Origin of the sequence: Streptomyces sp. NPDC059743 (genome assembly GCF_042732975.1) — a bacterium.
Taxonomy (GTDB): domain Bacteria; phylum Actinomycetota; class Actinomycetes; order Streptomycetales; family Streptomycetaceae; genus Streptomyces.
This window is the reverse complement of record NZ_JBHWGS010000024.1, coordinates 57672-115158: the sequence shown is the minus strand read 5'-3', so window position 1 is coordinate 115158 and position 57487 is coordinate 57672. Positions and strand designations below refer to the sequence as shown.

The following is a 57487-nucleotide window of genomic DNA, read 5'->3' as shown; positions in this document are numbered from 1 at the left end:
TGGGCGACCAGCGTGACCAGGTGGTTCGCGCCCAGCGCCAGCGCCGCGTGGTAGAGCGGACGCGACTCCTCGGCGATCCACTCGGGCTCGCCGCCCATCTCGATGACCAGGGCCTCCGCGGCCAGCCGCAGCTCCTCGGGCGCGGTGACGCCGAAGGAGCAGCCCGCCAGCCGCTGAACATCCACCGAGGAGCCGGTGAAGGTCATGACCGGATGCAGGGCGAGCGGCAGGGCACCGGCGCGCAGGGCCGGATCCAGCACCCTGGCGCCGTACCGTCCCGAGGTGTGGACGAGGAGCTGTCCCGGCCTTACGGCACCGGTCTCCGCGAGCCCTTCCACCAGACGCGGCAGCGCGTCGTCGGGAACGGTCAGCAGCACCAGCTCGGCGCGGGCGAGGACCTCGGCGGGCGTCACGAGCGGTACGTCGGGAAGCAGGGCCGCCGCACGCCGTACGGACGCGTCGGAGACTCCGGAGACGGCGACCGGCCGGTGCCCGGCGAGCCGGAGCGACGCGGCGAGCGCCGGCCCGACGCGGCCGGCTCCCACGACACCGACGGTGAGCCGGGCGGGACGGTCCCGGGGATCGAGAGGTTCCTGTGCTGCTGGATTCACGCGGCGGGGCCTTCCGTTCCAGTCCGCGGGGGGTACCGGACGATTTCTCGCCATGCTACGCCAGCGTTCCGCCCTGCCACTTGGCTGTCCACAGGCTGTGGGCAGCGGGCGGCGCGTGGGCCATGATGCGGGTCATGGAACAGACGAACGAGCAGGCCGAACAGGCGGGGACCGACGACGGGAAGACGACGGCGGACGCCGCACGCCACCGCAGGATGGCCGCGTGGCGGGCGTCCGAGCGCGTGCTGACACGGCCCGGTATGAACCAGAGGCTCGGCGAGCAGCTCGCCGTCCTGGCGGCGGACGCGGGATCGGTCCACGATCTGGACGACTGGACGGATCTGTACGGGAACGGAGTCGTCGCCGAGCTGGAACAGCGGGTGGCCTCGCTGCTCGGCTTCCCGGCCGCGGCCTTCTTCCCGACGGGCACGATGGCACAGCAGGTGGCGCTCCGGTGCTGGGCGGGACGTACCGGCAACGCGACGGTGGCACTGCATCCGCTCGCGCATCCGGAGGTCCACGAGGGCGGTGCGCTGGCGGCCGTCAGCGGACTGCGTACGGTCCATCCGACCACCGAGCCTCGGCTGCCGACCGCCGACGAGGTCCAGGAGCTGGCCGATCCGTTCGGCACGCTGATGCTGGAGCTGCCTCTGCGCGACGCGGGCTTCGTCCTGCCGACCTGGGACGAACTGGTCGCGGTGGTGAACGCGGCGCGCGAGCGGGACGCGGTGGTGCACTTCGACGGCGCGCGCCTGTGGGAGTGCGAGCCGCACTTCGGGCACACCCTGGCGGAGATCGCGGGTCTCGCGGACAGCGTGTACGTGTCCTTCTACAAGTCCCTGGACGGTCTGTCCGGCGCGGCGCTGGCCGGTCCGCGGGAGCTGGTGGAGGAGGCCCGGCTCTGGCGCCACCGCTACGGAGGCCAGCTCTTCCAGCAGTTCCCGGCGGCGCTGTCGGCCCTGCTCGGCCTGGAGCGCGAACTGCCACGGCTGCCGTCGTACGTCGCCCACGCGCGCGTGGTCGCCGCGGCGCTGACGGAGGGCTTCGCGGCGTCGGCGACGCCGTGGTTCCGCGTCCACCCGGACCCGCCGCACACCCACCAGTTCCAGGTCTGGCTGCCGTACGCGCCGGAGGCGCTGAACGAGGCGGCGGTGCGTCAGGCGGAGGAGACCAAGACCACACTCTTCCGCGTCTGGTCGGCGCCTCCGTCGGGCCCACCGGGCGTCTCCTACACGGAGGTAACGGTCACGGAACCGGGCCTGACCTGGACCCCGGACGACGTACGCACGGCGGTAACGGATTTCACGACGCGCCTGCCTCTGGGCTAGGCGGCCGTTCCGTCCTCAATCGCCGGACGGGCTGGATTTCCGGCCTGCGGCCGTACGGCAAGGAGCTGACCCACTCCGAGCAGGAACCCGGCGCCGGGCGGGCCGTTCCGTCCTCAAACGCCGGACGGGCTGGGTTTCGCGGCCGGAGTACGGCGAGAGGCTGGCCCCTACCGAGCGGGAACCCGGCACCGGGGTTGGCCGTTCCGTCCTCAAACGCCGGACGGGCTGGGGGTGGGCCCGGACCGGGCGGAAAGCCGGGGGCCGGGCGGGAGGGGGTCGGGGTCGGAGGAGGTGCGTGTCCGGACACTAAAGCGTGATTTGTGCCGCACACGAAGCCCGCACCTAGCAGCCGGTCCGCACGCGGCGTAAATCATGCCGTCCGGACATGTACCTCCGGAGTGCCCCGGCACCCGCACCCACCACCGCACCGGCCCCTGCGCCGTCAGGCGCGCACCGCGCCGCAGGCGCAACCCGCATCACGACCCCCTAGCCGGGAGGCGCACCGCCGGGAGGCGATCCCGCTCGGACCAGGCCCGTTTCGTACGCCAGCACCACCACCTGCACCCTGTCCCGCAGCCCCAGCTTCGTCAGGATCCGGCCGACATGCGTCTTCACGGTCGCCTCCGAGAGCACCAGCCGCCCCGCGATCTCCCCGTTCGACAAGCCCTGCGCCACCAGCAGCATCACCTCGCGCTCGCGCCCGGTGAGCCGGTCCAGCTCCTTGTGCTGCGGCTTGGTGCTCGTCGGGAGCATCGGCGAGAAGCGGTCGAGCAGCCGCCGTGTCGTGGACGGGGCCACCACCGCGTCACCACTGTGCACCGAGCGGATCGCGCTCAGCAGTTCGCCGGGCGGGACGTCCTTGAGCATGAAGCCGCTGGCCCCGGCCTTGAGCCCGGAGAAGGCGTACTCGTCCAGGTCGAAGGTGGTCAGGATGAGCACCTTCGGCGCGCCCGGTTCCGCGCAGATCCGGCGGGTCGCCTCGACGCCGTCGAGCCTGGGCATCCGGACGTCCATCAGTACGACGTCCACCGTGGTGGCGCGGAGCTTCTCGATCGCCTCCGCGCCGTCCCCGGCCTCCGCGACGACCTCCATGTCCGGCTGTGCGGCCAGCACCATACGGAAACCGGTGCGCAGCAGCACCTGGTCGTCGACGAGCATCACGCGGATCGGCAGGATCGGCATCTGCGGGTTCCTTGTCCGGTAGGAGGGGAAGGGCCGGTAGGAGCGGAAGATGGACGCCGGGCGGGCGCCCGAAAGGCGCCCTCAACGGCTAGTGCGCGGGCTTCAGCGGGAGCAGCGCGCTGATCCGGAAGCCGCCGCCCGGCCGCGGTCCGGCGTCGAGCGTGCCGCCCACCATCCCGACCCGCTCGCGCATCCCGATCAGCCCGTGACCGCGCCCGTCGGCCCCGCCGTCCTCGTACAGTTCGTGCGCCGCGCCCCGGCCGTCGTCCTCGACGAGCAGTCCGAGCCCGTCGTCGAAGTAGACCAGCCGCACACTGGCGCCGACATCGGGTCCGCCGTGCTTGCGGCTGTTGGTGAGGGCCTCCTGCACGATGCGGTACGCGGTCAGCTCCACGCCGCTGGGCAGCGGCCGTGGAGTGCCCTCGATCTTGAAGTCCACGCTGAGTCCCGCGCCGCGCACCTTCTCGACCAGCTCCTCTATCTGCCCGACATCGGGCTGCGGTACGTACTCGCCGCCCTCCTTGGTGTCGCCGGTCCGCAGCACGCCGAGCAGTCTGCGCATCTCGGCCAGCGCCTGCCGGCCGGTGCTCGAAATGGTCTCCAAGGCCTCCTTGGCCTGGTCGGGCGCGGCGTCCAGCACATAGGCCGCGCCGTCCGCCTGGACCACCATCACCGAGACATTGTGCGCGACGACATCGTGCAGCTCACGGGCGATCCGGGCGCGCTCGGCGGCCACCGCCACCTTCGCCTGCGCCTCGCGCTCCTTTTCCAGCCGGGTGGCGCGCTCCTCCAGCTGGTCGAAGTAGGCGCGGCGGGTACGGACGGAGTCGCCCAGCACCCAGGCCAGGGCGAAGGGCACGCCCATGATGACGGCCACGACGACCCGGCCCGCGGTGCTCGCACCTTCCTCGGGCCAGCGCACCTGGGAGATCGGCGCGGCGAGCAGTCCGCCGGTCAGCGCGAGCTGGGAGGCCCAGCGCGGGCCGCCCTGGGCCGAGACGGTGTAGATGGCCACCAGCATCGCGAAATCGGCCGGGTTGGCCGCCACGTCCAGCACGACCTGGGCCAGCCCCAGGCCCAGTACGAACAGCAGCGTCTTCTCGGGTGCGCGGCGGCGCAGCGCCACGGACAGGCTCAGCAGCGCGACCATCACGATGGCGACCAGTCGCGGTCCGACACCCACGACCTGCTGGACCACCCACAACAGAGAGAACCCGAAGAGCAGGACAGCCCAGAAGCTGTCGACGCCCGTCGGGTGTCTGCGGAGAAAGTCGTAGAAGCGCTGCACGTAACCCAGCGTAGGTAAGCGGAAACGGCGGACGGGTCAACCGGAGGGTCGATCCGGTCGGCGGAAGCGTACTCCCCAAGGTGGAGACTTGGCTCCGTGACGGATGAGACGTGTAAGTCGCAGGAGGTTCGCGGCATGTCGCGGGAGGTTCGCGGCATACGGTACGGGCCCGGGCCGCGGCGCTGGCGCGTGGCCGCCGAGGACGCGCTGTACGGTCCCGGCGGCTTCTATCTGCGGCCCGAGGGACCGGCCGGGCACTTCCGTACCTCGGTGCACGCCTCGCCGCTCTTCGCCGCCGCCGTCGCCCGGCTGCTCATGGCGACCGCCGAGCGGCTCGGTACGGCGGACGAGATCGCGCTCGTCGACATCGGCGCGGGCCGCGGTGAGCTGCTGACCGGAATCCTGGCCGCGCTTCCCGCCGGGCTCGCGGTACGGCCGTACGCCGTGGAGCGCGCGCCGCGTCCCGTGGGCCTGGATCCGCGTATCGAGTGGTGCGCCGAGCCGCCGACCGGGATCAGCGGGCTGGTCTTCGCGAACGAGTGGCTGGACAACGTCCCTGTCGACATCGCGGAGACCGGTGCCGACGGAACCGTACGGTATGTCCTGGTACGGCCGGACGGTACCGAGGAGCCGGGCGAGCCGGTCGCCGGTCCCGACACGGAGTGGCTGGCCCGCTGGTGGCCGTCGGCCGGGCCGGGCGGCCGGGCCGAGATCGGCCTTCCGCGCGACGAGGCGTGGGCGGCGGCCGTCGCCACGCTGGAGCGAGGGCTCGCGGTCGCCGTGGACTACGCGCATGTACGGGACGCCCGGCCGCCGTTCGGTACCCTGACCGGCTTCCGCGCGGGCCGCGAGGTGCCTCCCGTACCGGACGGGAGCTGCGATCTCACCGCCCATGTGGCGCTGGACGCCTGCGCGCTGCCCGGCGCCGTGCTGCTCGGCCAGCGCGAGGCGCTGCGCGGGCTCGGTGTGAGCGGCGCCCGGCCGCCGCTGGCCCTGGCCGGCACCGATCCGGCCGCGTACGTACGGGCCCTCGCGGCGGCCGGTGAGGCGGCGGAGCTGACGGCGCGCGGCGGTCTCGGGGACTTCGGCTGGCTGATCCAGCCCGTCGGCATCGAACCGCCCGGCCTCGCCGCCGACGGGCCCTCGGCCACCGCTCCGACGGGACGGGCCGGTCCGCCTGAGACCGTCTGAGAGACTGTCGCCCATGACGGAGACCACCCGGACGACGGTCGGCATCGGCGGCGCCGCGGAGAGCACCGACATGGTGCTCAACATCGGCCCGCAGCATCCCTCGACACACGGTGTGCTCCGCCTGCGGCTGGTGCTCGACGGCGAGGTGATCCGCAGCGCGGAGCCGGTCATCGGCTATATGCACCGCGGCGCGGAGAAGCTCTTCGAGGTGCGCGACTACCGGCAGGTCGTGGTGCTCGCCAACCGCCACGACTGGCTCTCGGCGTTCTCCAACGAGCTGGGCGTGGTGATGGCCGTCGAGCGGATGCTCGGTATGGAGGTGCCCGAGCGCGCCGTCTGGACCAGGACGCTGCTGGCCGAGCTGAACCGCGTACTGAACCACCTCATGTTCATCGGCTCGTATCCGCTCGAACTGGGCGGTATCACTCCGGTGTTCTATGCCTTCCGGGAGCGCGAGGAGCTCCAGGCCGTGATGGAGGAGGTCTCCGGCGGCCGGATGCACTACATGTTCAACCGGGTCGGCGGTCTCAAGGAGGATCTTCCGGCGGGCTGGCTGGGCCGGGCCAGGCACGCGGTCGCCGAGGTCCGCTCGCGGATGGACGTGTACGACCGGCTGGTCCTCGGCAACGAGATCTTCCGCGGCCGTACCCACGGTGTCGGAGTGCTGTCGCAAGAGGCGGTCCACGCGTACGGCGTGTCCGGGCCGATCGCGCGTGCCTCGGGCGTCGACTTCGATCTGCGCAGGGACGAGCCGTATCTCGCGTACGGCGAACTCCAGGACACGCTCACGGTCGTCACCCGCGAGGACGGCGACTGTCTGGCCCGGTTCGAATGCCTGCTGGAGCAGACGCACAACGCGCTGGCCCTGGCGGACGCCTGTCTGGACCGGATCGCGGAGCTGCCGCCGGGACCGATCAACCAGCGGCTGCCCAAGGTGCTCAAAGCGCCCGAGGGACACACCTACGCCTGGACCGAGAATCCGCTCGGGATCAACGGCTACTACCTGGTGTCGAAGGGCGAGAAGACTCCGTACCGGCTCAAGCTCCGCTCGGCTTCCTTCAACAACATCCAGGCGCTGACCGAACTGCTGCCCGGGACGCAGGTCGCGGACATGGTGGCGATCCTGGGATCGCTCTTCTTCGTCGTCGGCGACATCGACAAGTAGAGCGCGGGCGCTTCCGCCCGCGCTCCACCTCGGGAACAGCGATCAGGAGCTGACCGCGTTGCGCAGCGAGCCGAGTTCGAGCGGCTCGGTCTCGTCGTGCTCGGTCAGATCGATGACCTGGCCGACGGCGCGCTCCTCGGTCCCGCGCCGCTCGGCGAGGGCCTCCTCGCCCACCACATCGGCGAGATCCTCGGCCTCCACGGACTCCGTGGCGTCCGTGGCCTCCACGGCCTCCGTACGCGCCGACTCTGCGGCCGGCGCGGGCCCTTCGGCGTCGGCCGTGGACTCCGCGTCGCCCGTCGACTCCACCGTCTTCTTGTGCTGGCCGCCGCCGTCGCGCCCGCCACGAGCGCCCGGCGCGCTCTGTGTGTGCCCGTGTCCGTGTCCGGCCTGCGTACCGAAGAAGTCGAAACCGCCCTCGGGCCTGCGCACCGGGCCGCGCTGCGGCGAGTACGGCACGATCGCGGACGGAGTCGCCGTCCTGGTGGCGGGCAGCGTGGACGCCGAGCGGCTGTGCTGCTCGGTCCCGGCCTCCGGAGTCTCGTTCCGCCGCGGCTCCGCCTGCTCCGCGTCCATGGCCTGCTCTACGACCCGCGCGGCGGCCTGCTCGACTGATTCGCGCTCGCGGGCCGCCGCCGCGTCGGCCTCTTGCCTCGCCCGCTGGGCCGCGCCGTTGCGCGACAGCTCGTCCAGGGCCCGCGCCGCGCTGAGATACGCCGCCGCGATGGACGTACCGCCCGCCGCCGGCAGGGCCTTGGGCGCGACCGCCGCCTCGATGGCGAGCTGACGCCGGCCTTCCAGCGCGGTGGCGCGCTCGGTCTCCGCCGTGGCGTACCGGCGCAGCAGCGCCGCGTGCTCACCGCGCAGCTTGGCCAGCTCGACCCGCTTGGAGCGCAGCTTGGCCTCCAGCTTGAGACGCAGCTCGCGCGCCTCCTCGACATCGGCCTCCAGCTCGGCCGTGCGCTCCTCGGTCCGCCACTGGTCGCTCTCCCGCGCGCGCGTCAGCTCGGCGACCCGGCGGCCGGCGGAGCGGTCCCAGCCGCGCATCAGGACCGCGCCGCTGACGGCCGCGGCGGCCGTGGCCACGACCAGACCGCGAAGCACCACGGGCTCTGTGAAGAACCAGGTGCCCGCGGCGCAGAGAACCGCGGCTCCGGCGACCGCCGACGGCGGCAGAAGCTTGTGGAGAGGTGGGGAATGGCGGTGGCGTCCACGTGGCATGGCCTGAAATTTACCGTGTGCGGAGACGGATTGGGGGGCCGGTCGAACAATCGGCCCAACCGCGTTTACGCGGAGGGCCGATCCCTTTCCCCTCTTTCCTCTACAGAACTCCGTTTTGCCTGCCGTCACTTACCTCCCGGCGGCCTCGCGACCGCCGTTCCGCGGCTACTTCTTGACCAGACCTTTGGACTCCAGATACTCCTTGGCGACATCCTCCGGCTTCGCGCGCTCGGCATCGACCTTGAGGTTCAACTGCGCGAGATCGTCGGTCGTCAGCGCGGCGGTCAGCTTGCTCAGGACATCGGCTATCTCCTGTGAACCCGCGTCCTTGGCATTGACCACCGGCAGTACGTTGTCGGCGTTCTGGAGCTTCTTGTCGTCCTCCAGCACGACCAGTCCGAAACTGTCGAGCGTGCCGTCGGTGGTGGAGCTGAGAACCACCTGGTCCACACCGTCCTTGACGGCCTGCTTGGACTGCGGAGTGCCGACGCCCTTGGGATCGATCCCGGCGACATCGATGCCGTACGTCTTCTTCAGGCCCGGCGCGCAGAACGGCCGCACCTCGCACTCGTCGCCCGCCGCGATCTTCACTTTGATCTTGGACTTTCCAAGATCGGAAAGAGTCTTGAGGCTGTTCTTCTCGGCGAATTCCTTGGTGACCGCGAAGGCATTCTGGTCGACGGCCTGGCCGACCGGCAGCACCTTCAGTCCGAGCGGCTCGGCGAGCTTCTCCAGCTCGGCGACGGTGGCGTCCGCGTCGCTGGAGGCGAGCGGCTTCGCCAGGGCCGCGTCGGCGCCGTTCACCTTGGCGTTGAGGAATTCCGTGATCGTCGCCGCGTATTCCGGTACGACGTCGATCTCGCCCTTCTCCAGGGACGGTTCGTACAGCTCACGGTTCTTCACCGTGGTCACGGAGGTCGAGTAGCCGGCGTCGCCCAGGATCTGGGCGTACAGCTCCGCCAGCACCTTGGACTCCGTGAAGGCCGCCGCGCCGATGACGAGCGAGCCCTTCTTCCCGGAGCCGGAGCCGGAGCCGGCATCGGCCGTGGAGCCGGAGCCCGCCTTGTCGTTCTCCAGGCTGTCGCCGCCGCATGCGGCGAGCGATGTGGTCAGAGCCACCGCTCCCAGTACCGCACCCGCGATGCGCGAGGTCTTGCTCATGAGGTTCACCATTCTCCAAGAAGCCTTGAGGTCGGTCGTCACGCGGTCGTGCGGGACGGAGTCCTGTCGCCGGAGGATCGGGACGGTCCGGCGGGCCCGGAAGGCCCGGCCGGTCCTGAGGGTCCGGTGGCGAAGGACGGAGCCGGGTCGATCACCCGGTCCAGTGCCACCAGCACGCCTTCGACAAGCAGCGCGAGCAGCGCGACGAGGAGTGCGCCCGCGACCACCTGCGGGGTGTTGTACGTGTTGAAGCCGGCGGTGATGATCCGGCCGAGCCCGCCCTGACCGACCATCGCCGCGATGGTGGCGGTGGCCACCACCTGAACGGAGGCGGACCGCAGCCCGGTCATGATCAGCGGGTACGCGAGCGGCAGCTCCACCCGGGCGAAGAGCTGACGCCCGGACATCCCCATCCCCCGGGCGGCCTCGACAACCGCGCTGTCCACCTCCCGCATCCCGACATAGGCGTTGGTCAGCAGCGGCGGCACGGCGAAGAGCACCAGGGCGATGACCGTGGGCACCGAGCCCGCGTTGCGCAGCGGCGAGACCATGAACAGGGCGAGCACGGCGAAGACGGGAATCGCCCGGCCCACATTGGAGATATTGATCGCGAGCGCGCCGCCCTTGCCGATATGCCCGAGATACAGCGCCAGCGGCAGGGCTATCGCACAGGCCAGCGCCAGCGAGACGCCGCTGACATAGATGTGCTCCTCCAGCCGGTGCCACACACCGCTGTCGCCCTCCCAGTTGGCGCCGGTCGTCAGCCAGCTCCAGGCGTCTCCGAGAACACCCATGGTCAGCCCACCGCCTTGACCAGCGGACTGCCCGCGTCGGCCGTGGGCGCCGTACGCGCCGTCCGTATTCGGGTCCAGGGCGTCAGCAGCCGCTGCGCGCCGAGCAGCAGCAGATCGGCCACGACCGCCAGCAGCACACAGAGCACGGACGCCGTCAGCACCTGGGCCTTGAAGAAGCTCGGCAGCGCGTCCTCGATCAGATTGCCCAGACCGCCTCTGCCGACGATCGAACCGACCGTGGTCAGCGCGATGGTCGAGACCGTGGCTATCCGGAGACCGGCCATCAGCGCGGGCAGCGCCAGCGGCAGCTCGACCTCCCAGAGCATCCGCCCAGGGCCGTATCCCATCCCGCGGGCCGCCTCCCGTGCCTCTTCGGGCACCGAATCCAGCCCCGCCATGATGTTCCGCACGAGAATGGTCAGTGAATAGAGCACCAGCCCGGTGATCACCAGACCGGCGGAGAGCCCGAAGACCGGAAGCAGCAGCGAGAACATCGCCAGCGAGGGAATCGTGTAGAGCAGAGTCGTCAGCCCCAGCACCGGTCCGGCGAAAGAGGGCCTGCTCCGCGCGAGCAGCGCCAGCGGAAAGGCCACCAGCAGTCCGATCACGACGGAAACAGCGGTGATCCACACATGCTGGACCGTGGCATCGATCAGCTCCTGACTGCGGGAGCGGAGATATTCCCCACAGATCCAGTCGTTCGCCGCCAGGCAGCTCTGCGTCTTCAAGCGTTCCACCTCCCCCGTCTGTCCGGCCTTGTCTGCTCGGCCCTGTCCATCCGAACGTATGGCTGGTTCCTACTGTCTGGCGACCTTATCCCCGACCACTGACATTCGCGGAAGCCCGCCACATTCCAGCAACATGGCCTTCACACAACACGCCGCACAATGGGGAACCATGATCCGATTCGAGCATGTCACCAAGCGGTACGCGGACGGCACCACCGCCGTCGACGACCTCTCCTTCGAGGTCTCCCAGGGCGAACTGATCACGCTCGTCGGACCTTCGGGCTGTGGCAAGACCACCACCATGAAAATGGTCAACCGGCTCATCGAACCGACCGAGGGACGGATATTCCTCGACGGGGACGACATATCAGCCATCGACCCGGTCCAGCTCAGGCGCCGTATCGGCTATGTCATCCAGCAGGTCGGCCTCTTCCCGCACAAGACGGTCCTGGAGAACACCGCGACCGTTCCGCATCTCCTCGGCTGGCAGCGCGCCAAGGGCCGCCGCCGCGCCGCCGAGCTCCTCGATCTGGTCGGCCTCGACCCGTCCGTCTACGGCGACCGCTACCCGGAGCAGCTCTCCGGCGGCCAGCGCCAGCGCGTCGGTGTGGCCCGCGCCCTGGCCGCCGATCCGCCCGTCCTGCTGATGGACGAGCCGTTCGGCGCGGTCGATCCCGTCGTACGCGACCATCTCCAGAGCGAGTTCCTCAAGCTCCAGGCGGCCGTCCGCAAGACTGTGCTGTTCGTCACGCACGACATCGAGGAGGCCGTCCGTCTCGGCGACCGTATCGCCGTCTACGGGCAGGGCAGGATCGAACAGTTCGACGCGCCCGCCGCCGTGCTCGGCACTCCCGCCACGCCGTATGTCGCGGACTTCGTCGGCGCCGACCGCGGTCTCAAGCGGCTCTCCGTCACACCCATCGAGGAGGGCGATCTGGAGCAGCCGCCCGTCCTCCATCTCGACGATCCGCTCCGGCGTGCCGCGGCGAAGCTCGCCGAGGAGGGCGCGCGGTGGGCCGTCGTCCTGGACTCGGACGACAATCTGCACGGCTGGATCTCCACCGACCGGACCGGCTCGTCGGCAAGCGGGACCGTACGGGAACACGCCCGCCGGATGGACGCGTGGCTGCCGCTCGGCGCCTCGCTCAAGCAGGCGTTCGCCACGATGCTCCAGCACGACGCCGGATGGATCGCGGTCATCGACAAGGAGGAGACGGGACGTTTCCTCGGCGTCCTCACACCCGCGCGGCTGCACGAGGCACTACGCCGCTCCATCGACGCGGACGCGCAGGACATCCCCCGTACCGAGGTGGAGCTGGAGACGATCAGCCTCAGTCGGCGCTGAGCCGGCCGCTCATCCACTCCAGCGCCGACGGGATCTCCCTGCGCCAGGTGTTGAAGTTGTGCGCGCCGCTGTCGAGGATGATCGACGACACCTGCGCGGGCGGTCTGACCTTGCTGATGAACTCCCGGGTGGCCCGGAGATTGCGCTCGCCCTTCCGGGAACTGGTGACGAGCAGGGACGAGTTGCCCTGCGGCAGATGCTCCAGACTCCAGAGCAGATCGGCCCGGTTCCTCAGCCGCTGGTCGCCGTGGAAGAGATCGCCGGTGGTCGGGTCCTCCGCCGCCTTGTAGTCCGCGGAGAGTCCCGCGCCCACCGAGTACCGCTCCGGATGGTGCAGAGCGATCTTCAGCGCGCAGTAGCCGCCGGTGGAGTTGCCGATGATGCCCCAGTTGCGCGGCTCGCTCTTGACGCGGTACGTCCGTGACACCGCCAGCGGCAGATCCCTGGCGAAGAAGGTCTCGGTCTGCGGACCGCCCGGCACATCCACGCATTCGGTGTCCCTCGGCGGCGCCACGGTGGGCCGCAGCATCACCAGGACCATCGGCTGCATCTTGTTCTTCCTGGCCAGCTCCCAGGCGGTCCTCGGATAGTTCAGTCCTTTGATCAGATTCTCCGCGACCCCGGGATAGCCGGTGAGCACCACCGTGGCCGGGAAGGACAGCCGCGAGAAGTGATGCTGGAAGTACTCGGGCGGCAGATAGACATACGCGGTGCTGTCGATCCCGGACCTCGGGCCGCCGATGGCGATCTTCTGGATCTGGCCGGCCACCGTGGGCTGCTTGCTGCCCGGCACGGGCGAGCGCTGGGTGTCCATCACCGTGATGTTCTTGCCGTTGCCCGCCCGGCCGACGACCGCTCCCAGCTCCTGCTCCTGGCCGAAGAGGTCCCGCCAGGAGCCGTAGAAGAGGAAGTACTGGTTCGCCACCAGTCCGACGGCCATGAAGAGCGTCACCTGAGTGGCGAACAGCAGACCCACACGGCCGAACACGGCACGCGGAGTACGCGCCGACAGCCGCGGCCACAGCCAGACCGTGGCGAAGAACAGCAGCACGGCCAGCAGGACGGCCAGGGCGAGGACTTTACGGCTGGTAAGACCCATGTCCACCGAGCTTTCTCCCGTGAGATTTTCCCGAACGCGGAGGAACCCTCCTCCCGAAAGCTCCGTCCTAGAGGGCGCGAAATGTCCGGTGCCGCACAGAAGAGGCGGACACGGACACCACACTCTCTCGCGGAGCCACGGGAAGCGATGTCTGTGACGCTAGATGGGGACAAATCGGAATCGGCTCCGACTCGGCCGCGGCACACTCCGGCGATACCCGCCGATCGGCTGACGGGCCGTCCGCTCCACGACGCACCACGCCTGTTCCAGCGCGTACCACGGCTGTTCCGCCGTGCGCCACAGCTGTTCCGAGGCCCGCGTCCCGAGTCCGTTCCCGCGCATGTCGGCACCGCCTGCGCGCTCATCGGTCTCGTCGACATCGCCGCCGGAGTCTTCCCTCGCTTCCGCCACAGCAGGATGCACAGCTTCGCGGAGGTGCTCCCGGGCGCCCTCGGCCCGTTCGCCGCCGCGCTCTCCCTGAGCGTCGGCGTCCTTCTGCTGCTGCTCGCCCATGGCCTCAAACGGCGTAAGCGACGCGCCTGGCGGGCCGCCGTCGTACTGCTGCCCGCGGGCGCCGTGTCCCAGTTCGGCTACCGGCACTCGTTCGTCGGCGCCCTGCTCCCGATCGTCCTGTTCACTCTTCTGCTACGGCACCGCGGCGAGTTCGCGGCCCTGCCCGATCCGCGCAGCCGCTGGAAGGCCCTGGCGAACTTCATCCTGATGGGTGCCGGCTCCATCGGCCTCGGACTGATCATCGTCAGCGCCCATCCGCACCGGACCCTGGGCAGCCCCGGTCTGACGGACCGCCTCGAACATGTGCTGTACGGCCTGTTCGGCATGCAGGGCCCCGTCGACTACACCGGCAGCGTCGACTGGACCGTCGGCTACTCGCTCGGCGCACTCGGCCTGCTCACCGCGCTCACCACCGTCTACTTCGCCTTCCGCCCGGAACATCCGGCCGCGCGTCTGACCGAGGAGGACGAACAGCGGCTGCGCGCCCTGCTCGCGCGCCACGGCCACCGCGACTCCCTCGGCCACTTCGCGCTCCGCCGCGACAAGGGCGTCGTCTTCTCGCCCAGCGGCAAGGCCGCCGTCTGCTACCGCGTCGTCTCCGGAGTGATGCTCGCCAGCGGCGATCCCATCGGCGATGTCGAGGCCTGGCCGGGCGCCATCGAACGCTTCATGGACGAGGCCAAGGCCCACTCCTGGACACCCGCCGTCATGGGATGCAGCGAGACCGGCGGCGAGGTCTGGACCCGGGAGACCGGACTCGACGCGCTGGAGCTGGGCGACGAGGCGGTGGTGGACGTAGCGGATTTCTCCCTGCACGGACGCTCCATGCGGAACGTACGCCAGATGGTCAAGCGCATCGAGCGCGCCGGCTACGAAACGCGGGTACGGCGCGTCCGTGATCTCTCCGAAGCGGAGCTGGCCCGGATCCGCGGCGCCGCCGACGACTGGCGCGGCACCGACACCGAGCGCGGCTTCTCCATGGCTCTCGGCCGGATCGGCGACCCGGCGGACGGCGACTCGGTGATCGCCACCGCGCACCGGCCGTACGGTCCTGACGCGCCCGCGCCAGGACCGCACGGCGATCTCCGGGCCGTTCTGCACTTCGTGCCCTGGGGTACGGACGGCATGTCCCTCGATCTGATGCGCCGCGACCGCACCGCCGACCCGGGCATGAACGAACTGCTGATCGTCGCCGCGCTGCGGGCCGCGCCTGGACTGGGCGTGGCGCGCGTCTCCCTCAACTTCGCCATGTTCCGCTCGGCGCTCGCCCGTGGCGAGCGGCTCGGCGCGGGACCGGTGCTGCGCGGCTGGCGCGGTCTGCTCGTCTTTCTCTCCCGCTGGTTCCAGATCGAGTCGCTGTACCGCTTCAACGCCAAGTTCCAGCCACGCTGGGAACCTCGGTATGTCGTCTTCCGCTCCACCGGCGAGCTGCCCAGGATCGGCTTCGCCGCGATGCGGGCGGAGGGCTTTGTGACGATCGCCCTGCCACGCCCTCTGCGCCATCTGAACCGCGACCGCCGCCGCCCGTGCGCCCACACCACGCCCGTCTGAACCTTCGCCCGGACCTTCGCCGCCCGAGCCTCCCGGACCGGGGCCCGGGAAGATCCGCCGGGCACCCCCTAGGGTGGGCATATGAGTACGTTGCGTGGACGGGGCACCGTCGAGGGCCTGCCGGGGTGGGACCGCTGCGCGGTCATGGGCGTCGTCAATGTGACGCCCGACTCCTTCTCCGACGGCGGTCGCTGGTTCGACACCACCGCCGCCGTCAAGCACGGCCTCGATCTGGTCGCCGAGGGCGCCGATCTGGTCGACGTCGGCGGCGAGTCGACCCGGCCCGGCGCCACCCGGGTCGACGAGGACGAGGAGCTGAGGCGCGTCGTACCGGTCGTACGCGGCCTGGCGGCCGAGGGCGTCACCGTCTCCGTCGACACCATGCGCGCCTCCGTCGCCGAACAGGCCGTCGCGGCCGGCGCCGTCCTCGTCAACGACGTCAGCGGCGGACTCGCCGACCCGGCCATGGTGCCCGTGGTCGCCGCCGCCCGGGTGCCCTTCGTGGTGATGCACTGGCGCGGCTTCAGCCAGAGCATGAACAGCCGCGCCGTTTATACGGATGTCGTCGCGGAGGTCGTCACCGAGCTGCGCGCACGGATGGACGCGGTGATCGCCGGCGGTATCGGCCCCGAGTACCTCGTCATCGATCCCGGCCTCGGCTTCGCCAAACAGGCCGAACACGATCTGGCGCTCCTCGCCCATCTGCCGGAGCTGCGCTCCCTGGGCCGTCCGCTGCTGGTCGCCGCCTCCCGCAAGCGGTTCCTCGGCCGTGTTCTCGCCGGCGGCGAAGGCGCACCGCCGCCCGCCCGTGAACGCGACGCGGCCACCGCGGCCGTCTCCGCCATCGCCGCACACCAGGGCGCCTGGGCGGTCCGGGTCCATGAGGTACGGGCGACGGCCGACGCGGTCCGCGTGGCCCGCGCGGTCGAGGGCGCCGCCCGGTGACCGCCCTCACGGACAACGAGCAGGTCGAGCAGGCCAACACGACCTTCTACGAGGCCATGGAGCGCGGCGACCTCGACTCACTGTCCGGGCTCTGGCTGGACAACGACGACGAGATCTCCTGTGTCCACCCGGGCTGGCCGGTCCTGACCGGCCGCGGCGACGTACTGCGCTCGTACGCCCTGATCATGGCGAACACCGAGTACATCCAGTTCTTCCTCACCGATGTCACGGTCTCCGTCGCCGCCGACACCGCCCTGGTGACCTGCACCGAGAACATTCTCAGCGGCGGCCCGGCCGAGGAGAGCGGTGAGCTGGGACCGCTCGTCGGCCAGCTCGTCGTCGCCACGAACGTGTTCCGGCGTACGCCAGAGGGCTGGAAGCTCTGGTCGCACCACGGTTCACCTGTTCTGACCGAAACCGATGACGAACCGGACGACGAGACACCCGCCTGAGTGGGTAGGCGAGCCCTGTGACACACCGCCCTGTGACACACCGCCCGTCCCCCGCGAGGGAACGGTGTCGGCGCCCGCGGGTAGATTCAAACGAGGGCACGGTGCCGCCCTTGACCGGACAGGTGCCCCGAGACCAACGACAGCAGGAGTGATTCGCGTGGATCGTGTCGCGCTGCGCGGCCTCAAGGCCCGTGGGCACCATGGCGTCTTCCCCCGGGAGCGTGAAGAGGGACAGACCTTCATCGTGGATCTGGTGCTCGGCCTGGACACCCGCCCTGCCGCCGCCGCCGACGACCTGGCGAAGACCGTGCACTACGGGATCGTGGCCGAGGAGGTCGTGGAGATCGTCCGGGGAGAGCCGGTCGATCTGATCGAGACTCTCGCCGAGCGCATCGCCCAGCGGTGTCTGAAGCACGACGGCGTCCAGGAGGTCGAGGTGATCGTCCACAAGCCCGACGCCCCGATCACCGTCCCCTTCGACGATGTGACCATCACCATCACCCGGAGCCGAGTATGAACCTGTTCTCAGCCGATGGGCCGCAGAGCGACCCGACCGTACAGCCGGTACCCGCCTCCGTGGTCGCGCAGGTGGACGCGGCGGACACCACGCTCTCCAATCCGAAACGGGCCGTGGTCTCCCTCGGCTCCAATCTCGGCAACCGGCTGGAGACGCTCCAGGGCGCCATCGACGCACTGGAGGACACGCCCGGACTGCGCGTCAAGGCGGTCTCCCCGGTGTACGAGACCGAGCCCTGGGGCGTCGAACCGGGCTCCCAGCCCACGTACTTCAACGCGGTGGTCGTGATCAGGACGACACTGCCGCCGTCGTCCCTGCTGGAGCGCGGCCAGGCCATCGAGGAGGCCTTCGACCGGGTACGCGACGAGCGGTGGGGCCCGCGCACCATCGATGTGGACATCCTCGCGTACGCGGATGTCGTCTCGGACGATCCGCAGCTCACCCTTCCCCATCCCCGGGCCCATGAACGGGCCTTCGTCCTCGCGCCGTGGCTCGACGTGGAGCCGGAGGCACAGGTGCCGGGCCATGGCGCGGTCGCCGAGCTGCTCTTGTCGGTCGGCCGCGGCGGAGTGCGGCCCAGGGACGATCTGGAACTCCGCCTGCCTGAGTAGTCGTTAGGCTCAGCGGGTCGGTACGGCAAGGCGAAGGGCGGCTCTCTCGGTGAAGCAGTTGCGGATCGGCGTCCTGGCCGGCCTGTTCGTGGTGGCCGGTGTGCTCTCCTGGGCCGGGGCCCGTCTCTGGGACTCGTTCGGCACGCTGCCGAGCGTGCCGCTCGCGGCACCCATCGTCCTCGCCGTGATCGCCGTCGTGCTCACCGCGACCGCGCTCTCCCTGCGCTCGCGGCTACGCGCCCAGCGCGAGCGGCGCCCGGACGCCAAGGGCGTCGATCCTCTGATGGCGGCCCGCGCGGTGGTCTTCGGCCAGGCCAGCGCCCTGGTGGCGGCCCTGGTCTCCGGAATCTACGGCGGTACGGGCGTCTATCTGCTCGGCCATCTCGACATTCCCGCCCGCCGCGACCAGGCCATCTACGCCGGCTTCTCCGTACTGGCGGGCCTCGCGGTGATCATCGCGGCCTTCTTCCTGGAGCGCGTGTGCAAACTCCCGGAGGGCCCGGACGACAACGACCACGACAAACACGGCACGGCGCCCGCGGGCCCGGTCTGACCTGCAAGGTCCGACCTGCCCGGTCCGACCTGCCGCCCGGTCCATCGGTCGGCGGCTGGAGCCGGGCCGGTCAGCGGGCCATGATCAGGCTCATCGCCTCGGCCCTGGTCGCGGGAACGCGCAACTGACCACGGACCGCCGAAGTGATCGTCTTCGCGCCAGGCTTGCGCACTCCGCGCATGGTCATGCACATGTGCTCGCACTCGATGACCACGATCACACCGCGCGGATCCAGGATCTCCATCAGCGAGTCGGCGATCTGTGTCGTCAGCCGCTCCTGGACCTGCGGCCGGCGGGCATAGACATCCACCAGCCGGGCCAGCTTCGACAGGCCCGTGATCTTCCCGTCCGCCGAAGGGATATAGCCGACATGGGCGACACCCACGAACGGGACAAGATGATGTTCACATGAAGACATCACTTCGATGTCCTTCACGAGCACCATCTCGTCATGGCCGAGATCGAATGTCGTCGTCAGCACATCCTCAGGTGTCTGCCAGAGTCCCGCGAATATCTCCTTGTACGCCCGTGCCACCCGGCCCGGAGTCGCACGCAGGCCCTCGCGGTCCGGGTCTTCTCCGACTGCGATCAGCAGCTCACGCACCGCATTCTCGGCCCGCTTCTCGTCGAATTCGCGGATGGGGCTCGCGCCCTCCAGCGTCACCGGGTCGGTCATGTGTGCCTCGTTCCTGTGCCGTCCTTGGTGGGCGGGCATAAGAATGCCGCGCTCCCACAGGCTAAAACCTGGGGGGCGCGGCATCCATTCCGGGCCAGATGGAGAGGTCCGGGATCAGCTCTCCGGGCGCTCCTCGGGGAGGGCCTCGGTGGAGTTGTCGCCGTTGGTCCCGGCGGGCATTCCGCCGTTCGCACCGGCCGCGCCATTGGTCAGCGCCAGCTCCTTCGGCGAGAGCACCGGCGGACGCGTCGAAGGCGTACGACGCGAGGAGCCGGTCCAGGCCGGGCGGGCCGGGCGCTTCACGACGGTCGCGAAGACCTCGGCGATCTGGTCCTTGTTGAGCGTCTCCTTCTCCAGGAGCGCGAGAACCAGATTGTCGAGAACGTCGCGGTTCTCGACGAGGATCTCCCAGGCCTCGTTGTGCGCGGTCTCGATGAGCTTCTTGACCTCTTCGTCGACCAGCGCCGCGACCTCTTCCGAGTAGTCGCGCTGATGCGCCATCTCCCGGCCGAGGAACGGCTCCGTGTTGTCGCCGCCGAACTTGATCGCGCCGAGCCGCTCGGTCATGCCGTACTGCGTGACCATCGCACGGGCCGTGGTCGTGGCCTTCTCGATGTCATTGGCCGCGCCGGTGGTCGGGTCGTGGAAGACCAGCTCCTCGGCCGCCCGCCCGCCCAGCATGTAGGCGAGCTGGTCGAGCATCTCGTTGCGCGTGGTCGAGTACTTGTCCTCGTCGGGCAGGACCATGGTGTAGCCCAGGGCCCGTCCTCGGGACAGGATTGTGATCTTGTGCACCGGGTCGGAGTTCGGAGACGCCGCGGCGACCAGGGCGTGTCCGCCCTCGTGGTACGCGGTGATCTTCTTCTCCTTCTCGGACATGATCCGGGTCCGCTTCTGCGGGCCCGCCACGACGCGGTCGATCGCCTCGTCCAGAGCGTGGTTGTCGACCAGCTTCTTGTCGCCGCGCGCCGTCAGGAGCGCCGCTTCATTCAGCACGTTCGCCAGATCCGCGCCGGTGAAGCCGGGCGTACGACGGGCGACCGCGCCCAGATCGACGTCCGGTGCGACCGGCTTGCCCTTCTGATGGACCTTGAGGATCTCCAGCCGGCCCTGCATGTCCGGACGGTCGACGGCGATCTGCCGGTCGAAGCGGCCGGGACGCAGCAGCGCCGGGTCGAGGATGTCGGGCCGGTTCGTGGCGGCGATCAGGATGACGCCGCCCTTCACATCGAAGCCGTCCATCTCGACAAGGAGCTGGTTCAGAGTCTGCTCGCGCTCGTCGTGTCCGCCGCCCAGGCCGGCGCCGCGGTGCCGGCCGACGGCGTCGATCTCGTCCACGAAGACGATCGCCGGAGCGTTCGCCTTGGCCTGCTCGAAGAGGTCGCGCACCCGGGAGGCACCGACACCGACGAACATCTCCACGAAGTCGGAGCCGGAGATCGAGTAGAACGGCACACCGGCCTCACCCGCGACGGCGCGGGCGAGCAGCGTCTTGCCCGTACCGGGCGGGCCGTAGAGCAGCACACCCTTCGGGATCTTGGCGCCGACCGCCTGGAACTTCGCCGGCTCCTGGAGGAACTCCTTGATCTCGTGGAGCTCCTCGACCGCCTCGTCGGATCCCGCCACATCGGCGAAGGTCGTCTTCGGGGTGTCCTTGGTGATGAGCTTGGCCTTGGACTTCCCGAACTGCATGACCCGGGAGCCGCCGCCCTGCATCTGATTCATCAGGAACAGGAAGACCACGACGATCAGGACGAAGGGCAGCAGAGACAGCAGCACCGAGACGAACGGGCTCTGCTTCGAGGGCGAGACCGTATAGCCCTTGCTGATGTCGCCGTTCTGGAACTTGGTCTGAAGGGTGCCCGCCAGCGCGGATCCCTGGCTGCCGATATAGCTGGCCTGGATCTTGTCGCTGCCCTTGACCTTCACACCGTTCTTGAGGTCGACCTTGATGATCTGTTCGTCGCCGGTGGTCAGTTTGACCTGCTCGGCCTGGTTCTTGTCGATCGCCTGGACAACTTCACCGGTGTCCACCGTCTTGTAGCCGCCCGACGAGCCGACGACCTGCATCAACACGACCACGGCGAGGACGGCCAGCACGATCCACATGACCGGCCCACGGAAGTATCGCTTCACGTCCATCCATACGGAGCGAAGTCGCCCCGTCCCTCCTGCCCGTAGGTAAATGCTGCTGTGAGAAAAGACTGTTCTTCGGACGGTACCCCAGCATTGTGGCCCGCGATGGCACGGGACGGCTGACAAACCCGTCTTCCCATGCTCCAACGGCGCGAGATGCGCTGGGGTTCCCGGCGGCTACGGAGCCTTTCCGTGCCGGACGGGATCCGGACCGGATCCGGCCTGATCCGAAAGACCGGTCCTAGCCGCCGTAGACATGCGGTGCGAGTGTGCCGACAAAAGGCATGTTGCGGTACTTCTCCGAGTAATCCAGGCCATATCCGACGACAAACTCATTGGGAATGTCGAAGCCGATCCATTTCACATCGATCGCGACCTTCGCGGCATCCGGCTTGCGGAGCAGAGTGCACACCTCCAGCGAGGCGGGCTCCCGTGAACCGAGGTTGGAGAGCAGCCACGACAGCGTCAGACCCGAGTCGATGATGTCCTCGACGATCAGGACGTGCTTGCCCTTGATGTCGGTGTCCAGGTCCTTGAGGATCCGGACCACACCGGAGGACTGGGTGCCGGCTCCGTAGGAGGAGACGGCCATCCAGTCCATCGTCACAGGGGTGGACAGCGTGCGCGCCAGATCCGCCATGACCATCACGGCGCCCTTGAGGACCCCGACGAGAAGCAGATCCTTGCCTGCGTACTCCGCGTCGATCTTCGCGGCCAGATCGGCCAGCTTCGCGTCGATCTCTTTCTTGGTGATGAGCACCGACTGGAGGTCGTTGCCCAAGTCCTTGTCGTCCACCCGTATCACTTTCGTTGTCGGCCGGGGGTCCGGGACTCACGCCCCGGGAGACACAGCCGTAGTGCTTCCGCGCTTCAGCCCTGCCGGACGACCAGTCTGCCACCCTGCCTCCTGGCCTCCACGCGGCCGGGCAGGTTGATGGCTCCCTGGCCGCGCCAGCCCGTGATCAGGCGGTCGACCTCTTCGATGTGACGGGCGAACAGCGATCCGGCCGGGGCGCCCGCGGCGATGACCGCCCGGCGCAGCACACGGCGGCGGACGGCGGGCGGGAGCGCGTACAACTTGGCGCAATCCAGCAGTCCCGACTCGTCCCGTACGGCGCGGTCCGCGTCGGCGGCCCAGGCGTCGAGGGCGTCGGCGTCGTCGCGGGAGAGCTGTGCCGTACGGGCCAGGGCCTCCACGACGCCCTTGCCGAGACATTTCTCCAGCGCGGGCAGGCCTTCGTGGCGCAGCCGTGAGCGGGTGTACGCGGGATCGCTGTTGTGCGGATCGTCCCAGACCGGGATCGACTGGACCAGACAGGCCTTGCGGGCGGTCTGGCGGTCGAGCTGGAGGAAGGGACGCCGGTAGCGGCCGGCCGTCCCGGAGACGGCCGCCATGCCGGACAGCGAGCGGGTGCCCGAGCCGCGGGCGAGGCCCAGCAGCACGGTCTCCGCCTGGTCGTCGCGGGTGTGGCCGAGCAGGACGGCGGCGGCGCCGTGGCGCTCGGCCGCGGCGTCCAGGGCGGCATAGCGCGCGTCGCGCGCGGCGGCCTCGGGACCGCCCTCGCGGCCCACGGTCACGGCGACGGACTCGACGGGATCGAGCCGCATGGCGCTGAGCCGGGCCACGACCTCGGCGGCCCGCAGATCGGAGCCGGTCTGGAGACCGTGGTCGACGGTGACGGCACCGGCCCGTACGGAGAGCTTCGGGGCCTCGAAGGCGAGCGCGGACGCGAGCGCCATGGAGTCGGCGCCGCCGGAGCAGGCGACCAGCACGAGCGGCCGCCCGCCGGTGGTGGGCGTGGCGGCGGAGGCGGGGAGGACGGTCGGAGGATTTTCCGCGCGATCGGTCAGGACGTCGTGGAGTACGCGGCGGACCGCCAGGCGTATCGCCGCGACCGCAGGATGGGGACCCATATCCGGTGCCCTTCGTGATGTTATTTGGGGGGTGCCTCGGTCGGTGTACGGACGGAGAGCGTCACTCAGAGTGCGTCGATGGTGACAGAACCGAGCCATTACCCGAGCATTGCACGCCTATCCCTCACTCACGGTCCCTCGGATGGGTGATACATGGGGCGTTCTTCTGCCGGGAGCCGGACCGGGCTTCTCCCGGGAGCCGGATCGGGCGTCCGCCCGGCACCGGACCGGGCTCATGAATCCGGCCTGCGGTGCACCCGTGCGATCCAGTCCGCCGGTGTGGCGATCTCCGCCTTGGTCGGGAGCGTGTTGGGCGAGGTCCAGACCCGGTTGAAGCCGGCCATGCCGACCTCCTCCACCACGGACCGTACGAACCGTTCGCCGTCGCGGTACTGGCGCAGCTTGGCGTCGAGGCCGAGCAGCTTGCGCAGCGCCTGGTCGAGCCGGCTGGCGCCACGGGCCCTGCGCTGCTGGAACTTCTCCCGGATCTCGGCGACGGAGGCCACGACGTCGGGGCCCACGCCGTCCATCACATAGTCGGCGTGCCCTTCGAGCAGGGACATCACGGCGGTCAGCCGGCTGAGGATCTCGCGCTGTCCGGGCGTCTGGACCAGTTCGACGATGCTTCTGCCGTGCTCGTCCTCCTCGCCCTCGGGTCGGCCGCCCGCGAGCGACTGGGCGGCCTCGCGCAGCCGCTCCAGTACGGTCATCGGGTCGACCTCGGTCTCCTCCAGGAAGGACTGGATCTCGCCCTGGAGATGGTCCCGCAGCCAGGGCACACCGGTGAACTGCGTACGGTGCGTCTCCTCGTGGAGCGCCACCCAGAGCCTGAAGTCATGCGGATCGACGTCCAGTTCACGCTCGACATGGACGATGTTCGGCGCGACGAGCAGCAGCCGTCCCGCGCTGTGCTCGCCCGCCGGAAGATCGCGGGTGGCGGGCGCGAACGTCTCGTACTGGCCGAGCACCCGGGAGGCCATGAACGACAGCAGCATGCCCAGCTCGACACCGGTCACCTTGCCGCCGACCGCGCCGAGCACGGCGCCGCCGGGAGTGCTGGCGCGGCGCTCCAGCATCTTGTCGAACAAGGGCTTGAGCAGCTCGCGGAATCCCGCGACGTTCGCCTTCACCCAGCCGGCCCGGTCGACCACCAGGACGGGAGTGTCCGGTGGCTCATGGCCGTCGGGGATCATCCGCGTGTATCCGCGGACGTGCTCCTCCGAGGCCTTGGCATGCCTGCGCAGCTCGGCGACGATCTCGCGCGCCTCGTCCCGGGTCACTTCGGGCCCCGGCCGTACCAGGCGGGTCGCGGTCGCCACCGCGAGATTCCAGTCGACCATCTCGGCACCACCGATGCTCGTCATGCGTCAACCGTACGTGCTCGGCCCGCGGAGCGGTGAGGTGTCCGTGGCCCGGATCTTCCCTCATACCGTCCCCTACGGGATGGCGGGCGGCCCGGAATCAGGCCGGGAGACGGGCCGGGACCGGGGCCACGGAGCCGATTGGGCCGTCGGAGGGCCTCACGCGGGCCGGGGGCCCAGTGGGAGCGGGAGGCACCGGGAGGCGAGCGGGCTCAGCGGAAGGCGAGCGCGCTCAGCGGACCAGGGACGCGGAGAGCCGGTCCAGGACCGCCTGCGCTTCGCCGGGCGACGAGGTGGAGCCCGCCATGAACGCGAAGGCCAGCAGCCGGCCCCGGGAGTCGACGGCCGTGCCCGCCAGAGTGTTCACGCCGGTGAGCGTGCCTGTCTTGGCCCGGATCAGCCCGGCGGCGGGCGCGGCGTCCTGGTACCGGTTCCTGAGAGTGCCGCTGAACCGGGCGACGGGCAGTCCGGTGAGAACGGGACGCAGCTCCGGATGGTCCGGATCCGCCGCGCGTGCCAGCAGGGCCGTGAGCAGCGCGGCGCTGGCCCTGTCCTTGCGGTCCAGACCACTGCCGTCGGCGAAGCGGGCGCCGGTGAGAGGCACTTCGAGCTTTTCGAGCTGCGCGCGGACTGCCTGTTCGGCGCCCGCGAAGCTCGCCGGGCGGCCCGTGGCGAGCGCGGTCTGGCGGGCCAGGGACTCCGCGACGTCGTTGTCGCTCTCGGTCAGCGCGCGTTCGACCAGCGCGGAGAGCGGCCGGGAGTAGGTCTTGGCGACGACTTCCGCGCTCCCGGCGGCCTTGGCGGATCTGGCAGGTTTGGCGGGCTTGGCCGCGGTGGGAGCCGCGGTGGTACGGACGCCCTCCTCGCGCAGCAGCTCGGCGAAGAGATCGGCGGCGTCGCCCGCCGGATCGCCGCTGCGCGGCGCGGGCCCACGGGTGGACTTGTCGAGCCGGCCCTGCCCGGCCATCAGCGCGTCGACGGGCGCGATGTTGTCGTTGGGACCGATGGGATGGGCCCTGGGCCCCGAGTAGAGGGAGGCGTCGTAGTGCAGCGTGACCTTGGTGACGCCGCGGTCGTGCAGCACGCGCGTGGTGTCCTCGGCCAGGGAGCGCAGCCCTTCACGGTCGAGTGTGGCGTCACCGCCGCCGACGAGCGTGAGCGTCTTCGCGTCCCGGGTGGCCGTCACCGTGGTGGCGATGCGGTGGTCGGGACCGAGCGCGGAGAGCGCGGCGGCCATCGTGGCGATCTTGACGGTGGAGGCCGGAGTCATCGGGGTGTCCGCGGCCTTCCCGTACAGCGGCTTGCCGGTGGCAGCGTCCACGACCGAGGCCGTACGCAGCTTGCCGAGGGCCTTGTCGTCCAGCAGCGGGCCGAGCGCCTTCCCGAGCCCTGCCGACAGATCCGCCAGCTCCGCGGGCTCCGCGCCCTGGGCGGTGAGCACGGAGAGAACTTCCGGGGCGCTGGGGGCGGGTGAGGGCGTACGAGGAGCGCGCGGGTCGTGATGTGCGCCACCCGTACGGCCCTGGGCGGCGGCCCACTCCCGCTCGGCCTTACGCTGACCGGAGTCCCAGGGGCCGGCCACGGCCACCGCGACCGCCGCGAGCGCCAGGCCGGCCACCACGGAACCTGCCGTGAGCTGCCACACTTTCGGCTCAAGCACGGCTGACCAGCCCCTTTCGCGATCACACTGCTGCGTGGGGGACACTTAATCACTGCGTCTTGCCACGAGCATGGCACCCCGGCCAGAAGCGGCCTTCAGACCGCCGGTCCGGGGGCCTCCTCCACCGCGACGACGCAGTATGACCGGACATATGTGTTGATCATGGAGGAGCCACCCGTGGAGTTCGACGTCACCATCGAGATCCCTAAGGGTTCGCGGAACAAGTACGAGGTGGATCACGAGACCGGTCGGATCCGCCTCGACCGTCGTCTCTTCACCTCGACCAGCTACCCGGCCGACTACGGCTTCGTGGAGAACACCCTCGGTGAGGACGGCGACCCGCTGGACGCGCTGGTCATCCTGGACGAGCCGACCTTCCCTGGCTGCCTCATCAAGTGCCGTGCCATCGGTATGTTCCGGATGACGGACGAGGCCGGCGGGGACGACAAGCTGCTCTGTGTCCCGGCCTCGGACCCGCGCGTGGAGCATCTGCGCGACATCCACCATGTCTCGGAGTTCGACCGTCTGGAGATCCAGCACTTCTTCGAGGTCTACAAGGACCTGGAGCCCGGCAAGTCGGTCGAGGGCGCCGAGTGGGTCGGCCGCGCCGAGGCCGAGGCCGAGATCGAGGCCTCGTACAAGCGACTTGAGGCGCAGGGCGGCGCGCACTGAGCGCGCACTCCTCCTTCGTGTGACCGGCCGGACAGCCGGACGGACAACGGGCGGCGTACCTCTTGGGAGGTGCGCCGCCCGTCCGTGTGCGCGGACGCGTGCGTGAAGGCGCGTGCGGGCGGTGCGGATGCGGGCGCAGGTGCGGGTGTGGCTGTTCATGTCCGTGCTCATACTGGGCAGACGCGGAGCTACGAACACATCGGCGGAAGCAGCACACGAGAGCGAGTACGACAGGGAGCCAGTGAGTGACGGCGTCGACAGCGGTGGCCGAGCCGGATGGCCCGGAGGAGCGGAAGCCTCAGTCGGACGAGGCGCACAGTGCGTTCACGCCGCCGCACGGCGTGGAGCGGCCGGCGCTCTCCGAGGACCGCCACCCGACATCGGAGTTCGCGCTTCCCGAAGGACTGAGCACGGAGCAGCAGCAGGCCGGGCGCGGTGGCTCGGCCTTCGGTACGCCGCAGGCCAGGCGGGAGGGCGGGCCAGGTGGCAAGCCGGGCCGTACCGCCCGTAAGCCGCACACCGTCGCCACGCCCGTCGTCACGCCCGTCAGCCTGCCCTCCGGTGTCCCTGCCGGAGTCCCCAGCGGCGTACCCGCGGTCCTACTGGCCAAGGGCGCTCCCTGGCAGGACCGGATGCGTACGCTGCTGCGGATGCCGGCCGGGGAGCGGCCCGTACCGGAGACGGTGCAGCGGCACGACGACAACGGGCCCGCCGTACCGCGCGTACTGGATCTGACGCTCCGTATCGGCGAGCTGCTGCTGGCCGGCGGCGAGGGCGCCGAGGATGTCGAGGCCGCGATGTTCGCGGTGAGCCGCGCGTACGGGCTCGACCGCTGCGAGCCCAATGTCACCTTCACGCTGCTGTCGATCTCCCATCAGCCGTCGCTGGTGGAGGATCCGGTGACGGCCAGCCGGACGGTACGGCGGCGGGGCACCGACTACACCCGGCTCTCCGCCGTCTTCACACTGATCGACGACATCACCAGCGGGGACACGGATGTCACGCTGGAGGAGGCGTACCGGCGGCTGGCGGTGATCCGCCGTAACCGGCACCCGTATCCGGGCTGGGTGCTGACGGTGGCGAGCGGAGTGCTGGCCGGCTCCGCGTCCGTGCTGGTCGGCGGTGGGCTGCTGGTCTTCGTGGCGGCGGCGTTCGGCGCGATGCTCGGCGACCGGCTTGCCTGGCTGTGCGCGGGCCGCGGGCTGCCGGAGTTCTACCAGTTCGTGGTGGCCGCGATGCCGCCCGCGGCGATGGGAGTGGCGCTGACGCTGGTGGGCTCGGCCGCGCAGTGGGAGGTGCGGCCCTCCGCCGTGATCACGGGCGGTCTCTTCGCGCTGCTGCCGGGACGGGCGCTGGTGGCGGGAGTCCAGGACGGGCTGACGGGCTACTACATCACCGCGTCGGCGCGGCTGCTGGAGGTGATGTACTTCTTCATCGCGATCATCATCGGTGTGCTGACCGTGCTGTATCTGGGCGTGCAGCTCGACGCGCAGCTCAATCCGGACGCCGCGCCGCACACCGCGGAGCGTCCCGTGGTGCAGATCCTCGCCGCCGTGGTGCTGAGCTTCACCTTCGCGATCCTGCTCCAGCAGGAACGTTCCACTGTGCTGATGGTGTCCCTCAACGGCGGTATCGCCTGGGTCGTGTACGCGGCGCTGCATGACACGGGCGGGATCTCGCCGGTGGCCGCGACGGCGGTGGCGGCCGGTCTGGTGGGGCTGTTCGGACAGCTCTTCTCGCGCTACCAGTTCGCCTCTGCGCTGCCGTATGTCACGGCGGCGATCGGGCCGCTGCTGCCGGGCTCCGCGACCTACTTCGGGCTGCTGGGCATCGCGCAGAACAATCCGGACCGCGGACTGACCTCGCTCTCCAAGGCGGCGGCGCTGGCCCTGGCGATCGCGATCGGCGTGAATCTCGGCGGTGAGATCTCCCGGCTGTTCCTCACGGTGCCGGGAGCGGGCCGGGCGTCGAGCCGCCGCGCGGCCAAACGGACGCGCGGCTTCTAGTCGGGTACGTACGGGCCCTACAGGCTCGGCTTACGGTCGCGGCGCGGCGGCCGGTCAGCGCTTGGCGTGGCGGCCACGGCCGCCGCCCGGAGCGCCGGGAGTGTCCGAGGCGGACGCGCCCGGGTCCTGGTGGTCGGCCGTCAGGGCGGCGGCCTTCTTGGACTTGGAGCGGGCCCGCAGGAACTCGATCACGATCGGCAGCACCGAGATCAGCACGATGGCGATCAGGATCATCTCGATGTGCTTGTTGACGAAGTCGATCTTGCCGAGCGCGGCCCCGAGCAGCGTGACACCCGCGCCCCAGAGCGTGCCGCCGATGATGTTGAACGTGATGAACGAGCGGTAGTTCATCCGGCTCACGCCGGCGATGATCGGTGTGAACGTACGCACGACGGGCACGAACCGCGCCAGGACCAGCGACTTGGGACCGTACTTCTCGAAGAACTCGTGCGCCTTCTCGACGTTCTCCTGCTTGAAGAGCCGGGAGTCCGGGCGTTTGAAGAGCGCCGGGCCGACCTTCCGGCCGAAGAGATAGCCGACCTGGTCGCCGATGATCGCGGCGAGCACCACCAGGACACAGACGAGCCACAGCGGATAGTCGAGTGTGCCGGCCGTCACCAGCAGGCCGGTGGTGAAGAGGAGCGAGTCACCCGGCAGGAAGAAACCGATGAGAAGGCCGGACTCGGCGAAGACGATGGCCAGAACACCGATGAGCCCGAAGGTCCCGATCAGATAGTCCGGGTCCAGCCAGCTTGGTCCGAGCGCAAGGGTGGTCACGGGTTCCGGACTCCTGTGTCGATAGTCGGTCGATCGTCAATTCGGCGTGGTCGGCCGCGCACAAGTTATCAACGCCTGTACACACCTCCAGGTTCCACCCGGGCTCCTTGGCATGCTCCACGGATGCGCCACCGCAGCATTTCGGGCATAAATAAGGAAAACGACCGCGCTGATGCCCCCCACCGGGATGGCCCACCGCGCCGATGCCCCGAGGAGAACCGCCGATGCCACTCCACCGAGGCGCGGACGCGAAAGCCGGCGTCCCCGAGGCCGAGCGCGCCGAGCTGCGGAGGCTCTCGCTCAATCCCTTCTACGGTGAGGCCGATCCGATCAGCGGAATGGCCGCGGCGCCGCCCACCCACCGGCTGCCCGACGGACCGATCCCGCCCAACGTCGCGTATCAGCTCGTCCATGACGAGCTGATGCTCGACGGCAACTCCCGGCTCAATCTCGCCACCTTCGTCACCACCTGGATGGAGCCGCAGGCCGCCACGCTCCTGTCGGAGTGCTGGGACAAGAACATGATCGACAAGGACGAGTACCCGCGGACGGCCGAGCTGGAGCGGCGGTGTGTGGAGATGCTCGCCGACCTCTGGAACGCGCCGGACCCGGCAGCAGCCGTCGGCTGCTCGACGACCGGGTCCAGCGAGGCCTGCATGCTCGCCGGAATGGCCCTCAAGCGCCGCTGGACCAAGCGCAACGCGGACCGCTATCCGGCGAGCGCCCGGCCCAATCTCGTCATGGGCATCAATGTCCAGGTCTGCTGGGACAAGTTCTGCGACTTCTGGGAGATCGAGCCGCGGACGGTGCCCATGGAGGGCGACCGTTTCCATCTCGATCCGCAGGCCGCCGTCGATCTCTGCGACGAGAACACCATCGGCGTCGTGGCCGTGCTGGGCTCCACCTTCGACGGCTCGTACGAACCGGTCGCCGAGGTGTGCGCGGCGCTGGACGCCCTTCAGCAACGTACCGGCCTGGACATCCCGGTCCATGTCGACGGAGCGTCCGGCGGGATGGTCGCGCCCTTCCTCGACGAGGACCTGGTCTGGGACTTCCGGCTGCCGCGCGTCGCCTCCATCAACACCTCCGGGCACAAGTACGGGCTCGTCTACCCGGGCGTCGGCTGGGCGCTGTGGCGCTCGCCCGCCGATCTCCCCGAGGAGCTGGTCTTCCGCGTGAACTATCTCGGCGGCAACATGCCGACCTTCGCGCTGAACTTCTCCCGGCCGGGCGCCCAGGTGGTCGGGCAGTACTACACCTTTCTCAGGCTGGGCCGCGACGGCTACCGCGCCGTCCAGCAGACGGCCCGGGACATCGCCATGAAGCTGGCCGGACAGATCGAGGGACTGGGCGTCTTCCGGCTGCTCTCCCGAGGCGACGAACTGCCCGTGTTCGCCTTCACCACCGCTCCCGGTATCGAGAACTTCGATGTCTTCGACGTCTCGGCCCGGCTGCGCCAGCACGGCTGGCTCGTGCCCGCGTACACCTTCCCGGCCAACCGTGACGATCTCTGTGTCCTGCGGATCGTGTGCCGCAACGGCTTCTCCGCCGATCTGGCCGCGCTGCTCATGGCCGATCTGGAAGCGGTACTGCCCGAACTGCGCCGCCAGGCACATCCCTTGGAGCGGGACAAGGCCGCCGCGACGGCCTTCCACCACTGATCGCCCGGCCGCCGGTTCCGCTCCGGGGGCGGGGCTCGGGCCCTGTCCGGTCGGACAGGACCTAGGGCCGCTGATCTCCGTCATCGGGAATCCCCGTCGCGTACGGGTTCTCCTGGCCTTCGGCGAGCACTCCCACAAAGGGCTCGCCCTCACCCGCGAAGGTGTACGCACCGCCCTCGACGCGCCTGATCAGGCCTCGCGTCCACTCCGCGCCCGTGTCCGCCGAGTGCACCCACAGATTCATGATCTCGCCGATGTGCCCGAGCTGTCCCGGGCCTTCCTCGGGCACATAGTTCTCGGTCACCGCGGCCCGCCAGGCCTCGATGCCGGCCACCCGCTCCTTGAGCAGTTCCACGACCTCCGCGCGCGGCAGGTCGACCATCGAGCCGAGTCCCGCCGACAGCACGTCCGTCCGCTGGTCGTACGAGGTCAGCGACTCACGCAGCAGCCTGAAGTACTCCGCCCGGCCCGCGTCCGTGATCTCGTACTCGGTACGCGGCGGCCCGCCCGCCGTGCTCGGCGCGACCTCGTGCGCCAGCAGCAGGCCCTGCTTCGCCATCTGCTTGAGCGCGTGATAGATCGAGCCGGGCTTGGCGTTGGACCACTCGTGGGCGCCCCAGTACTCCAGATCGTTGCGCACCTGATAGCCGTGGGCCCGCCCGTGCTGACGGACCGCGAAGAGTACGAGCAAACGGATCGCTGACATCCGTCCAGATTATGACCAGCCGCCCGGAGACCGGCCGAGGCCCGTACGGCCGTCGGCCCCGCTCCCGCCGTCAGAGCGGGAACGTCGTACGGCCGTGCTGCACCGAGATCCACTTCTGCGTCGTGAACGCCTCGACCGTCGAGTCACCGTTCAGCCGGCCGAGCCCAGAGAACTTCTCGCCGCCGAACGCCACCAGCGGCTCGTCCTGCACGGTCGAGTCATTGACATGGATCATGCCGGTGACGATCCGCTTGGCGAACGCGACACCGCGCTCCACGTTCGAGGTGTGCACGGCTCCGCTCAGCCCGTACGGAGTGTTGTTGGCGAGCCGTACCGCCTCTTCCTCGCCGTCGAACGGAATCAGCAGCACCACGGGACCGTAGATCTCCTGCCGCATCAGCGGCGAGTCCTCCGCGAGGCCCGCCAGGACCGTCGGCTCCACCAGATTGCCGCGCGTACGGCCCCGTACGAGCGCCGTGGCGCCCTCCGCGAGCGCCTGCTCCACCAGCGCCGTCAGGGCGTCCGCCTGGAACGTGTTGATGACCGGGCCGATCTGGGTCTCGGGATCACGCGGATCGCCGGTCCTGAGCGCGGTCACCTTCGCCACGAACTTCTCGGTGAACTCCCGCTCGACGCTCCGGTCCACCAGGATCCGGTTGGCGGCCATACCGACCTGTCCCTGGTAGATGAACCGGCTGGCGACCGCCGCGTCCACCGCGTAGTCGAGGCCCGCCTCGTCCAGATCGTCGAGGACGACCAGCGCGCTGTTGCCGCTCAGTTCGAGAATGGCCCGCTTGAAGTTGCCGCCCGCGACGGCGCCGACATGGCGGCCGACCCGGTCGGAGCCCGCGAAGGAGATCACCTTCGGCACGGGATGCTCGATCAGCGCGTCGCCGACCTCCGCGATATCCGTCACCAGGACATTGAGCAGTCCGGCCGGCAGCTCCGCGTCCTCGAAGAGCTTGGCTATGAGTCCGCCGCCGACGACGGGCGCGTTCTGGTTGGGCTTGATCACCACGGCGTTGCCGAGCGCCAGGGCCGGCGCCACGGACTTGATCGTCACCAGGAACGGATAGTTGAAGGGACTGATCACTCCGATGACGCCCACCGGCAGCCGGTAGACGCGGTTCTCCCGGCCGTCGACCGGCGACGGCAGGATCCGGCCCTCGGGACGCAGCGCGAGCTGGACGGCCTCGCGGAGGAACTCCTGGGCGGTGCGCACCTCGTACTCCGCCTTGACGCGCGTCCCGCCGAGCTCATCGATGATCGCCTCGATGATGTCGTCCTTGCGCTCCTCGACCAGTCTGAGCACCCGCTCGAAGACCAGCCTGCGCGTGTACGGATTCGTCTCGGCCCAGTCGCGCTGCGCGCGTTCGGCCGCGCGGTACGCCTCGTCGACCTCGGCCACCGTCGCGATCGTGATGGCCGCGAGCTTCTCCCCGTTGTACGGATTGAAGTCGATGATGTCCCACGAGCCGCTGCCGGTCCGCCACTCGCCGTCGATGTACTGGTGGGCCAGATCGGTGAAGTAGGACATGCGATCCCTTACTGCAGGTGCAAACTCCTGATGTGAGGTCATCGTACTGATGTCTCAGATCAGTTGGAGCAGTCCGCGGAGGACATCTCGGCTCTCCTCCGGTCCCGGGCTGTCCGCCTGTAGCCGAGCCATCACCCGTTCGTACTGGGCGACCTCCTCGCGCTTGTCCAGATACAGCGCACTGGTGAGCTGCTCCAGGAAGACGACGTCGGAGAGATCCGACTCGGGGAAGCTCAGCATGGTGAACGCGCCGCTCTCGCCCGCGTGCCCGCCGAAGCTGAACGGCATCACCTGGAGCGTGATGTTGGGCTGCTCCGAGATCTCGATCAGATGCTTCAACTGGCCCTGCATCACGGAGCGCTCGCCGTACGGGCGGCGCAGCGCGGCCTCGTCGAGAATGGCGTGGAAGCGTGGTGCCCGCTCGGAGACGAGGACCTTCTGCCGCTCCAGACGGAGCGCGACCCGGCGGTCGACCTCGCTGCGTGGCGCCTCCGGCTGGCCGCGGGTGACCACGGCGTGCGCGTACGCCTCGGTCTGGAGCAGACCGTGGACGAACTGCACCTCATAGATACGGATCAGTGAGGCGGCGCCTTCCAGACCGATATAGGTCTGGAACCAGCCGGGCAGCACATCACCGAAGCTGTGCCACCACCCCGCGACATTCGCCTCTCGGGCGAGGCCGAGAAGGGCGGCACGCTCGCCCTCGTCGGCGACTCCGTAGAGAGTCAGCAGGTCCTCGATGTCTCTGGCCTTGAAGCTCACCCGTCCCAACTCCATACGGCTGATCTTGGACTCGGAAGCGCGGATCGAGTAGCCGGCGGCTTCACGTGTGATGCCGCGCGTCTCGCGCAGCCGCCTCAGCTGTGAGCCAAGCAGGATGCGCCGCACCACGGAACCGCCCGATTCGGCTGCGGTCACGTCTCCAACCCTCCCCATCGCATGTGGTTCTTCACCGGAGCACCCCCGAACTCCAAGTGCCGGATTCTGCCATCAAAACGCTTCAGCCCGTACTCATTCGATTACGGAAATAAGAAGGCTTTGCGTAGCGAGCAAAACTGGTCACGGGGAGAAACATGCCAGAAACGGTACGGGATCGGTCAAGTCCGGCGCGTGCACGTGCATCTGCCCTTGCATCTGCCCTACGCATTCGGAACCATGGTGCTCGCGCACCTGCGCGCTCGTTCGTGATTGACGTGATGTGACGCTGGACCACCGCAGTATCGCTACGGCCGCGAATCCCGGGAGTGCCTCGCATGGGGATGAATGGATCGACCATGCTCGAGCCCTTAAGGCAGGGACTTCCCCCGATCGATCCCGCGGGGGCCGCCGGTTCGGCGTCGTGCGCCCTGCCCGCCCGCTACGAAGCGGTGCGCGGCGCACGGCAGTTCACCCGCGCCACCCTGAACAAGTGGGAGCTTGACGACCGTTTCGACGATGTCGCGGTGGTCGTCTCCGAACTCGTCACCAACGCGCTGCGTCACGCACTGCCCGCCGACACCCCGCGGGAGCCGCACGATCCGCCCGTACGGCTGCATCTGATGCGGTGGACGTCGCGGCTCGTGTGCGCGGTACGTGATCCCAGCCACGCGGGGCCCACGGCGCGCGAGACGGAGGAGGACGGCGCGGCGGAGTCCGGGCGCGGGCTGTTCCTGGTGGAGTCGTTCAGCGACACCTGGGGATGGCATCCGCTGGCGGGCTCGCTGCACGGCAAGGTGGTCTGGGCGCTGTTCCAGTTGCGGCGGGACTGACGCGCCGCGGCGGGACTGCCCGCCGCGGTCGTGTACGGGCCGGCGCGCGGCCCGTACTCCCGGCTCGTGGCCGCGTACGGACCGGACCGCTCGCGGCTCCGTACAGACCGGACCATCGGTACCGGCCGGACCAAGTAGGTCCAGACCAACCGGGACCGGACCAACCGGACCACCGTGCCGGGATCATCCCGTGGGACGCGGTGGCCGAATCACGACGTTGACGTCAGGACGTACACACATGCCCGAGGAGCCCGGCTGCCGGGCGTGGTACGCGCAGGATCGTTCCTGCGCGTACTGGACGCCCGGCCCGGCCGTCCGCCTCAGGCGTCCGCCGTCAGATGATCGAATTCCCCGTCCTTGACGCCCAGCAACAGGGCCTCGATTTCCGCGATCGTGTAAACGAGCGCGGGACCGTCGGGGAAGCGCGAGTTACGCACCGCCACCTCCCCGCCCGGCAGCTTGGCGAACTCCACGCAAGATCCTTGGGAGTTGCTGTGCATGCTCTTCTGCCAGACGACTCCGTGAAGCTTTGTGGCCGTTATGCCGTTGTACACGTGGTGCACAGGTCGCTCCCCGAGTTGCAAGGTGCAGGTGTCAACTGTCTCGGATCATAGCTGTGTTTCATGTGCTGATGCATGAGCAAATGCACGTGCACGCGGGGTGTTCCTTTGATTACAGACACCGCACCGAGACGGCCGTCCGGAGCGAATCCCCCCGTGCTCTAGGAGAAGAGACGCGTTTCACGGCCATTCGGATCCCAATTCGCCGCTCCAGTCTCCACACATGAGACCGGCACGACGCACCGGGGCCCCTCCTGACCTGCTCAGGAGGGGCCCGGAGGGATCGGCGGCACACCGAGCGGTACGGCGGCAACACCATTTCCCGGCCGTTCTCGACCGCGCGTCCCGGGTGTTCTCGACCGCGCGCGACACCCGCTGCTGCCGCGCGCTCACCCGTCTCACGCGGCGGCTGCGAATCTTGCCGCGGTCCGAGATGAATTTCCGCAACAGATCTGTGTCCTTGTAGTCGATATAGGTGATACCCGCGCGGTCCAGTGGATTGGGCCGGGACGTTCGGGCTGTCGCGGGTCCGGCTGCGCGCCCGGGCGCATGCCGGATATCTGCCGGGAGTGCGCAAGTCGTCCTGATAGCTTGGCGCGGTCCGGTAACCGACAAGGGGGACTTGAACGTGCAGAAGCTCCTGCGGACCAGTGCCGCCACGGCGGGCCTCGTCACCGCACTCGCACTCGCGCTCACGGGCTGCGGCGGTGACAGCGGCGGCGACTCCGGCAAGGACAAGGGCGGCGCCGACGCGCCGAGCGCGTCGGCCGACGGCACGGGCTCCGGTCCAGATGCGGGCGCGAGTGCGAGTGCCGGCTCCGGCTCCGGCGGGGACGGCGCGAGCGCCGTCGAGGGCACCTGGGCCGGACTGACCGACGGCAAGGCCGTGGCGCTCTCCGTGAAGGCGGGCAAGGTCGCGCTCGTCGCCGACAGCCATGTCTGCCAGGGCTCGGTGGAGGACATGGGCGAGCCGATGCTCTCCCTCACCTGCGCCGACGGGAACACCGACCGCACGATGGGGTCGATCGAGTCCAACGACGGCAAGACGCTGGTGATCGCCTGGGACAAGGGCAAGAAGGACACACTGGCGAAGACCGAGACCGGGACACTGCCCGAGGGACTGCCGGAAGACCTGCCTACGGATCTGCCGACGTCGTAGCCGTACGGTCAGCCTAGGCCGTGTCTGACACATCCCGTCTGGCTCGCGACGCCTGGCACGCACGCTCGCTGCGTTGTCGGAGTCGCCCGAGTACGTCCAGTACACGAGCGATCCTCCGCCTTGCGATCGCACGCACCACGGTGACATCAGCCGCTCCGCGGCGGGCGCGAGCCCCGCCCTGCGGGCGGACGACGCCATTTGTCAGACACGGCCTCGGTCGCCCGGGCGGATGCGGGCGCGGGTGTCCGGGTCCGGCGCGCCGTCCGGTACGTGTGCCGCGTTCGCGGCCGAGGTGCCGTGGTGCCAGCCCTCGGCGTCCGTCGCTCCTCGGACCCGGGTCGCCACCGTCTCCGGGAACATCCGGTCCGTACGGTCGGCCACCGCCACGTCCCGTGCCGCGAGCACCGGCAGCAGCCCGCCGCCCTCCGTGTCCGCCGTCGCCTCTTGTGTCGTCCGTGCCGTGGCCTCGGCCAGGCGTTCGCCGACGCGGTGGGCGTACGCCATCAGGAACGACTGCCGGAACATCTTCGTCCGCTTGCGCCCTCCCGCCCGCTGTGCGGCCTCCGCGCGCGTCATCGCCGTCGTTCCCTGCACCAGCAGAGAGGTGTGGAGCAGTTCGACGGCCGCCAGGTCGGGCTCGAAGCCGACGACCGTGGAGAAGCCGTACGCGCTGTTCCAGACGGCGCGACAGCGGTTCGCCGAGGCGACGGCGTCGAGCAGGATCGCCTTCGCCGTCTCGTACGGCGCGTCCACGCCGATCCGGCAGGCGCCCGGCACATCGCCACGGTGGCTCCGGTCGGCGAGTACCGCCTCGTCGATGCTGTGCCGCGCCATCAGCTCCTGCGCCTTGGCGGTGAGCGCCTCCGCCTCCTGCGGATAGCCGGTCGCCTCGGCCTTGGCGAGCAGCGCCCGGATGCGCGTGAGCATGCGCGGCTCGCCCTCCACGGACGGGAGATGTACGGGCGTACCGGGCACCGGCCCCACCGGCTCGATCGCGGGCAGCCGGACGAGCAGCAGATACAGCTCCAGTACGGCGGTGGCGTACGAGAAGCGGTCGGCCTTGTAGGGCCGTGGGCCCGACTCCTCCTCGACATCGGCAAGCTGCGCGGCCCAGCGCGGCGCCAGCCGCTCGTACCGCCGCGCCTCCGCCGATATCAGCTCGGCGAGGAGCCGCAGATGCGGATCTTCGAGGTCGCGCCGTACGAGCCGTACGACATCGGCGGGCTGCCAGCCGCGCTCCCAGGCCAGCCGTACGAACCCGACGCCGCGCAGCCGCAGTTCGGCGTCGGCCGCCGGATCGGCGGCGAGGAGCGAGGCACCGGTGTCGAGGCCCTCGCTCCGCTCGCCGCCCGCCGTGGACAGCACGGCGTGCAGGGCCCGTTCGACGGTCCCTGCACCCACGTCGGCGGCACCCGCGCCGGCGGCATCCGTGTCACTCATGGGTCCGATGATCCCAGGTGCGGCCGGTGGGCCTGGGCCGGTGTCAGGTCAGGGCGGCCAGTTCTGTCCACAGGCTGTGGACAACTTCTCTCGACCACCCGCTACCGGCCGGCGAACTCGCACCACACCACCTTTCCCCGGACCGGGCCCGCGTGGTCGCCCCAGTCCGCCGCCAGGGCCGTGACCAGCAGCAGGCCCCGGCCCTCTTCCGGATCCGAGGCGTCCACGCCGGCCGGCGCCGGTCCTACGGGCCATCTCGGTGGCGTCCGGGACGGATCGGCGACCTCGACCCGCAGCCGGTTCTCCGTACGCAGGATGCTGAGGGAGACCGGGCCGCGGGTGCAGCCGCAGAGACAGACGCCGTGGCGTACCGCGTTGGTGACGAGTTCGCTGACCACCAGTTCGACGGTGGCGGTCAGTTCGGCGTCGACGCGGCGCAACGCGAGCACCTCGCGGGTGTGACGGCGCGCCCTGGGAGCCGCTTCCGGCTTGTGAGGAAGCGGGATCCGGGTCAGGGGCAGCCAGGACCGGCCGGAGTCGTAGACGCCGTGCACAAGTCCACTGTCAGTGGGCATCGTTACTCTCGGACATCAAAGGGTTACTGAGAGCAATCTATGGTGCACGAGAGGAGTCGTTGTGCCACGTCATCCGTTTCCGAGGTCAGGGCGTGATCACCAACTTCCCGTTCGCATGGCCTTTCTCGCTCGTCTCCTGGGCCTCCGCCGCGTCCGCGAGCGGAAAGGTCCTGGCGATCCGGAGCCGCAGGCCGCCCTCCGCCGCCAGGCGGACGTTCTCGGCCAGGGCGGCGCGCTTGCTGCCGGGCGCGGTGACACCGGCGGAGAAGGTCACTCCATGGCCGGCCGCGTCCGGGTCGGCGATGGTGATGATCCGGTCCGTCGTGCCGCCGCGCAGCTCGATCGAGTCGGGCAGCGCGCCTTTGCCCGCCACGTCGAAGACCGCGTCCACGCCCTGAGGCGCGACCGCGCGGACGCGCCCGACGAGACCGTCGCCGTAGGTCACCGCGGTGGCGCCCAGCGAGCGGAGGTAGTCGTGGTTGGCGGGAGACGCCGTGCCGATCACGGTCGCGCCGCGCGCCACCGCGAGCTGTACGGCCACGGAGCCGACGGCGCCCGCCGCTCCGTGCACCAGCAGGGTCTCGCCCTTGTGCACCGCGAGCTGGTCGAGCACGCGCCGGGCCGTCTCGCCCGCGACAGGGATCGCCACGGCCTCCTCCCATCCCAGGGAGTCGGGCTTGGGTACGACGGTCTCGGCAAGGGCGTACTGGGCATAGGCGCCGGTGGCGCTCCAGCCCACCACGCTGTCGCCGACGGCGACTTCGGTGACGCCCTCGCCCGTCTCGTCCACGACTCCGGCGCACTCCGAACCGGGGATGGCGGGCAGCCGTGTGGAGAAGAGCTGTTCCATCCATCCGTGGCGGATCTTGTAGTCCATCGGGTTGACGCCGGCCGCCCGGACCGCCACGCGGACCTCGCCGGGTCCCGCGTGCGGTTCGTCGACGTTCCGGGTGTGCAGGACGTCCGGGCCGCCGAACTTCTCGAACACAGCCGCTTCCATATCCGCATCCCTCCCGTGTCCGTGCGGGCCGTGGCCATGGTGGTCATGGCCATATCTCCGATCCTCCCGTCGTCCGGCCGGGACCGCCTTCCGAGCGGGCGCCCGGGCGATGTCAGACCTGGCTGCGAGACTCGGCGTATGACCGGGAGATGGGCTCTGGCACCGGCGGAGGGCGGCGGCGCACTGCTGGCTCCGCTGGGCGAGGACGGCCGGGCGGCGGGGCCCGTGCTGCGCGAGCCCGATCTCGTCGCGGCGGTCCGGGCGCGGCTGCCCGAGGTCGGGCGGTGGGTGTGGCGGTCCACCGCCGAGGTGTATCCACGGCTGCTCGCGGCGGGCGTGCGGATCGAGCGGTGCTATGACATCGAGGTGGCGGAGCTGCTGCTGCTCGGCCACGAAGGGCGGCTCGACGAGCCCAGATCGGCCGCCGCGGCCTGGGCCCGGCTGCGGAACGCGCCGGTGCCGCCCGATCCGCCGGCCCGCTCGGCGGAGCCGGGCTCCCAGTCCTCGCTGTTCGAGCCGCACACGGGCGCGGGAATCCCGTTCGAGGGACTGCTCGATGTGTACGCGGAGCAGCAGCGCAGACACCTGGCCGCCGAGCACCCGGGCCGGATGCGGCTGCTCACGGCGTCCGAGTCGGCCGGGATGCTGGTGGCCGCCGAGATGCACCGCGCGGGACTGCCCTGGCGGGCGGATGTGCACCGGGAGGTGCTGCACGAGCTGCTCGGCGAGCGGTACGCGGGCGGAGGCGAGCCCAGGCGGCTGGCCGAGCTGGCGGACGAGGTGTCGGAGGCGTTCGGGCGGCGGGTGCGGCCCGATCTGCCCGCGGAGGTGGTGAAGGCCTTCGCGCGGGCCGGGATCAAGGTGCGCTCGACGCGGCGCTGGGAGCTGGAGGAGATCGACCATCCGGCGGTGAAGCCGCTGATCGAGTACAAGAAGCTCTACCGGATCTGGACGGCCCACGGCTGGAGCTGGCTCCAGGACTGGGTGCGCGACGGCCGGTTCCGGCCGGAGTATCAGCCGGGCGGTACGGTCACCGGCCGCTGGACGACCAATGGCGGCGGAGCGCTCCAGATCCCCCGGGTGATCCGGCGCGCGGTCGTCGCCGACGAGGGCTGGCGGCTGGTGGTGGCGGACGCCGATCAGATGGAGCCTCGGGTGCTGGCCGCGATCTCCCGTGATCCCGGGCTGATGGAGGTGGCGGGACACGACGGCGATCTGTATACGGCGCTCTCCGACCGGGCGTTCTCCGGCGACCGGGCCCATGCGAAGGTCGCGCTGCTGGGAGCGGTCTACGGCCAGACCTCCGGCGACGGGCTGAAGAATCTGGCCGCGCTGCGCCGGAGATTCCCGCTGGCGGTGGCCTATGTGGACGACGCCGCGCGGGCGGGCGAGGAGGGCAGGCTCGTACGGACCTGGCTCGGGCGGACGAGCCCTCGGGCGGCCGGTGCGGAGGACGCCGACGAGGCCGGGATTCCGCAGGAGATACCCATGGGGCCGGGACCGGGAACGGGATCGGGCACAGGCCAGGGCTCGGATGAACCGGCGGGCGGTGGCGGTGAGTTCACTCCGGGCTACGCGTCGTCGAACGGCCGGGCCCGTGGCCGTTTCACCCGTAACTTCGTCGTCCAGGGCAGCGCGTCCGAGTGGGCCCTGCTGATGCTGGCGGCGCTGCGCCGGGCGACCGCGGACATGCGGGCCGAGCTGGTCTTCTTCCAGCATGACGAGGTGATCGTGCACTGCCCGGAGGAGGAGTCGGCGGAGGTCGTGAAGGCGATCCGCGCGGCCGGTGAGCTGGCCGGGCGGATCGCCTTCGGAGAGACGCCGGTGCGGTTCCCGTTCACGACGTCGACGGTGGAGCGGTACTCCGACGCGAAGTGAGGAGGAAGGCAGCGAGGCGCCCTGGCTGAGGAGCGGGTGCGACGGGCGGTTACGGGATCGCGCGCCACTTCTTGCTGGTCGCGATCGCGATGAGCTGCTTCATGGTGAGCGCGGGCGTGCTGCGGGAGGGCGCGCTGTGCTGGTCACCGGCGTTGAAGGCGGAGATCACGACGCGCAGACCGTTGGGCCGCAGAGTGTCGGCGGTCCACATGGCCCCGCCCGGAACACCCTTGTCGCCCGGTCCCTGCTGGGTCGCCAGCAGTGTGCCGTCCGGCAGCGTGGTGGCCTTGGTGAACAGTTCCTTGGCGAGGTCCGAACTACCGGGCTGGACATTGATCTGCACCATGCTCCGGCCCTTGCCGTCGTCCACCACCACATACGCGAATTCCGCGCCCTGGCCGCCCTGGCCGGTCACCTTCAGCCCACGGGGAAGCAGTGAGACGAGTGTCTTGCCGGCATCGATCCCGGTCACGGTTCCGTCCACCCCACCGGTGGTGCCGTCCGCGGGCTCCTTGCCCGTCGGTGGTGTCGGAGGCAGCCGGTTCAGCGTTCCGCGCCATTTGTCCGAGGTGACCAGGGCCTTCAACTGCCCGGGATTCAGCGGCGGATCGGCACGGGAAATCTTCGCGCCCTTCTCCGACGGCGCGTTGTACTCATTCGCGTTGATCAGAAAACCGTCGGAGGTGAGCAGTTCGGCCCGCCAGTTCTTGGTGTCCTCGCGCCGGTCGGGATATTCGTACCCTTGGAAGATCACGAGCCGGGCGCCGTCGGCCAGTTCCGTCTCCGTGCAGTCGTCGTACGGCGTGAAGACCCTGTCCGGGCACTTCGCCTGCTGCGCGCTGTTCAGGCCGTTGGCGCGGGACAGCGAGACCGAGATCCCGGCCTTGCCCTTGCCGTCGTCGAAGACTCCCACCACGCTGGGCCCGCCGAACTGGCCGATCTGGCGCTCCCGTGTCTCGCTCAGTTTTCCGGCGGGCAGCAGCCGGGCGAGAATCGCGGTCATACTTCCACCGCCCGCCGCCGTGGGACCGGTGATCGTCCCCGGGGGCTCCGCCGCCCACTGGGCGCTCTCGGCCTTCCCGGCCTTCCCGACCTCCCCGGGCTTCTGGTCCGGGCCCAGCAGGCCGGCTCCGTACCCGCCGCTGATACCAACGGCCGCCAAGGCGAGCACACTGCCCGTCACCGCGGCCGTACGGCGTCGGGCCAGCAGGCGGCGGCCACGCGTCAGAGAGTTGTTCACCAGGCCGGCCCGGTCCTGAGGCGCGAAGGTGTCGCCGGCGCGGTGTATCGCCTCGGCGAGTCCGTCCTCGAAGGACACGTCCTCGGAAGGCCCGTCGAGGGCTCGGTCCTGGGCTCGGTCGGAATGGTTGTCGGAGGGCATGGTTCGACCCCGCTTCCTGTTCGTTCAGCCGGACAGAATCAGTTGTCAGCGGTCGGCGAACTCGGTGAATCGGCCGCCCAGTTGCGCACGCAGCTTCGCCAGCGCCCGCACCGATCTGGTGCGCACGGCGGCCGGGCTGACGTTCATCGTCTCGGCGGTCTCGTCGATGCTGCGGTCCTCCCAGTACCGCAGTACCACCACCGCACGGTCCTTGGGCGTCAGACGTCCGAGCGCGTCGAGGAGCGCGACGCGTAAGGCGGGATCGTCGCCCGGAAGCGCGGCCGTGTCGGGAATCTCGCCGAGAGGCCGTTCGGTGGCCGAGCGCCGCCGCTGATGGGTGAGAAAGGTACGGACGAGAACGGTCTGCGCGTACGCCGCGGGATTGTCGATCCGGGAGACCCGGCCCCACAGTGCGTACATCCGGCCCAGGGTCTCCTGCACCAGATCCTCGGCGAGATGAGTGTCGCCGCTGGTCAGAAGGCATGCGGAGCGGAAGAGATGGTTGGTGCGGCCGGCCGCGAACTCTCTGAAGTCATCGGCGCGGGAGGTGGATACGCCCTCCCCGCCGATGCGTCCGAACAGCGCCACGCGCCGCATACTCGTCCCCGATCCCGGTCCCTGGGTCCGCGCGGCTGCTCGCTACGCGGTCCCCGTTCCTGCTGTTCACGTCCCTACAACTCATCGACGCGGTGGGCCCGCGGAAATGTTTCAGGGCGGGCCGGATGTGATCAGAAACCGCTGAGAGTGATCTTGCCGATCGAGGTGCCCGACTCCTGGATCCGGTGCGCCTCACGGAGGTTGGCCGCGTTGACGGGACCGAGGTCGCGGGTGGCGGTCGTCGTCAGGGCTCCCTGGTCCACAAGGCGGGCGATCTGCGCGAGGACATGGCCCTGCTTCTGGCGGTCGGGAGTGCGGAACAGCGAGCGTGTGAACATGAACTCCCAGTGGAAGGACAGGCTCTTCCGCTTGAGCACACCGATGTCGAGCGAGTCGTAGTCGTCGATCGACACGATGTGCCCGAACGGATTGAGGACTTCGGCGTACGCCTTGATGTTCCGGTCGGTGGCCGCCGTGCCGAAGATGTAGTCGATCCCGTCCGGAGCCACCTCCTTGAGCTGCTCGACCAGCGGGCGATGGTGGTCGACCAGGTGGTGGGCGCCCATCCGGCGGGCGAACTCGACGGTCTCCGGGCGCGAGGCGGTACCGATCACCGTCAGACTGGTGAGCGCCCGCGCGAGCTGTACGACCATGGCGCCGACTCCGCCCGCCGCCGCCGTCACCAGCAGTGCTCCGGTCTGCTCCAGGGCTCCGGTGCGCAGCCCCATCCGGTCGAAGAGCCCTTCCCACGCGGTGAGCCCGGTCAGCGGGAGCGCCGCGGCCTCGGCGTAACCGAGCGTGGCGGGCTTGGGGCCGACGAGGCGCTCGTCCACGGCGTGGAAGCGGGAGTTGGCGCCGGGCCGGTCGACCGCACCGGCGTAGAACACCTCGTCCCCGACGCGGAACAGCTCCACCTCGTCGCCGGCCGCGACGACCGTGCCGGCCGCGTCCCAGCCGAGGACCTTGGGCTTCCCGCCGGGATCGGTGTTCCGACGGACCTTGCAGTCCACCGGATTGAGCGCGACGGCCTCCACCTGGACGAGCAGATCGCGCGGACCGGGCTCGGGGACGGGCAGTTCGATGTCCTCCAGACTCTGCGGATCGTCGATGGGCAGGCTCTTGCGGTACGCGACGGCGGGCATCGTCGTATCCGCGAAGGCGCCTTTACGGTCGGTGTTGGTGTTCGCGTTGGTGTTCATGGATCCACGCTAGAAGCCGGACCCTCGTTATCCGCAAAAGGAACCGCTACCCGCCGTCACCGGACACCCGTGGAGCGTCCGGCCGGTGACCGCTGGCCGCCGGGCGCCAGTCGCGTGCCCTGGAGCGCTTCCGCGCGTTGTACCGATCATGAACTCGCATCGTTTTCTCCTCGCCGCGACGGGCTCCGCCCTGCTGGCCGCCGTCCTTCCCTCCGCGGCCCAGGCGGCCGATCTCGGCGACACCCTGAGCAGCACCGCCAAGACCGCGTCGGCCGTCGGCGAAGAGGCCGGCCCGGTGGTGGAGGGCGTCATCGGCGACAAAGTGAACAGGAAGGTGGCTGCCGCCAAGGGCGTCGTCAAGGGCAGCACCGACGCCGTCAAGTCGGGCAGGGAGCTGATCAGCTAGCGGCACCCGGACGGACCCGGAAAGACCCGGAAGGAGTGGTGCTTGTGCGGGGCAAGGGACACCATGGACCCACAAGCACGCTTCTCATCCGATTTGGCTATGATTGGCGCATATGAACGAGCGGCTGGCTTTGCTGAATGCCGTGGACGCCGTTCTCCCGGAGACCGAGGTGCTGCGGCTCGCCCTCCAGCAGGCGGTCGCGGAGCTCGGCGGCCTCGGCGGGGCGGTTCATCTACGTGGGTCGGCGAACACCCAGCGCATGTATCTCGTGGCCGTCAGTGGTCTGCCCAGAGCGTTCACCCGATCGTGGGATGGGATTCCGGACGGCGCTCCGAAGGCTCCGACGGAGGCCGTGCGCGAGGGCAGCACCGTATGGCTGCCCGCTCCCGCCGGTCTCGGCACCGGCATGGTGTCCACGCCGCTCATCTCCCGGAAGGGACCGTTCGGGGCGCTCTCCGTGGTGACGACCACTCCCGGCGAGCCGGCCGCCGCACACCAGGAGACACTGCGAGCCGTCGCGGCATGGGCCGCCGAACGCCTCCGACGCGCCGAGGAACCCGTCGTCACGCCCCCGGATCGGCAGGCCGTGCCGGGGGCGCCCGATGTACCGGGGACGCCCGATGTGTCAGGGACGACCTACACACCAGGGACGCCGGAGACGCCCGAGGCGGAGGACGTGCTCCGGGCGACACGTATCGGCTCCTGGGAGCTGCACGCGCCCTCCGGGCGCCTCCACGTCGACGACTCCCTGCTGGAGACGTTCGGCTTCGATCCGGACACCTACGACGGCCGGACCGAGACCTGGATGAGCATCATCCATCCCGACGACCGGCCCTGGGTGGTCGGCGAGTGGGACCAGGCGGTGCGTACGTTCGGACTGATCGACCTGGAGTACCGGGTGCGCCGCCCCGACGACGGAACCACGATGTGGGCCCATGTCCGGGGACGCGCGGAGTCGGACGGCGACGGACGGCCCTACCGCGTCGTGGGCACGGCGTGGGACAGCACCGAGTCGGGCATCGGCCGTGACGCCATCCGCCGTGCGCTGCGCTTCATGAGCGACGGATTCCTGTCCCTGGACGGCGCGTGGCGGATCACCTTCGTCAATGTGCAGGCGGAGCGCCTGCTGAACTCCTCCCGGCGTCAGCTGGTCGGCGCCGTGCTGTGGGATGTGCCGGTGGTACGGCGGGTGCCCGGCCTGGAGTCCCGCTGCCGCGAGACCGCCGCCGGAGCGACCGCCGTCGGCTTCGACGCGGAGTGGCCGGACACCGGGCGCTGGTTCCATATCCGGCTCGTCCCCGTACCCGACGGTCTGGCCTGCTACTTCGCCGACATCACGGAAGCCAGACAGCGCGAGGCGGACCGGGTGGCGGCCGAACGGCAGGCGGCGGAACGGGCGGCCCGTATCCAGGAGCTGACCGCCGATCTGGCCGAGGCGATCACCACCCAGGATGTGACCGACGCCGTCGCCCGGCGCGTGCTGCCGCCGTTCGGCGCCTCCGGACTGATCATCCAGGTCAACGAGGACGACCGGATGTGGGTCGTCGGCAGCGTCGGCTATCCCCAGGCGTTCCTGAACAAGGTCAGCGGCGCGTCGATGTCGGTGAGGTCGCCCGGCGCCGACCGGCTGCGCACGCGCGCGCCCTGGTTCTGCGCCACGCCGGAGGAGTACGTACGGACCTATCCGGAGCACGCCGACCGGCCGGTCGCGATAGGCAAACAGGCCTGGGCGTTCCTGCCGCTGATCGTCTCCGGGCGGGCCATCGGCGTCTGTGTGATCGCCTTCGACGAGCCGCACCACTTCACCGGCGAGGAACAGACACTGCTGATGGCGGTCAGCGGTCTGGTCTCGCACGCGCTGGAACGGGCCAGGCTGTACGACGCCGAGCACAGCCGCGCCCAGCAGCTCCAGCGCACGCTGCTTCCGCAGACACTGCCCGCGCTGCCCGCCGTCACCGCCGCCGCCCGCTATCTGCCCGCCGGGCAGAGCATGGACGTGGGCGGCGACTGGTACGACGTCATACCGGTCTCCGGCTGCCGTGTCGTCCTCGTCATCGGCGATGTCATGGGCCACGGGCTGCCGGAGGCGGTCACCATGGGCCGTCTGCGTACCGCCGTACGGACGCTCACCGACCTCGAACTGCCGCCCGACGAGATCCTGGTCCATCTCAACGACCTGATCGCCGGGCTCGGCGACGACTCCTTCGCCACCTGCCTCTACGCGGTGTACGACCCGACGAGCGGTCTCTGCACCTTCGCCCGCGCCGGCCATCCGCCGCCCGCCGTGGTCCGCCCGGACGGCACCGTGTCCTTCCCGGAGTCGGCTCCCGATCCACCGCTGGGCGCGGCCGAACCGCCCTTCGAGACGGTGGAACTGACGGTCCCCGAGGACGGCCTCCTGGTCTTCTACACCGACGGCCTGGTCGAGTCGGCCTGCCGTGACATCGACGCCGGGATGGGCCGTCTCGCCGAGCTCCTCCGCGAGCGCCCGGACGGCGATCTGGACGAGCTCTGCGACACCCTCACCGCAGATCTGCTCCCGGCCGATCAGCAGAACGCCGACGACGCCGCGCTGCTCGTCGTACGAGCCCACCGGCTGGCCGCCGACGCCGTCGCCACCTGGACCCTGCCCGACGATCCGCAGTCCGCGGGTACCGCCCGGAAGCATGTGGGCGAACAGCTCGCCGCCTGGCATCTCGAAGACCTGGTGACCACCACCGAACTGCTCGTCAGCGAACTGATCGCCAATGTCGTACGGCATGCCCGAGGCCCTGTACGGCTGCGTCTGCTGCACAGCACGACCCTGGTCTGCGAGGTCTACGACGGCAGCCCCACGACGCCCCGGATCCGGCGCGCCACCGAGACCGACGAGGGCGGGCGCGGTCTCCAGATGGTCGCCGCGCTCTCCGAGCACTGGGGCACTCGATACACGGCCACCGGCAAGTGCATCTGGACCGAACAGCCGCTGGTCCTGCCGGACACCGCGGCACCGCTCATGGTCGTGCCCGGCCTGGACGAGGTCGCCTGACCGCCCTCCGGGCTCCGTCCGCCTCTCCCCTACTCTTTCCCTTGCCCTCTCCCCTGCCCTCTCCCCTGGCCTCTCCCCTGGCCTCTCCTCTGGCCTCTCCTCTGCTGGCCCTGTTCACCAACGGTGACCGAGGTGTGGAGGTATCCGGAGAAGAGTGAGTGAACCCTGCGTTTCAGGTGTGAAGAGTTACTCACATTGGCCCTAGATTCTCCCGTACAGTTGCGCATCACGCGCATATCTGACTCAAATCAGTCGCCATGTGGGGTGGGGGGCACGGTAGGTGTCGGGCTTTTTCGATGAAATATGGTCATGGATCGTCACGGCGGTAGGAGAAACATCGTGGCGTGAGGTGATGCCACTGGGCCTGGCCGGCGCCTTCGTGTGGGCGCTGTGGCTCTACCGTGCGGTGCTCTCCCGTTTCGCGAGACCGGTGGTGAACGACTTCCGTACCACGGTCTCGGTCGTGGTGCCGGCCTACCGCGAGGATCCGGACATCCTGATGGACTGTCTGGAGACCTGGCTGAACCAGGACCCGGCCGAGATCATCATCGTGCCGGACGTGGAGGACACGGAAGTACTGCGCAGACTGGCGCAGGTGGAGGATCCGCGGGTGCGGGTGCTGGCGTTCGAGCACCGCGGCAAGCGGTCGGCCCTGGGTGTGGGCATACGGGCCGCGACGAGCGAACTCGTCGTACTGGTCGACTCGGACACCCGCTGGCAGCCCGGATTGCTGGCGGCGGTCCAGATGCCGTTCATCGATCCCGAGGTCGGCGGCGTCGGCACCCAGCAGAACGTCTATCTCAGAGAGACCAGCGTCTGGCGGCGGGTGGCCGACTGGCTGGTCAACCTCCGCTACTACGACTACGTCCCGGCCATGGGACGGGCGGGCGCGGTGGCGTGTCTGTCCGGCCGTACGGCGGCGTACCGGCGCTCGGCGATCGAGCCGGTGCTGGAGAACCTGGAGAACGAGTTCTTCCTCGGCCGCCGTTGTGTGGCCGGTGACGACGGCCGGCTGACCTGGCTGGTGCTGGCGTCCGGCTACAGGACGGTGCACCAGTCGTCCGCGCGGGCGCTGTCGATGTTCCCGTCCTCGCTCTCCGCCTTTGTGAAGCAGCGTGTGCGCTGGAGCCGTAACTCCTACCGCTGCTATCTGACCGCGCTCTACAAGGGCTGGCTCTGGCAGGCACCGCTGGTCACCAAGATCACCGTGCTCCAGATCCTGCTGACGCCGGTGACGATGGGCATGGCGCTGGGCTATCTGCTCTTCAGCAGACTGGAGCTGAACGGGCGCGGCGTGGTGCTCGTACTGATCTGGCTCATCGTGGGACGCGGTATCCGCGGCTACTCCCATCTGCGCAGATATCCGCAGGACATCTTCCTGCTGCCGCTGCTGGCGCTGGTGGTCATCATGATTTCACTGCCGATCAAGCTGTACGCCTTCGTCACCATGAACAAGCAGGGCTGGCTGACCCGTACCAGCACCAGCGTGGGCGGCGAGGGACAGGACTCCGCCTCCCTCATCAACGCGGGCCGGGCGGGCGCGATCCCGGGCGCGGCCTCCGTGCCCGGCCAGGCCTCCGGCGCGGCTTCGTCCGACGCGGCTTCCCGAGCAGGGGTGGTCCAGAGATGACTCACGAACACAGACATGAGCAGGGACGCGAGCACGGACGCGCGGGCGGACGGCTCGGGTACGAGCACGGGCACGCACTCGGGCACGGGCGCGCGCGCGGGCGGTTCGGGTGGCGGAGCCTTCGTACCGGGCGCCTCGCGGCCGTACTGCCTCTCGCCGTAACCCTGTTCCTCGGCTCGCCGGCGCCCGCGTCCTTCGCCGCGCCGTCCGACGGCGGGGACGGGAAGGACGGACAGCAGATCACCACGGCCGAGGACGCGGAGAACGAGACCGCGCTGGTCGCCGAGGAGGACCACCGGCTGGACCAGGTCCGCGCGGTGGCCGCCGTCGCTCCGTTGAAGGGCCAGAAGTGGACGCGGCCGTACCGGCTGGACACCGGTGGCGGCTACACCCTGGTGTTCACGCCGCGCACCCAGCCGTATGGCGTCTCCGATCTGCTCAAACTCGCGCCGCAGACCTTTGTGCGCAGCAAGCGCGACGGCTCGTACCTGCTGACCGAGAACATCTATCTGCTCGCCGGCGCGAAGCTGAAGCTGTCCAGCCCGGGCGGGCTGACACTGCGGCTGGCGAGCAACAGCAGAGGCTTTGTCTCCATCGTCTCGTTCGGCGGCCGGCTCACCCTGGAGGGCACTCCGCAGGCGCCGATGCGAATCAGCAGCTGGGATCCCGCCACCAACAAGCCCGACACGGACGTACGGGACGGGCGGGCCTATGTGCGCGCCATCGGCGGCCAGTTCTCGATGACCCATTCCGAGGTCTCCGATCTGGGCTTCTGGAGCGGCCGTACCGGCGGTCTCAGTCTCACCGGCACCGACCGGCCCGACACCGGCAACATCAAGTACACGGACGGCGAGCAGGACCTCAACCGGCGTGAGCTGGCGGCGGCCGACGACAAGGCCGAGCAGGAGTCGGAGCAGACGCCTCGCGCGGGCGGTGTGATCGCTCAGCCCGCCGGTGAACTGGCGGCTCCGGACAGCCGGTTCTCGGTGCCCGATCTGTCCTATGTGTCCGCCGAGATCACCAACTCCACCATCTCGGGCAATCTGTACGGGCTGTTCCTCTCGGGCGCCACCGGAGCCAACATCATCCGGACCAAGGTGATCAACAACCTGGAGGACGGTGTGGTGCTGCACCGCGGCGTCACCAATGTGGTCGTGGACCGTACCGTCTCCCAGGGCAACGGCGGCGACGGCTTCGTCCTGTCCCGTGCCACCCAGCAGGTCCGCGTCACCGGTTCCAAGGCGCTGTCCAACGGCGGCAACGGCTTCACGCTCAGCGGCCGGCCGCTGGCCAACGGTCCCTCCGCCTCCGGTGAGACCACCGCCAGCTACGGCTCCAACTCGGTGTCCGACAGCACGGCGCGCGACAACGGCCGGTACGGCATAGAGGTCTTCGGCGGTGTGAACGTCGGCGTGCAGAACAATGAGGTCGACGGCGGCGACATGGGCATCGTGGCCCGCGAGGACGCCACCAAGGTCGCCATCACCGGCAACCATCTGACCGGCCAGACACGGCAGGGCATCTCCGTACGCGACGGAGTGTCGGCGGCCACGGTCACCGGCAACATCATCGAGGGCACCGAGACCGGTGTCTATATACGCGACTCGCAGGCCGAGGTACGGGGCAACACCGTCCAGGACGCGACCAACCACGGGATCTCCCTGGTGGGCGGCATCGACAAGTCCACCGTCTCGTACAACGTGGTGGCCGGTGTCGGCCCGAGCGCGGTGGACACCAGCCGGGCCCACGGCGGTGTCACGGTCAAGGAGAACCAGACCTTCGCCTGGCACGACACCAGTGCCTTCTGGGTCAAGTTCCGGCACTACGCGAGTCCGATGACACTGCTCTGGGTGTCCATCCTGCTGCTGATCCTGTTCTCGGCGCTGCTGGGCGCCCGGCGCAGCAGCCGTCGTGGCGGTGTGGAGCGCCTGGGCACCCTCCATCCGTACGCGGACAAGAAGCCGTTGCCCAGCGCGCCCGCCACCGAGCTGCGCGGCGCCGGGACAGAGGTGAACGGGACCAGGCCGACCGGGCGGCACAGGGTTCCGGCGATGACGGTCGGGCCCGGGCCGACGTAGCAGCCGCCGGGCGGGCCTGGACCCGGGGCCCGGCCCTGGACTTAAACCTGGCCCTGGCCCAGGCCCGGCCGACATTCATGTACGACGAGGTGCCGGTCCCACGAGGGCCGGCCCTGGTCCCATCGGGGCCTTGGTCCCATGAGGGCTTTGGTCCCATCGGGTCCTTGGTCCAATGAAGGCCTTGGTCCCATCAGGGCCGATCCTGGTCCCCAACACATTCCCGCGAAGCCGGAGTTACCGACGATGTCATCCACGCCGCCACCGCCACCGCCCCAGGCTCCGCCTCCGGCCGAGCCGCCGCACTCACCGGAGCCGCCCCGCAGGACCGGGCCGGCCGGACTGCCCGGGCTGGCCGGCGGACTCCCCGGCGGGCCCGCCGTCTGGCTCTCCGGAGGCGCGCTCGTGGTCGCCCTGATCGCTCTCGCCGTGGCCGTCTCCGGCGGCGACGGCGACGGATCCAAGGTGACGGCCGGAGCCACCACGGCCGGACCGAACGCCACCTGGTCCATCCGGCCCGGCACCCTGCCCAGCGATCCGGCCGAGCCCGATCCGGTGGTGACCGACGACCCGACGGCCTCCCTGGGCGCCCCGGGCGCGGCCTCGCCCGCGCCCACCGCGCAGGTCGACTGCCCGCCGGCCTCGGTCACGGTGACCGACGCGCCCTCGCTGGAGGCAGCTCTCGGCCAGGCACGGCCCGGCGACAGCATCCTGCTCTCCGACGGCGTCTACCGAGGCGAGTTCACCACGAAGACTCCGGGCACCGCCGAGCAGCCCGTATTCCTGTGCGGAGGCCCGGGCGCGGTCATCGACGGCGAGGACATCAAGGGCGGTTACGCCGTCCATCTCGACGGCGCGAGCCACTGGCGGCTGGTCGGCTTCACCGTACGCAACGGCCAGAAGGGCGTGATGGCGGACCGCGTGCAGGGAACGGTCATCCAGGGCCTGACCGTCGAGCAGATCGGTGACGAGGCTATCCATCTCCGTAACTTCAGCTCGGACAATGTGGTGCGGGACAACACCATCCGGGCCACCGGGCTGCGCAAGGAGAAATTCGGCGAGGGCGTCTACATCGGCTCCGCCGAGTCCAACTGGTGCACGGTCACCGGCTGCGAGCCGGACGCGAGCGACCGCAACACGGTGACCGGCAACCGCATCAGCGGCACCACCGCCGAGTCCGTCGACATCAAGGAAGGCACCACCGGCGGCAAGGTCATCGGCAACACCTTCGACGGCTCGAAGCTGAGCGGCTCGCACAGCGACTCCTGGGTCGATGTGAAGGGCAACGGCTGGCTGATCCAGGGCAACACCGGGCGCCACGCCCTGGAGGACGGCTTCCAGACCCATCAGATCCTCAAGGGCTGGGGCACCGGCAACACCTTCAAGGGCAATACCGCGCAGGTGGACGGGCCCGGCTTCGGCTTCAACCTCACCTCCGACGGCAACAAGGTCACCTGCGACAACAAGGTGACCGGCGCGGCCAAGGGCCTCGCCAATGCCGACTGCGCTTCCTGACGGAGGCGGACCGCCGCCCGATCCACCCGATCCACCCGGTCAGCGACCGATCCGCCCGGTCGGCGACCGATCAGTCCCGTCCCACCGGACTCATCCGCTCCACCGCACCACCCCTCCGTCCTACCTGTCCCACCTGTCCCACCGTCCCACCCGTCCCTACGCTCCTGACGCTCCTGGAGGCCGGCATGACCACCCCATCCCCTCGTCTCACCGTCATCGGCACCGGCTATCTCGGAGCCACCCACGCCATCTGCATGGCCATCCTGGGCTTCGATGTCCTCGGCGTGGATGTGGATCCCGTCAAGATCGAGCGGCTGCGCTCGGGCGAGGTGCCCTTCTTCGAGCCCGGTCTGCCGGAGCTGCTCGCCAAGGCCCTGGACTCCGGGCGGCTGCGCTTCACGACGAGCTCCGAGGAGGCCGCCGAGTTCGGTGACGTCCACTTCATCTGCGTGGGAACACCGCAGCAGAAGGACTCGTACGCGGCCGATCTGACCTATGTCGACAGCGCGGTCGAATCGCTCGCCCGGCATCTGCGCAGACGCGCGCTGGTGGTCGGCAAGTCCACCGTGCCGGTCGGCACCGCGGCCCGGCTGACCGAGCTGGTGCAGCGGGTGGCACCGGCCGGTACGGACGTGGAACTGGCCTGGAATCCGGAGTTCCTGCGCGAGGGCTACGCGGTGGAGGACACCCTGAGACCCGACCGGCTGGTGTTCGGTACGGGCTCGGAATGGGCCGAGCAGCAGCTCCGGGCCGCGTTCGCGCCGGTCATCGCCCAGGACACACCGGTGGTGGTGACCGATCTGCCGACCGCCGAGCTGGTCAAGGTCGCGGCCAACTCCTTCCTCGCCACCAAGATCTCGTACATCAACGCGATGGCGGAGGTCTGCGAGGCCACCGGCGCCGATGTGACGGGCCTGGCCACCGCGCTCGCGTACGACGACCGGATAGGCGGCCGGTTCCTGAAGCCGGGACTCGGCTTCGGCGGCGGCTGTCTGCCCAAGGACATCCGGGCCTTCACCCACCGGGCCGAGGAGCTGGGCGTCGGCCAGGCCGTCGCGTTCCTGCGCGAGGTGGACGGCATCAACCAGCGCCGCCGTGCCCGTACCGTCGATCTGGTACGGGAACTGACCGGCGGTGAACTCAGCGGTGTCCGGGTGACCGCGCTGGGCGCGGCCTTCAAGCCCAACTCCGACGACATACGTGACGCGCCGGCCCTGGATGTGGCCAGATCGCTCCACCGGTCGGGCGCCCATGTGACGGTCGTCGACCCGGCGGCCACGGAGAACGCCCGTCGCGCCTTCCCCGAACTGGATTACGCGACGGACGCGATGACCGCCGCGGCCGGCGCCGATGTGGTGCTGCTGCTCACCGAGTGGACCCAGTTCCGCGAGATCGATCCGCACGCGATGGGCGAGGTGGTCGGCCGGCGCCGCATCGTCGACGGCCGCCACGCCCTCGACCCGGCCCAGTGGCGCGCGGCAGGCTGGGAGTACCGAGCCCTGGGCCGCCCCTGATCTCCCGTACCGGGCCTGCTCTCCCGGTCGGACATGGCCTAGAGCCCGGCCGATCGCTCGGCCGGTTTCGCGGGCCGTGAGGTACGGGCGTACGTCATGGGCCTTGGCGCCGTTGTGCACAGGGACATCGCTGATCCGCCCGCCGAACGAAGGCGCGAGTTCCTTCACCAGCGCGACGGCGTCGCCGCTGTCGGCGACGTTCGTCCACGCCTTCACGGGCACGGGCCAGCGGGCCGACCCGCCGACGGGCGGCGGTGCGAGCCGGTCGAACACGACTCCTCGCACCGCCAGCGGAGAGCCCAGCGTCACCAGCGCGAGGTCGGGCCAGTCGGGATGGGCGCACAGCGCCTCGTACGCGATCACCGAGCCCAGCGAGTGCGCGACGATCACCTCCGTACGGTCCGTCACCTGCCGGGCGAGCCGGTCCTGGACGGCGGCCCGTACCTCGGGCTCGGTGAAGTAGCGGCGCACCTGCCGCGCGCTGGAGATCATCAGATGTTCGCTGAGTCCGGCGAAGAAGGACGAGTGGCTCAGCGCGTCGAGGGCCCGCTGAACGAGGTACGGCGTACGCGCGCGGGCGATCGCGTCGGGACCGGCCACCTGTGTCTCGTACGCGGACGCCGACTCCCACCACTGGAGCAGCAGATCCCGCTCCAGCCCGTCCTGGACGTCGGTCGCGTCCATCTCGGGCGGCCGGAGGGCGCGGTGGCCGGACGGGCGGAACAGATCACCGTAGAAGGCCATGGCGACCTCCTGCCGGTCCACCCTTACACCGTCACCGTCACCGTCCGCCAGAGCCAGACCGTCGCACAGCGCCGGATACCAGTCGGCGAGGAGTGTCTCCGCTCCTTTCAGCTCCTGCGCGATGCCATGGACAAGGACGACACGGCTCATCCGGCGCTCAACTCCTTGGCCTGTGCCGCGATATTGACGCGAAGGGCGACGACGCCCATGTCGGTCGCGACACAGACCCGTCCGTCCTCGTCGAGCGCGATGTCGCGGATTCCGCTGCCGATGTCGAGTGCGAGATTCCAGCGCGGCGACCGGGTGTCCCAGAGCCTCATCTGTCCGTACCGGTCGCCAGCGACCAGGATGGGACTGCCGCCGATGTGTGCGACACGGATCGCGGTAATGGAGGACGGGAAAGTCTCGAGTTCCACGCCGGTGTCCCGGCGGTCGGCCAGATCCCAGAAGCGCAGACGTCCGTCACCCGCGCCGGAGACGAGGATGTCCCGGTCCAGACGGGCGAATTCGATTGCGCGCGCGCCCGTCTCGTGGCCGGTGAGCGGCTCGCCCCAGGGCGATCCGGTGCGCAGGTCCCACAGCCGTACCGTTCCGTCCGAGGATGCGCTCGCCGCGAGTTCCACCTCCCCGTAGGTCCACGTCCGCACGCTCGCCACACCCGCCGTATGACCGGTCATCGTCTTGCAGACGGGAATCTGTGTGTCCAGGTCCCAGGCGTGGAGCTCGTAGTCACCACCCACCGACACCACGACGCTCCCGCCGTCCATCGTGTGCACGCGGGGATTCGTCGAGGAGCCCGGGCGTGTGGCGATCCGCTTCCTGTCCGCCAGGCTCCACACCTCGGTCCCCGGCCTGCCACTGCGCACCAGCACGCTTCCTTCGAGTATCGGCGCCGTCGTCATCCCGAGACCGAAGTCGGCCATCGCGGTGATCGGATCGGCCACCTGGCGACCGTCGTCCAGATCGTGGGTACGGATGACACCGTCGTGGTCCTCGACGGCGACGACAGCGCGGTCGGCGGCGGTCCTGAAAATGCTCGCCGACTCCGCTCTCCAGTCCACACCGCACAGCGGCTCGCCCATGGGGCGCGCAGACGCCACGTCCCAGATCCGCACCATCCGGCGGTGCGCGACCACCGCCACGGGAACTCCGTCGATCTGGCCGAACACCGGCGCGGCGGTGGACTGATTGTCCGCCTCCAGCGGAGGCCCGAGAGCCGTGGCTGTCGCGAGGTCCCAGAGACGAACGGTGTCGTCGTACGACTTGGTGGCCACGACCGCCTTTCCGCCGACCCTGCCGAGGGCGGACGACAGGACCATCTCGGTGTGACCGTGGAACGGTCCCGCGACCGCGGCCATGCTCGTCGCATCCAGCATGTGCACGTCGTGCCCTTCGAGAGAACACAGGACCACCGGACGATCACCGTGGAACGCGACGCCCACGACACCGGCCGACGGCGTGTAGTCCTCCAGCGAGAGATGCGCGTACCTCCCGGGACCGGCCACCTCCCGGTAGTAGCAGTGGCCTGACGAAGTGGCGAGCACGATGTCGAGGTTCGGTCCCGACTGTCTCAGGGCAAGGTGCTGTACTCCGCCGATGTGTCCCGCGATCGGTGGCCCGAGCGGCGCTCCGGAGCCGATGTCCCAGATCCGGACCGTGCCGTCCTCGCTTCCGCTG

At 69.8% G+C, this 57487-nt stretch carries 49 protein-coding genes and 2 pseudogenes (2 of these 51 only partly in view); 24 read left to right on the top strand and 27 right to left on the bottom strand.

Annotated features, from left to right (window positions below; translation table 11 throughout):
* Positions 1-665, bottom strand: the 5' portion of a protein-coding gene (locus tag ACFV6H_RS33815; RefSeq protein WP_385550086.1) for a Rossmann-like and DUF2520 domain-containing protein. It extends 346 nt beyond the left edge of the window; 665 of the gene's 1011 nt are visible here — the first part of the coding sequence; it begins with the start codon at positions 663-665; its stop codon lies beyond the left edge, outside the window.
* Positions 666-745: 80 nt separating this feature from the next.
* Between ACFV6H_RS33815 and ACFV6H_RS33810 the strand changes: the two genes are divergently transcribed.
* Positions 746-1939, top strand: a complete 1194-nt coding sequence (locus ACFV6H_RS33810; protein ID WP_385550083.1) for a threonine aldolase family protein — start codon at positions 746-748, stop codon at positions 1937-1939.
* A gap of 486 nt (positions 1940-2425) precedes the next feature.
* On the opposite strand, the gene ACFV6H_RS33805 is transcribed toward ACFV6H_RS33810, so the two are convergent.
* Both ACFV6H_RS33805 and ACFV6H_RS33800 read right to left on the bottom strand, forming a co-directional pair.
* Positions 2426-3112, bottom strand: a complete 687-nt coding sequence (locus tag ACFV6H_RS33805) for a response regulator (RefSeq protein ID WP_384984203.1) — start codon at positions 3110-3112, stop codon at positions 2426-2428.
* 97 nt (positions 3113-3209) lie between these two features.
* Entirely contained in the window at positions 3210-4409 is a 1200-nt protein-coding gene (locus ACFV6H_RS33800) for a sensor histidine kinase (protein WP_385550080.1), read from the bottom strand.
* A gap of 135 nt (positions 4410-4544) precedes the next feature.
* Here ACFV6H_RS33800 and ACFV6H_RS33795 point away from each other — a divergent pair, with 135 nt between their 5' ends.
* Together ACFV6H_RS33795 and ACFV6H_RS33790 are read left to right on the top strand one after the other, a co-directional pair.
* Complete coding sequence (locus ACFV6H_RS33795; protein WP_385550077.1) at positions 4545-5600, top strand: SAM-dependent methyltransferase; 1056 nt, start codon at positions 4545-4547, stop codon at positions 5598-5600.
* Positions 5601-5613: 13 nt separating this feature from the next.
* Complete coding sequence (locus ACFV6H_RS33790) at positions 5614-6765, top strand: NADH-quinone oxidoreductase subunit D (RefSeq protein WP_093599976.1); 1152 nt, start codon at positions 5614-5616, stop codon at positions 6763-6765.
* 42 nt (positions 6766-6807) lie between these two features.
* Here ACFV6H_RS33790 and ACFV6H_RS33785 read toward each other — a convergent pair whose 3' ends face one another.
* The 4 genes from ACFV6H_RS33785 to ACFV6H_RS33770 all read right to left on the bottom strand — a co-directional run bounded on the left by ACFV6H_RS33785 (position 6808) and on the right by ACFV6H_RS33770 (position 10669).
* The gene (locus ACFV6H_RS33785; protein WP_385550074.1) at positions 6808-7986 is read right to left on the bottom strand and encodes a hypothetical protein; all 1179 of its coding nucleotides are present in this window, start codon (positions 7984-7986) and stop codon (positions 6808-6810) included.
* A 165-nt stretch (positions 7987-8151) separates the two neighbouring features.
* Entirely contained in the window at positions 8152-9147 is a 996-nt protein-coding gene (locus ACFV6H_RS33780; RefSeq protein WP_385550071.1) for an ABC transporter substrate-binding protein, read from the bottom strand.
* A 38-nt stretch (positions 9148-9185) separates the two neighbouring features.
* A complete protein-coding gene (locus tag ACFV6H_RS33775) occupies positions 9186-9941 on the bottom strand; it encodes an ABC transporter permease (protein ID WP_385550068.1) in 756 nt (251 codons plus the stop codon).
* Positions 9942-9943: 2 nt separating this feature from the next.
* Entirely contained in the window at positions 9944-10669 is a 726-nt protein-coding gene (locus ACFV6H_RS33770; protein ID WP_384984093.1) for an ABC transporter permease, read from the bottom strand.
* A gap of 169 nt (positions 10670-10838) precedes the next feature.
* Between ACFV6H_RS33770 and ACFV6H_RS33765 the strand changes: the two genes are divergently transcribed.
* Positions 10839-12014 carry an ABC transporter ATP-binding protein gene (locus ACFV6H_RS33765; protein WP_384783417.1) on the top strand — a complete coding sequence of 392 codons (1176 nt, stop codon included), beginning with the start codon at positions 10839-10841 and terminating at the stop codon, positions 12012-12014.
* Here the strand turns inward: ACFV6H_RS33765 and ACFV6H_RS33760 are convergent.
* Positions 12001-13113: an esterase family protein gene (locus ACFV6H_RS33760; RefSeq protein WP_093598748.1), complete on the bottom strand. Its 1113-nt coding sequence runs from the start codon at positions 13111-13113 to the stop codon at positions 12001-12003. The genes ACFV6H_RS33765 and ACFV6H_RS33760 overlap by 14 nt on opposite strands.
* A gap of 147 nt (positions 13114-13260) precedes the next feature.
* Here ACFV6H_RS33760 and ACFV6H_RS33755 point away from each other — a divergent pair, with 147 nt between their 5' ends.
* The 6 genes from ACFV6H_RS33755 to ACFV6H_RS33730 all read left to right on the top strand — a co-directional run bounded on the left by ACFV6H_RS33755 (position 13261) and on the right by ACFV6H_RS33730 (position 18255).
* Positions 13261-15177: a phosphatidylglycerol lysyltransferase domain-containing protein gene (locus ACFV6H_RS33755; protein WP_385550063.1), complete on the top strand. Its 1917-nt coding sequence runs from the start codon at positions 13261-13263 to the stop codon at positions 15175-15177.
* Positions 15178-15258: 81 nt separating this feature from the next.
* The gene (gene folP, locus ACFV6H_RS33750) at positions 15259-16122 is read left to right on the top strand and encodes a dihydropteroate synthase (protein ID WP_385550060.1); all 864 of its coding nucleotides are present in this window, start codon (positions 15259-15261) and stop codon (positions 16120-16122) included.
* Positions 16119-16574: a nuclear transport factor 2 family protein gene (locus ACFV6H_RS33745; protein WP_384783423.1), complete on the top strand. Its 456-nt coding sequence runs from the start codon at positions 16119-16121 to the stop codon at positions 16572-16574. The genes folP and ACFV6H_RS33745 overlap by 4 nt, the downstream gene beginning before the upstream one ends.
* Before the next feature lie 157 nt (positions 16575-16731).
* Positions 16732-17091 carry a dihydroneopterin aldolase gene (gene folB, locus ACFV6H_RS33740; protein ID WP_093596224.1) on the top strand — a complete coding sequence of 120 codons (360 nt, stop codon included), beginning with the start codon at positions 16732-16734 and terminating at the stop codon, positions 17089-17091.
* Positions 17088-17702: a 2-amino-4-hydroxy-6-hydroxymethyldihydropteridine diphosphokinase gene (gene folK / locus ACFV6H_RS33735; RefSeq protein WP_385550056.1), complete on the top strand. Its 615-nt coding sequence runs from the start codon at positions 17088-17090 to the stop codon at positions 17700-17702. Before folB ends, folK begins: the two co-directional genes overlap by 4 nt.
* 49 nt (positions 17703-17751) lie before the next feature.
* Complete coding sequence (locus ACFV6H_RS33730; protein ID WP_093596218.1) at positions 17752-18255, top strand: DUF3180 domain-containing protein; 504 nt, start codon at positions 17752-17754, stop codon at positions 18253-18255.
* Positions 18256-18325: 70 nt separating this feature from the next.
* Here ACFV6H_RS33730 and folE read toward each other — a convergent pair whose 3' ends face one another.
* The 6 genes from folE to dacB all read right to left on the bottom strand — a co-directional run bounded on the left by folE (position 18326) and on the right by dacB (position 26002).
* Complete coding sequence (gene folE, locus ACFV6H_RS33725; RefSeq protein WP_093596214.1) at positions 18326-18931, bottom strand: GTP cyclohydrolase I FolE; 606 nt, start codon at positions 18929-18931, stop codon at positions 18326-18328.
* A gap of 114 nt (positions 18932-19045) precedes the next feature.
* Positions 19046-21073 carry an ATP-dependent zinc metalloprotease FtsH gene (gene ftsH / locus ACFV6H_RS33720; RefSeq protein WP_384984082.1) on the bottom strand — a complete coding sequence of 676 codons (2028 nt, stop codon included), beginning with the start codon at positions 21071-21073 and terminating at the stop codon, positions 19046-19048.
* A 235-nt stretch (positions 21074-21308) separates the two neighbouring features.
* The gene (hpt, locus tag ACFV6H_RS33715; RefSeq protein WP_093596208.1) at positions 21309-21863 is read right to left on the bottom strand and encodes a hypoxanthine phosphoribosyltransferase; all 555 of its coding nucleotides are present in this window, start codon (positions 21861-21863) and stop codon (positions 21309-21311) included.
* A gap of 74 nt (positions 21864-21937) precedes the next feature.
* On the bottom strand, positions 21938-22981 hold the full coding sequence (gene tilS, locus ACFV6H_RS33710; protein WP_384783432.1) for a tRNA lysidine(34) synthetase TilS: 1044 nt from the start codon (positions 22979-22981) through the stop codon (positions 21938-21940).
* Positions 22982-23214: 233 nt separating this feature from the next.
* Positions 23215-24345: a zinc-dependent metalloprotease gene (locus tag ACFV6H_RS33705; RefSeq protein WP_093597587.1), complete on the bottom strand. Its 1131-nt coding sequence runs from the start codon at positions 24343-24345 to the stop codon at positions 23215-23217.
* Between the two features lie 229 nt (positions 24346-24574).
* On the bottom strand, positions 24575-26002 hold the full coding sequence (gene dacB, locus ACFV6H_RS33700; RefSeq protein ID WP_385550049.1) for a D-alanyl-D-alanine carboxypeptidase/D-alanyl-D-alanine-endopeptidase: 1428 nt from the start codon (positions 26000-26002) through the stop codon (positions 24575-24577).
* A 177-nt stretch (positions 26003-26179) separates the two neighbouring features.
* Between dacB and ACFV6H_RS33695 the strand changes: the two genes are divergently transcribed.
* Positions 26180-26674, top strand: a complete 495-nt coding sequence (locus ACFV6H_RS33695; protein ID WP_046504875.1) for an inorganic diphosphatase — start codon at positions 26180-26182, stop codon at positions 26672-26674.
* 263 nt (positions 26675-26937) lie between these two features.
* On the top strand, positions 26938-28680 hold the full coding sequence (locus ACFV6H_RS33690) for a threonine/serine exporter ThrE family protein (RefSeq protein ID WP_385550139.1): 1743 nt from the start codon (positions 26938-26940) through the stop codon (positions 28678-28680).
* 54 nt (positions 28681-28734) lie between these two features.
* Here ACFV6H_RS33690 and ACFV6H_RS33685 read toward each other — a convergent pair whose 3' ends face one another.
* The gene (locus tag ACFV6H_RS33685) at positions 28735-29457 is read right to left on the bottom strand and encodes a DedA family protein (protein WP_384984074.1); all 723 of its coding nucleotides are present in this window, start codon (positions 29455-29457) and stop codon (positions 28735-28737) included.
* Positions 29458-29681: 224 nt separating this feature from the next.
* On the opposite strand from ACFV6H_RS33685, the gene ACFV6H_RS33680 reads away from it, so the two are divergent.
* On the top strand, positions 29682-31118 hold the full coding sequence (locus ACFV6H_RS33680; protein ID WP_384984072.1) for a glutamate decarboxylase: 1437 nt from the start codon (positions 29682-29684) through the stop codon (positions 31116-31118).
* A gap of 61 nt (positions 31119-31179) precedes the next feature.
* On the opposite strand, the gene ACFV6H_RS33675 is transcribed toward ACFV6H_RS33680, so the two are convergent.
* From ACFV6H_RS33675 to ACFV6H_RS33665, 3 genes are all read right to left on the bottom strand, one after another.
* Positions 31180-31824: a PadR family transcriptional regulator gene (locus tag ACFV6H_RS33675; protein WP_385550044.1), complete on the bottom strand. Its 645-nt coding sequence runs from the start codon at positions 31822-31824 to the stop codon at positions 31180-31182.
* 70 nt (positions 31825-31894) lie between these two features.
* A complete protein-coding gene (locus tag ACFV6H_RS33670) occupies positions 31895-33361 on the bottom strand; it encodes an aldehyde dehydrogenase family protein (RefSeq protein WP_093597760.1) in 1467 nt (488 codons plus the stop codon).
* A gap of 54 nt (positions 33362-33415) precedes the next feature.
* A complete protein-coding gene (locus tag ACFV6H_RS33665) occupies positions 33416-34297 on the bottom strand; it encodes a helix-turn-helix domain-containing protein (RefSeq protein WP_384984066.1) in 882 nt (293 codons plus the stop codon).
* Positions 34298-34614: 317 nt separating this feature from the next.
* Between ACFV6H_RS33665 and ACFV6H_RS33660 the strand changes: the two genes are divergently transcribed.
* The gene (locus ACFV6H_RS33660; RefSeq protein WP_384984063.1) at positions 34615-35109 is read left to right on the top strand and encodes an ATP-binding protein; all 495 of its coding nucleotides are present in this window, start codon (positions 34615-34617) and stop codon (positions 35107-35109) included.
* Positions 35110-35429: 320 nt separating this feature from the next.
* On the opposite strand, the gene ACFV6H_RS33655 is transcribed toward ACFV6H_RS33660, so the two are convergent.
* The gene (locus tag ACFV6H_RS33655; RefSeq protein ID WP_079124992.1) at positions 35430-35672 is read right to left on the bottom strand and encodes a DUF397 domain-containing protein; all 243 of its coding nucleotides are present in this window, start codon (positions 35670-35672) and stop codon (positions 35430-35432) included.
* 339 nt (positions 35673-36011) lie between these two features.
* Positions 36012-36164: pseudogene (gene rpsR / locus ACFV6H_RS33650) on the bottom strand (30S ribosomal protein S18); the annotation flags it as partial.
* Positions 36165-36178: 14 nt separating this feature from the next.
* Here rpsR and ACFV6H_RS33645 point away from each other — a divergent pair.
* Both ACFV6H_RS33645 and ACFV6H_RS33640 read left to right on the top strand, forming a co-directional pair.
* Positions 36179-36256 (top strand): annotated as a pseudogene (locus tag ACFV6H_RS33645) (30S ribosomal protein S14); the annotation flags it as partial.
* 41 nt (positions 36257-36297) lie between these two features.
* Positions 36298-36828 carry a hypothetical protein gene (locus ACFV6H_RS33640; RefSeq protein WP_385550038.1) on the top strand — a complete coding sequence of 177 codons (531 nt, stop codon included), beginning with the start codon at positions 36298-36300 and terminating at the stop codon, positions 36826-36828.
* A gap of 201 nt (positions 36829-37029) precedes the next feature.
* On the opposite strand, the gene ACFV6H_RS33635 is transcribed toward ACFV6H_RS33640, so the two are convergent.
* The 3 genes from ACFV6H_RS33635 to ACFV6H_RS33625 all read right to left on the bottom strand — a co-directional run bounded on the left by ACFV6H_RS33635 (position 37030) and on the right by ACFV6H_RS33625 (position 39843).
* On the bottom strand, positions 37030-38268 hold the full coding sequence (locus tag ACFV6H_RS33635) for a DUF2786 domain-containing protein (protein ID WP_385550035.1): 1239 nt from the start codon (positions 38266-38268) through the stop codon (positions 37030-37032).
* 101 nt (positions 38269-38369) lie between these two features.
* On the bottom strand, positions 38370-38843 hold the full coding sequence (locus ACFV6H_RS33630; protein WP_385550032.1) for an ATP-binding protein: 474 nt from the start codon (positions 38841-38843) through the stop codon (positions 38370-38372).
* An 85-nt stretch (positions 38844-38928) separates the two neighbouring features.
* The gene (locus ACFV6H_RS33625) at positions 38929-39843 is read right to left on the bottom strand and encodes an NADP-dependent oxidoreductase (RefSeq protein ID WP_385550029.1); all 915 of its coding nucleotides are present in this window, start codon (positions 39841-39843) and stop codon (positions 38929-38931) included.
* A 138-nt stretch (positions 39844-39981) separates the two neighbouring features.
* Here ACFV6H_RS33625 and ACFV6H_RS33620 point away from each other — a divergent pair, with 138 nt between their 5' ends.
* Positions 39982-41721, top strand: coding sequence for a bifunctional 3'-5' exonuclease/DNA polymerase (locus tag ACFV6H_RS33620; protein WP_385550026.1), 1740 nt, complete (start codon positions 39982-39984; stop codon positions 41719-41721).
* A 49-nt stretch (positions 41722-41770) separates the two neighbouring features.
* On the opposite strand, the gene ACFV6H_RS33615 is transcribed toward ACFV6H_RS33620, so the two are convergent.
* From ACFV6H_RS33615 to ACFV6H_RS33605, 3 genes are all read right to left on the bottom strand, one after another.
* On the bottom strand, positions 41771-43102 hold the full coding sequence (locus tag ACFV6H_RS33615; RefSeq protein ID WP_385550023.1) for a hypothetical protein: 1332 nt from the start codon (positions 43100-43102) through the stop codon (positions 41771-41773).
* A gap of 45 nt (positions 43103-43147) precedes the next feature.
* The gene (locus ACFV6H_RS33610; RefSeq protein WP_256098037.1) at positions 43148-43690 is read right to left on the bottom strand and encodes a SigE family RNA polymerase sigma factor; all 543 of its coding nucleotides are present in this window, start codon (positions 43688-43690) and stop codon (positions 43148-43150) included.
* A 140-nt stretch (positions 43691-43830) separates the two neighbouring features.
* Positions 43831-44898: a zinc-binding alcohol dehydrogenase family protein gene (locus ACFV6H_RS33605; protein WP_385550019.1), complete on the bottom strand. Its 1068-nt coding sequence runs from the start codon at positions 44896-44898 to the stop codon at positions 43831-43833.
* 148 nt (positions 44899-45046) lie between these two features.
* Between ACFV6H_RS33605 and ACFV6H_RS33600 the strand changes: the two genes are divergently transcribed.
* The 7 genes from ACFV6H_RS33600 to ACFV6H_RS33570 all read left to right on the top strand — a co-directional run bounded on the left by ACFV6H_RS33600 (position 45047) and on the right by ACFV6H_RS33570 (position 55529).
* Entirely contained in the window at positions 45047-45304 is a 258-nt protein-coding gene (locus tag ACFV6H_RS33600) for a hypothetical protein (protein WP_385550016.1), read from the top strand.
* A 112-nt stretch (positions 45305-45416) separates the two neighbouring features.
* Positions 45417-48332 carry a SpoIIE family protein phosphatase gene (locus tag ACFV6H_RS33595; RefSeq protein ID WP_385550013.1) on the top strand — a complete coding sequence of 972 codons (2916 nt, stop codon included), beginning with the start codon at positions 45417-45419 and terminating at the stop codon, positions 48330-48332.
* A 352-nt stretch (positions 48333-48684) separates the two neighbouring features.
* Positions 48685-49962: a glycosyltransferase family 2 protein gene (locus tag ACFV6H_RS33590; protein WP_202450108.1), complete on the top strand. Its 1278-nt coding sequence runs from the start codon at positions 48685-48687 to the stop codon at positions 49960-49962.
* Positions 49959-52040: a right-handed parallel beta-helix repeat-containing protein gene (locus tag ACFV6H_RS33585; protein WP_385550010.1), complete on the top strand. Its 2082-nt coding sequence runs from the start codon at positions 49959-49961 to the stop codon at positions 52038-52040. The genes ACFV6H_RS33590 and ACFV6H_RS33585 overlap by 4 nt, the downstream gene beginning before the upstream one ends.
* A 243-nt stretch (positions 52041-52283) precedes the next feature.
* Entirely contained in the window at positions 52284-53552 is a 1269-nt protein-coding gene (locus tag ACFV6H_RS33580) for a nitrous oxide reductase family maturation protein NosD (RefSeq protein WP_385550007.1), read from the top strand.
* A gap of 185 nt (positions 53553-53737) precedes the next feature.
* The gene (locus ACFV6H_RS33575; protein ID WP_385550004.1) at positions 53738-55066 is read left to right on the top strand and encodes a UDP-glucose dehydrogenase family protein; all 1329 of its coding nucleotides are present in this window, start codon (positions 53738-53740) and stop codon (positions 55064-55066) included.
* A 103-nt stretch (positions 55067-55169) separates the two neighbouring features.
* Positions 55170-55529 carry a hypothetical protein gene (locus ACFV6H_RS33570; protein ID WP_385550001.1) on the top strand — a complete coding sequence of 120 codons (360 nt, stop codon included), beginning with the start codon at positions 55170-55172 and terminating at the stop codon, positions 55527-55529.
* A gap of 427 nt (positions 55530-55956) precedes the next feature.
* On the opposite strand, the gene ACFV6H_RS33565 is transcribed toward ACFV6H_RS33570, so the two are convergent.
* Positions 55957-57487, bottom strand: the 3' portion of a protein-coding gene (locus tag ACFV6H_RS33565; protein WP_385550136.1) for a WD40 repeat domain-containing protein. It continues 1346 nt past the right edge of the window; the window shows 1531 of its 2877 coding nt (coding positions 1347-2877); its start codon lies beyond the right edge, outside the window; its stop codon occupies positions 55957-55959.

Bases quoted from the DNA above. Each gene is read 5' to 3' on its own strand.
- ACFV6H_RS33580 (WP_385550007.1), top strand. From the start codon at position 52,284: ATGTCATCCACGCCGCCACCGCCACCGCCCCAGGCTCCGCCTCCGGCC.
- ACFV6H_RS33585 (WP_385550010.1), top strand. From the start codon at position 49,959: ATGACTCACGAACACAGACATGAGCAGGGACGCGAGCACGGACGCGCG.
- ACFV6H_RS33665 (WP_384984066.1), bottom strand. From the start codon at position 34,297: ATGGGGAGGGTTGGAGACGTGACCGCAGCCGAATCGGGCGGTTCCGTG.
- ACFV6H_RS33620 (WP_385550026.1), top strand. From the start codon at position 39,982: ATGACCGGGAGATGGGCTCTGGCACCGGCGGAGGGCGGCGGCGCACTG.
- ACFV6H_RS33590 (WP_202450108.1), top strand. From the start codon at position 48,685: ATGCCACTGGGCCTGGCCGGCGCCTTCGTGTGGGCGCTGTGGCTCTAC.
- ACFV6H_RS33675 (WP_385550044.1), bottom strand. From the start codon at position 31,824: ATGTCAGCGATCCGTTTGCTCGTACTCTTCGCGGTCCGTCAGCACGGG.
- ACFV6H_RS33635 (WP_385550035.1), bottom strand. From the start codon at position 38,268: ATGAGTGACACGGATGCCGCCGGCGCGGGTGCCGCCGACGTGGGTGCA.
- ACFV6H_RS33810 (WP_385550083.1), top strand. From the start codon at position 746: ATGGAACAGACGAACGAGCAGGCCGAACAGGCGGGGACCGACGACGGG.
- ACFV6H_RS33785 (WP_385550074.1), bottom strand. From the start codon at position 7,986: ATGCCACGTGGACGCCACCGCCATTCCCCACCTCTCCACAAGCTTCTG.
- ACFV6H_RS33705 (WP_093597587.1), bottom strand. From the start codon at position 24,345: ATGACGAGCATCGGTGGTGCCGAGATGGTCGACTGGAATCTCGCGGTG.
- ACFV6H_RS33780 (WP_385550071.1), bottom strand. From the start codon at position 9,147: ATGAGCAAGACCTCGCGCATCGCGGGTGCGGTACTGGGAGCGGTGGCT.
- ACFV6H_RS33760 (WP_093598748.1), bottom strand. From the start codon at position 13,113: ATGGGTCTTACCAGCCGTAAAGTCCTCGCCCTGGCCGTCCTGCTGGCC.
- ACFV6H_RS33605 (WP_385550019.1), bottom strand. From the start codon at position 44,898: ATGAACACCAACGCGAACACCAACACCGACCGTAAAGGCGCCTTCGCG.
- ftsH (WP_384984082.1), bottom strand. From the start codon at position 21,073: ATGGACGTGAAGCGATACTTCCGTGGGCCGGTCATGTGGATCGTGCTG.
- folE (WP_093596214.1), bottom strand. From the start codon at position 18,931: ATGACCGACCCGGTGACGCTGGAGGGCGCGAGCCCCATCCGCGAATTC.
- ACFV6H_RS33600 (WP_385550016.1), top strand. From the start codon at position 45,047: ATGAACTCGCATCGTTTTCTCCTCGCCGCGACGGGCTCCGCCCTGCTG.
- ACFV6H_RS33615 (WP_385550023.1), bottom strand. From the start codon at position 43,102: ATGCCCTCCGACAACCATTCCGACCGAGCCCAGGACCGAGCCCTCGAC.
- tilS (WP_384783432.1), bottom strand. From the start codon at position 22,981: ATGGGTCCCCATCCTGCGGTCGCGGCGATACGCCTGGCGGTCCGCCGC.
- folP (WP_385550060.1), top strand. From the start codon at position 15,259: ATGAGTACGTTGCGTGGACGGGGCACCGTCGAGGGCCTGCCGGGGTGG.
- ACFV6H_RS33630 (WP_385550032.1), bottom strand. From the start codon at position 38,843: ATGCCCACTGACAGTGGACTTGTGCACGGCGTCTACGACTCCGGCCGG.
- ACFV6H_RS33575 (WP_385550004.1), top strand. From the start codon at position 53,738: ATGACCACCCCATCCCCTCGTCTCACCGTCATCGGCACCGGCTATCTC.
- ACFV6H_RS33795 (WP_385550077.1), top strand. From the start codon at position 4,545: ATGTCGCGGGAGGTTCGCGGCATACGGTACGGGCCCGGGCCGCGGCGC.
- ACFV6H_RS33680 (WP_384984072.1), top strand. From the start codon at position 29,682: ATGCCACTCCACCGAGGCGCGGACGCGAAAGCCGGCGTCCCCGAGGCC.
- ACFV6H_RS33670 (WP_093597760.1), bottom strand. From the start codon at position 33,361: ATGTCCTACTTCACCGATCTGGCCCACCAGTACATCGACGGCGAGTGG.
- ACFV6H_RS33755 (WP_385550063.1), top strand. From the start codon at position 13,261: ATGTCTGTGACGCTAGATGGGGACAAATCGGAATCGGCTCCGACTCGG.
- ACFV6H_RS33765 (WP_384783417.1), top strand. From the start codon at position 10,839: ATGATCCGATTCGAGCATGTCACCAAGCGGTACGCGGACGGCACCACC.
- ACFV6H_RS33660 (WP_384984063.1), top strand. From the start codon at position 34,615: ATGGGGATGAATGGATCGACCATGCTCGAGCCCTTAAGGCAGGGACTT.
- ACFV6H_RS33790 (WP_093599976.1), top strand. From the start codon at position 5,614: ATGACGGAGACCACCCGGACGACGGTCGGCATCGGCGGCGCCGCGGAG.
- ACFV6H_RS33595 (WP_385550013.1), top strand. From the start codon at position 45,417: ATGAACGAGCGGCTGGCTTTGCTGAATGCCGTGGACGCCGTTCTCCCG.
- folK (WP_385550056.1), top strand. From the start codon at position 17,088: ATGAACCTGTTCTCAGCCGATGGGCCGCAGAGCGACCCGACCGTACAG.
- ACFV6H_RS33625 (WP_385550029.1), bottom strand. From the start codon at position 39,843: ATGGAAGCGGCTGTGTTCGAGAAGTTCGGCGGCCCGGACGTCCTGCAC.
- ACFV6H_RS33775 (WP_385550068.1), bottom strand. From the start codon at position 9,941: ATGGGTGTTCTCGGAGACGCCTGGAGCTGGCTGACGACCGGCGCCAAC.